This window comes from Sporichthyaceae bacterium (assembly GCA_036269075.1).
In the GTDB taxonomy this organism is placed as follows: Bacteria; Actinomycetota; Actinomycetes; order Sporichthyales; family Sporichthyaceae; genus DASQPJ01.
In genome coordinates, this window is record DATASX010000044.1 from 1 (window position 1) to 51,558 (window position 51,558).

The window sequence follows — 51,558 nt, forward strand, 5'->3', positions numbered from 1 at the left end:
GCCGGGCGGATCACCCTGGCCAAGGCCCGGGTGATCCTGGAGGAGACCGCCGAGCTCGACGCCGAACTGCTCGAGGGCGTGGAGGCCGGGGTGCTGGGCAAGGCCGAGGGACTCACCCCGGCGAACCTGCGCCGCGCCACCCGCCGCGCCGTGGCCCGCGTCGACGCGGACGCTGTCGCCAAACGCCGCGCCACGGCCGTAGCGCAACGCTCGGTGAAGATGTGGGAGATCGGCGATGGGATGTCCGCCCTGGAAGCCATCCTGCCCACCCCGGTCGCCGAGGCCGCCTTCGCGGTCATCGACGCCACCGCCCACCAGGCCATCACCCCAGGGGATGAGCGCGGCATCGACGCCGTGCGCGCCGACGCGCTGGTCGACTATCTGCTTCCCACCCGACATGGCACCGCGGATCAGCTACCAGATCCAGATCATCTCCACCGACCCCGACCTGAACGCCGACCCCACCCGCCGCCTCCCTACCGCGGCCCAAGCCCGGCACGTCAAGGCCCGCGACCAGCATTGCGTGCACCCCGGCTGCCGGGCCACCCGCACCGAGCACGACCACACCACCGCCCACACCACCGGCGGACCGACCCTGACCAAGAACCTCGCACTGCGCTGCCCGAAACACCACCGCATCAAGCACTTGCCCGGCTGGTCAGCCACCCAGGACCCCGACGGCACCCTCACCCTGACCACACCATCAGGCCGCACCTACCGAACCCGGCCACCCGACCCCGACGGCATCGACCCACCCACCGAGCGAGTTCTCCCGCCGCGTCCTGCGATCCCGACACCCGACGAGATCCCGCCGTTCTGATCGCTCGTGTAACCCGTCGACCTATCTGTGTCCGAGCCCGCGAACGGTGGGCACCTACACGGAGGTATCGAGATGGTTCGCAACATCCGTCGGTTCGGGCGCACGGGCGCCGGTCTTGCCGTGCTCGGCCTGGCGCTGGCCGGCTGCGGTGCTGTGGCGCAGGCCCAGTCGCAGCCGCCGGCAGCGACGCAGCAGCAGTCAGCGATGAACATGCCCGCGATGGACACGGCGCCTGCGGACGCCGCCGCGCCCGCCGCATCCGGCAGCACGGTCACGATCGCCAAGTACATGTTCGGCCCGGACACGCTGACCGTTCCGGTCGGCACCACCGTCACCTGGACCAACCAGGACGGCGACCCGCACACCGTGGTCGCCAAGGACGGCAGTTTCCGCTCCGCGGCGCTGACCAAGGGCGCAACGTTCCAGCACAAGTTCGACAAGGCGGGCAGTTACCAGTACCTGTGCTCGATCCACCCGTTCATGCTTGCCACCGTCGTGGTGACCCCATGAGCACCGACTCGGCCGGTGGTCCGTCCGGACCGCAGATGACGCGACGTCAGTTGTTGCGCCACACCGCCTGGTTCGGCACCGCGGTGGCCCTCACCGTCGTCGGCGGGGAGGTCATCTCGCATGTGGTCGGCGGGTCGTCGAGCGCGGCCGCCGCCGACCCGGCAGCGCTGAACTTCGTTCAGGTCAGCGACTCGCACATCGGCTTCACCGGTCCCGCGAACACCGACGTCGCCGGTTCGTTCGGCGAGGCGATCGACCAGATCAACAAGCTGTCGGTGCGTCCGGATTTCGTCATGCACACCGGCGACCTGACCCACTTGTCCACCCCGGCGCAGTTCGACCAGGTCAAGCAGATGATGACCGGGGTCAAGGCCGGCGGGGTCTTCACGGTCCCCGGCGAGCACGACTCGGTCGACGACCACGGAGAGAAGTACCGAGCCGCGTTCGGCTCCGGGACCCAGGGCAACGGCTGGTACAGCATGGACGTCAAGGGCGTGCACGTCGTCGCGTTGGTCAACTCGCTGAATCTGGAGAAACTCGGCCACCTCGGTCAGGACCAGATCGACTGGGTCACCAAGGACCTGGCCGGCTTGTCCGCGGACACACCGATCGTCGTGTTCAGCCACATCCCGCTGTTCGCGATGTATCCGGACTGGGGCTGGGGCACCGACGACGCCGAGCAGGTGATCGGCCTCATGCGCCGCTTCTCGTCGGTGACGGCTCTGAACGGCCACGTGCACCAGGTGTTCTCGAAGACCGACGGCAATGTGACGTTCCACAGCGCCACCACGACCGCCTACCCGCTGCCGCACCCCGGCGACGGGCCGGCCCCGACGCCGCAGACGTTGCCCGCGGGGAAGCTGAAATCGGCACTCGGCATCCGGGAGGTCACGTTCAAAGCCGGCGGGCACGGTCCGGCAGTGGTCGACCAACCGTTGCGCTGAGGCCGCCGACGCCTGCGCACAGATAGTGCGCACAGATAGTCTGCGGAGGTGTCGACCACTGAACCGCTGACCCCCGAACAGGCCACCGACAACGTCCCGCCGCACCGCTACACGGCGGCGACGGCCGCGCGGATCGAGAGGTACTGGCAGGACCGCTGGGAGCAGGAGGGCACCTTCCAGGCGCCCAACCCCAGCGGGCCGTTGGGCGACCCGGCCGCGGCGGCGCGGCCGAAGTTGTACGTGCTCGACATGTTCCCGTACCCGTCCGGTTCGGGGCTGCATGTCGGGCACCCGCTGGGCTACATCGGGACCGACGTGTTCGCCCGCTACTCCCGGATGACCGGGCACAACGTGCTGCACGCCCTCGGCTACGACGCCTTCGGTCTGCCCGCTGAGCAGTACGCGGTGCAGACCGGCCAGCACCCGCGGGTCACGACCGAGGCGAACATCGCGAACATGCGCCGGCAGTTGCGGGCTCTGGGCTTGGGGCACGACAGTCGGCGCAGTGTCGCGACCACCGACGTGGCGTTCTACCGCTGGACGCAGTGGATCTTCCTGCAGATCTTCAACTCGTGGTACGACACCGCCGCCGGCAAGGCCCGGCCGATCGCCGAACTGATCGCCGAGTTCGCCGACGGCTCCCGGTCGGTGCCCGGCGGCGGGTCCTGGGTGGATCTGACGGAGGGTCAGCGTCGCTCGGCCGTCGACGGGTACCGCCTGGCATTCCTGTCGCAGGCCCCGGTCAACTGGTGCCCAGGCCTGGGCACGGTGCTGGCCAACGAGGAGGTCACCGCCGACGGCCGCAGCGAACGCGGCAATTTCCCGGTGTTCCGCCGCAATCTGCGCCAATGGATGATGCGGATCACCGCCTACGCCGAGCGCTTGATCGACGACCTCGACGGCCTGGACTGGCCCGAGCCGATCAAGCTCATGCAGCGCAACTGGATCGGTCGGTCCACCGGCGCGTTGGTGCGCTTCCCCTTCGGGAGCGCAGCTGTCGAGGTCTTCACCACCCGCCCGGACACCCTGTTCGGTGCGACGTACATGGTGCTGGCCCCCGAGCACCCGATGGTCGACGACCTGCTGCCCGCCGCTTGGCCGGACGGCACCGCGCAGTCGTGGCGCTACGGCGGGGCGACCCCGGCCGCGGGCATGGCGGCGTACCGTGCCGACGCCGCGGCGAAGTCGGAAGTGGAGCGCCAGGCCGACTCCAAGCAGAAGACCGGAGTGTTCACAGGTGTCTGGGCGACCAACCCGGTCACCGGATCGCCGATCCCGGTCTTCGTCGCGGACTACGTGCTGATGGGTTACGGCACCGGCGCGATCATGGCCGTCCCGGCCGAGGACGAGCGCGACTGGGATTTCGCGGCGGCGTTCGACCTGCCGCACGTTCGCACCGTCCAACCGCCGGACGACTGGGCCGGTGGGGCGTGGACCGGCGAGGGGCCGTCGATCAACTCGGCCAACGACGAGATCTCGCTGAACGGTCTGCCGATGGCGCAAGCCAAGGCGAGGATCACGGAATGGCTTGCCGGTAAGCGTTTCGGTGAGGCCACGATCCAGTACAAGCTGCGCGACTGGCTGTTCAGCCGACAGCGCTACTGGGGCGAGCCGTTCCCCGTCGTCTACGACGAATACGGAGCCAGACCGCTTCCTGACTCCATGCTGCCGGTCGAACTGCCCGAGGTGGAGGACTATTCCCCGCGCACCTACGACTCCGACGACGCGAACTCCAACCCGGAGTCGCCGCTGGCTCGTGCCACCGAGTGGGTCACCGTCACGCTCGACCTCGGCGACGGGCCGAAGCAGTACCGGCGCGAGACCAACACGATGCCGCAGTGGGCCGGGTCGTGCTGGTACGAGTTGCGTTACCTCGACCCGACCAACGACGTGGCCTTCGTCGACCCCGAGGTCGAGCGGTACTGGATGGGTCCGCAGAAGCCCGGCGACTGCGGCGGGGTCGACCTCTACGTCGGCGGCGTCGAGCATGCCGTCCTGCACCTGCTCTACGCGCGCTTCTGGCACAAGGTGCTGTTCGACCTGGGGCACGTCTCGAGCTCGGAACCGTTCCGGCGCCTGTTCAACCAGGGCTACATCCAGGCCGCTGCCTACACCGACGCCCGCGGCGTCTATGTGCAGGCCGACGAGGTCGTCGAGGGGCCCGCCGGGACCTTCACCCACAACGGCGTCGCGGTGAACCGCGAGTTCGGCAAGATGGGCAAGTCGCTGAAGAACTCGGTGACGCCGGACGAGATGTGCGCCGAGTACGGCGCGGACACCCTGCGGCTCTACGAGATGTCGATGGGCCCGCTGGACGTCTCGCGGCCGTGGGAGACCCGCGCGGTCGTCGGCTCGTTCCGGTTCCTGCAGCGGCTGTGGCGCAACATCGTCGACGAGGAGACCGGCCAGGTCCGCGTATCGGACACCGCGCCCGACCCGGAGACCGCGCGCGTGCTGGCCAAGACCGTCGACGGCGTCGGCCGCGACCTGGCCAACCTGCGCTTCAACACGGCGGTGGCCAAGCTGATCGAGTGCAACAACCACCTGATGCGGCTGAGTGCTGACGGCACGTCAGTTCCGCGTGAGGTCGCCGAGACGATGGCGTTGCTGGTCGCCCCGTTGGCCCCGCACATCGCCGAACAGCTGTGGTCGCTGCTCGGGCACGAGCAGACCCTGGCGCATGTTCCGTTCCCGGTCGCCGACCCGGCGCTGCTGGTCGCCGACACCGTCGAGTGCGTGCTTCAGGTCGCGGGGAAGAAGCGGGACGTCGTGGCGGTACCGGCCACGATCACCGAGGCGGAGCTGACAGAGCTGGCTCTGGCGGCGCCGAAGGTGGTCGCCGCGCTCGACGGCCGTGGGGTCCGCCTGGTGAAGGTGGTCCTGCCGAAGCTGGTCAACATCGTCCCGGTGTGACGCCGTGCCGATCGCGATCGTCACCGACTCGGGGTGCTCGCTGCCGCCGGGTGTGGACGCGGTGGTGGTGCCGCTGCGGGTGCGAATGGGCGGTGTCGACCATGCCGAAACGGATCTGACGGCCGATCAGTTCGTGACGGCATTACGGTCCGGGGTCGCCCTGGCGACCTCGCAGCCGGCCCCGCAGGCTTTCGCCACGGCCTACGCGAAGGCCGTGGCCGACGGGGCGAGCGCAATCGTCTCGATCCACTTGTCCGAGGCACTTTCCGGCACCTGCGCGTCGGCCCGGACCGGGGCCCGCGACAGCGCGGTGCCGGTGCAGGTCCTCGACTCCGCCTCGGCGGGATTCGGCCTGGGATTCGCGGTGCGCGCGGCCGTGGACGCGGCCGGGTCGGGGGCCGCGGCGGTGGACGTCGTCGCGGCTGTCGAGGACAGCCTGCGGCGCACCGAGGTCCTGTTCTACGTGGACACCCTGGAGTTCCTGCGCCGCGGCGGGCGGATCGGTTCCGCGGCGGCGCTGCTCGGGTCGGCGCTGTCGGTCAAGCCGATCCTGCGGTTGGATGCCGGAAAGATCGTGGCCGCGGAGAAGGTGCGGACCGCCGCGCGTGGGTTGGCCCGGCTGGCCGAACTCGCGGTCGCGGCAGGCGGTGGCGACGCGGAGTACGGCGTGCAGCACGTCGGCGCCACCGAGCGGGCCGCGGAGTTGGCGGCGCGACTGGGGGAGTTGGATCCAGCGGCCGGGCCGGTGGTGCTCGGGGAGGTCGGCGCGGCCATCGGTGCGCACGTCGGTCCGGGGACGCTGGCCGTGACTGTGCGGCGACGTCGAGCGAGTTAGTCCGGTCGTCCACAGGCCGGATTTGTCCACAGCCCGGATTTGTCCACAGGGCAGCGAAATGAGCCGGTCGGCCAGGCGCCGCCGACCTAAGTTGCCTGCGTGATCACCGACCCGCTGACCCACTCGCCCCGCCGGTCCTGGCGCGACCTGGACCTGCGCGCCGCCGCGGTGATCTGCATCGTGGCGGCCGTCAGCCTGCTGCTCGGCGGCTGGGTGCTGTGGCGGTCGCGGCCGCACGAGGTCGACGTCGGCCCGGCGCTCGCGGCCGCCACGTCACCGGTGGTGGAACGTCGGGTGCCGGCCGCCGCTCCCGCTCCGCCGCCGCGCGCGGATCTGGTCGTCGACGTCGAAGGCGCCGTCCGCCGGCCGGGGATCGTCACGGTGCCCGCGGGGTCGCGGGTCCGGGACGTGCTGCTGGCCGCCGGTGGCGCGCTGCCGAGTGCCCCGGCAGCGACGGTCAACCTCGCCGAACCGGTGACCGACGGCGAGCAGATCCTCGTCGGACTGCCCGGTTCCGCTGCCGGGAGCGGGGCCCGGTCCGAGGCGGGCAAACCGACGGTCGTCAACCTGAACACGGCGGTGGAGTCGGACCTGGAGGGACTGCCTGGGATCGGGCCGGTGATGGCGCAACGAGTGCTCGATTTCCGGCACACCCACGGCCGGTTCAGCTCGGTGGATGAGCTGCGCGAGGTTCCGGGCATCGGTCCGGCCAAGTTCGCCGCGATCCGCAATCACGTCCGGGTCTGACCGGTGACGGCCGACCGTCGCCTGCTCCCGGTGGCCGCAGCGGTGTGGGTGGCCGCCTGGGCGGCGCTGCAACTGCGGAACGGGCTGCCTGCCACGACGTGCTGGGCGGCGCTGATCGGCGGGTTCGGGCTGCTGGTCGGCAAGTGGTGGCGTTCCCCGCCATCGGATGCGCGCCTGCCCGGTGCCGGATCACGAGCCGCGGTCGTTGCGGCGGTGCTGGTCGCGGCCGGTGCGTCCGGGCTGGCGGCCGACGCCCGCCTGGCCGCGATCCATGCCGGTCCGCTGGAATCGCTGGCGGCTGCGCGGGCGGTGGTCGAGACCGACCTGACGGTGCGGTCGTACCCGGTGGCTCGGCTCCAGAAGCCCCGTGGCTCGGGGCGCGCCACGACGGTGGTGACGCTGACCGCCGACGCGACCCGGGTCTCCGCCCGTGGCCGGGTGACCGCGACGCACAACCCGATCGCGGTCGAGAGCGCCGACCGGTCCTGGCTGAAGGTGCTGCCCGGCCAACAGGTGCGCACCGGCGGGCGGCTGGCGCCCGCGAACTGGCGGCCCGCCACGACGGCCCTGCTGCTGGCCCGGGCACCCCGGCCGGTCGACGATGCCCCATGGCGCAGCCGGGCCGCGTCCGCCGTCCGGGCCGACCTGCGGGCGGCGTTGGCCGGACTGCCGCCCGACCGCCGGGGGCTGCTGCCCGGGTTGGAGTTCGGCGACACCAGCGGGCTGGACCCCGAGCTGGCCGAGCGGTTCCGCGCCGCCGGGCTGAGCAGGTTGTTGGCGATCGACGGGGCGAAGCTGGCGATCCTGCTCGGCGGCGTGCTCGCGTTGGCCCGGTGGGTCGGGGCGCGGGGCCGGGTGCTGCCGGCGCTCGGGCTGGCCTGCCTGTGCGGGTTGGCCGAGGTGGTCGGGCCGAAGCCGAGCCTGCTGAGGGCCGGGGCGATGGCCGCGGTGGCGTTGCTGGCGCCGTTGCTGGGGCGCCGGGGCGGCGCGGCCACCGGATTGTCCGCGGCCACCGTCCTGCTGGTGCTCACCGATCCTTGGCTGGCGCGGTCCTACGGGTTCGCACTTTCGGTCGCCGGGACGGCCGGACTACTGTGCCTGACCCCGTGGTTCCGCGAGCGACTGGAGGGCCGGGTGCCGGCCCGGGTCGTCGGGCCGCTGGCGGTGGCGGCGGCCGCGCAGACCGCCTGCCTGCCGGTGCTGGTGCTGATGACCGGCGGTGTGAGCCTGGTGGCCGTCCCGGCGAACCTGTTGGCCGCGCCTGCGGTGCCGCCGGCGCTGTTCCTGGGCTTCACGGCCGGCGCGCTCCAGCCGCTGAGCCCGACGGTGGCCGGGTGGGTCGGGTACGGCGCCGGGCTGGCCGCGGCGTGGATCATCGGGGTCGCCCGGCACGCCGGTGCGCTGCCGGGTGCGACCTTGCCGTGGCCGCACGGCGCTCCGGGCGCGCTCCTGGCGCTCGCGCTGCTCGGCGTCGCTGTCCTCCTGGCCAGGCTGCGGGCGGCGCGACCGGTTCAACCCTCGGTACGACGTCGGGTTCTGGTGGCGCTGGCGTGGTTGCTGGCAGCGATGCTGGTGGTTCGACCCCGGTTGATCCCGGTGCCCGGCGTGTTCGATTCGGTCCGCTGGCCCCCGCCGGGCTGGCAGCTCGTTGCTTGCGACGTCGGACAGGGTGATGCGCTCGCGTTGAACGCCGGGCCCGGGGCGGCGGTCGTCGTCGATACCGGTCCGGACCCCCGGCTGGTCGACCGGTGCCTGCGGACGTTGGGGATCCACGTCGTTCCGTATCTCCTGTTGACGCATTTCCACGCCGACCATGTCGAGGGCCTCCCGGCGGTACTGCACGGCCGCTCGGTCGCCGAGATCGGCGTCAGCCCGTTGGCCGACCCGCCCGCCGAGGTGGCCCGTGTGCAGCGCTGGGCCGCTGCGGCGCGAGTGCCGATCACCTCGCCGAAGGTCGGCGAGGTGCGGTCGGTCGGCGGGCTGAGCTGGCGCGTGCTGTGGCCGCGCGGGGATTTGTTGCACCAGGGCTCGGCGCCGAACAACGCCTCCGTCGTCCTGCTGGTGACCACGGCGTCCGGCCTGCGGTTGTTGCTGTCCGGCGACATCGAGGCCCCGGCGCAGCAGGCGCTGCACCAGGCCGAGCCGGACCTGCGGGTCGACGTGCTCAAGACCCCGCATCACGGCAGCAGAAACCAATATCCGGAGTTCCTGCGGTCCTTGGGCGCAAAGGTCGCCCTGACATCAGTCGGGGTCGGCAACGTGTATGGCCATCCCGCGCCCGCGACCATGGCACTGCTGCGGGGCGCTGGAATGGCCAGCGGCCGGACCGACTCGGACGGGGACCTGGCCGCCACTGTGGTTGCGGGGCGGTTGAGTCTGGTCGCGCGATCCCGAGCGCCCGATCGTCCCGGGGGTCCGGCCGATCCGCCTGTCGCCGGGGCTTCTGGGGACCAGTCAGATCTACCCCGGGGGCACCGACACCAGCGAGGTCGATCGTTGGTGGGCCCCCGCAGCACAGTGACGAGGTGAACGAGATCGGCCTAGATCGCGGATGACGGCAATCCGTCGGCTGACGATCAAGGTTGCAACGAGAGTGACGCGACACGCCGGACCCAGCGTCGCACGCTTATCAATCTTGATCGTCAGCCGCCCCGCGGGCGGGACGCCGACGACGGCGCCGGCCGACCCGGTGGCCGACCCGGTGCCCGAGCCGGTGGCCGAGTCGGTGGCGCGCATGGTCCGCCGTCGAAGATGTCGGGCCCGCGTGGCAGGCTGCCCCCGATGTCTGCCTCGCCCACCGCCGTGCCCCCGCTGACCCTGGTGCTGGGTCCGGAGGAGCTCCTGGTCGAGCGGGCCGTCGCGGCCGCGAGCCGGATGATCCGGGCGGTCGATCCGGAGGCCGACGTGATCGCGGTGGCCGCCGGTTCGGTCGAGTCCGGGGGGCTGTCCGAGCTGACGGCGCCGTCGCTGTTCGCGCAGCGCCGGTTGCTGGTCTTCCGCGACGCGCAGGACCTGTCCGGGCCGGTGCTGGCCGAGGTGGAGACGCTGCTGGCCGATCCGCCGGAGGACACCTCGGTGCTGCTGGCTCACGCCGGCGGGGCGAAGGGCAAAGGCCTGATCGACACAGCCAAGAAGGCCGGCGCGGTCGTGGTCGACTGTGCGGAGGTCAAGAGGACCGGCGACAGGCTCGGGTTCGTCAGCGGTGAGTTCCGGACGGCGTCGCGGCGCATCTCGCCGGACGCGGCGAAGGCCCTGCTCGACTCCGTCGGCGGCGGGCTGCGGGAGCTGGCCGGGGCCTGCGCCCAGTTGGTGGCTGACACCACCGGCACGGTCGAGGTCGACACCGTTCGCCGCTACTACGCCGGGCGGGCCGACGTGACCAGCTTCGCCGTCGCCGACCTGGCCGTGGAGGGTCGGACGGCCGAGGCCCTGGTGCAACTGCGCTGGGCAATCAGCTGCGGCGTCGAGCCGGTGCTGATCGTGGCCGCGATGGCCATGGGGCTGCGCAACATCGCCAAGCTGGGCGGTGCGCCGCGGACGGCGAAACCCGCCGATCTGGCCCGCGACCTGGGGATGCCGCCCTGGAAGATCGACCGGATCCGGTCACAGCTGCGAGGCTGGGACTCGCTCGGAGTTGCGCGGGCGCTGCAGGCCGTCGCGGCGGCCGACGCGGATGTGAAGGGCGCCGCGGCGTCGCCGGGCTACGCGTTGGAGCGGATGCTGGTCGCCGTCGGGGCGGCCCGACGGCACTGAGTCCGTCGGGGAACCAGCTACTGCTTGTTGAGCGCGTGGGCCATCGCGGACTTCTTGTTGGCCGCCGCGTTGGCGTGGATGACACCCTTGCTGGCGGCCTTGTCCAAGGCCCGCGACGCGTCGCGCATGAGGGCGCCGGCTCCGTCGTCCCCGGCGGCCACAGCCTCGCGGAACTTGCGCACCGCGGTCTTCAACGATGAACGCACGGCCTTGTTGCGCTGCCGGGCCTTCTCATTGGTGCGGTTGCGCTTGATCTGAGACTTGATGTTCGCCACTGAAGGTGCTCGCCTCGGTTCGGAGTCGCTGACAGGTCACGCCGCTCGGACGCGACCGCTGAGGGTATCAGCGCCGGTCCCGACCGGCCAAACTCGGGAGTTACTCCGGGGGCCTGGGGGGGAAAACTCCCCGAAACACCAACGGAATACGGTCGGGACGTGGCAGATCTGCTGGAGGACTACCCCTTCGGAGCGGCCTGGGACGAGATGTTCGCCGGACGCGGCGAACCCCGGGCCGCGATGGTCGGCGTCCATCAGGCCGTGCGGGCCCTCGCGCCGGAGGAACTGCGGGCTCGCGCCGACTCGCTGGCCCAGGGCTTCCTGGACCGCGGCGTCACCTTCGCGCTCGGCGGTGAGGAACGACCGTTCCCGCTCGACATCGTCCCCCGGGTCATCACCGCGGCGGAGTGGGACGTGCTCTCCCGCGGCGTCTCGCAGCGGGTCCGGGCGCTCGAGGCGTTCCTGGCCGACGTCTACGACCGCGGCGAGGTCTTCGCCGACGGGGTGATCCCGCGGCGGCTGATCGTCACCTCGGCGCACTTCCACCGGGAGGCCGCCGACATCATCCCGGCCAACGGGGTCCGGGTGCTGGTCTCCGGGATCGACGTGATCCGCGACGAGGCCGGCGAGTTCCGGGTCCTGGAGGACAACATCCGGACGCCGTCCGGGGTGTCCTACGTGATCGAGAACCGCCGGGCGATGACCCACGGGCTGCCGGAGGCGTTCAGCTCGCACCGGATCATGCCGGTCTCGGACTACCCGCAGCGCCTGCTCGCCGCGGCCCGCGCCGCCGCTCCGGAGGGGACCGCGGACGCCGAGGTCGTCGTGCTGACCCCGGGCGTCTACAACTCGGCCTACTTCGAGCACGCCCTGCTCGCCCGGCTGATGGGCGTCGAACTCGTCGAGGGCCGCGACCTGGTCTGCCGGCGCAACCGCGTCTACATGCGCACCACCACCGGCGAGCGCCGCGTCGACGTCATCTACCGCCGCATCGACGACGACTTCCTGGACCCGCTGCACTTCCGGGCCGACTCGAGCATCGGCTGCCCGGGCCTGCTCAACGCCGCCCGCGACGGCGGCGTGACGATCTGCAACGCGGTCGGCAACGGCATCGCCGACGACAAACTGGTCTACAGCTACGTACCGGACCTGGTGCGCTACTACCTGAACGAGCAGCCGATCCTCGCCAACGTCGAGACCTATCGGCTCGACGAGCCCGAGACACTCGAGTGGGCGCTCGACCACCTGGCCGAGCTGGTGCTCAAGCCGGTCGACGCCTCCGGCGGCAAGGGCATCGTGATCGGCCCGGTCGCCGACTCCGCGACCCTCGAGGTGCTGCGGCTGAAGGTGCGCTCCGACCCGCGCGGGTGGATCGCGCAGCAGGTGGTCTCGCTCTCGACGGTGCCCACGCTGGTCGGCGACAACCTGCGCCCGCGCCATGTCGACCTGCGCCCGTTCGCGGTCAACGACGGCACCGACGTCTATGTGCTCCCCGGCGGACTGACCCGGGTCGCGCTGCCGGAGGGCCAGCTGGTCGTGAACTCCAGCCAGGGCGGCGGTTCGAAGGACACCTGGGTGCTGGCGGGCAGCGACAGCAACGGCGCACCCCCGCCGAACTCGCCCACGGGCGCGCCGCGCGGTCGGACCTCCGACCCCGGCCCGTCACGCGGCCGGCCCTACGAGATCCTGCGCCAGCAGATGGCCCAGCAGCAACAACAACTGACGACGCGTCAGGGGCGCTCGTGCTGAGCCGAATCGCGGAGTCCGTGTTCTGGATCGGCCGCTACCTGGAGCGTGCCGACTCGACCGCGCGCATCCTGGACGTCCACATGCAGATGCTGATCGAGGACCCTTGGGTCGACGAGCAGACCGTGTGCTCGTCGCTCATGGAGGTCATGGGCGTGATCGAGCCGGGGGAACGGACCGTCGAGGGCGCCGCCCAGGTGCTCGCCGAACTGGCTTACGACCTGGACAGCCCCAGCGCGATCGCCGGGAGCATCGTGGCCGCCCGGGAGAACGCCCGCGGTACTCGCGAGACCATCTCGGCCGAGATCTTCGAGGCCCTGAACGCGACCTGGACCGGTCTGGGCGAACGGCGCCGTCGAGCCGAGAAGCTCGGCCCGCACCTGTTCTTCGCCTGGATCCGCGAGCGCACCGGGGTCATGGCCGGCCTGGTCGACTCGACGATGAGCCGCGACGAGGGCTGGATCTTCCTCACCCTGGGCCGCTCGCTGGAGCGTGCCGACATGACCGCGCGGTTGCTGATGCTGCGGACCCTGCCCGGCGGGCGCGCCCCGACGTGGGGAACCCTGCTGCGCTCCTGCGGTTCCTACGAGAGCTACCTGCGCACCTACCGCGGCCCGGTGCGGGAGAACCTGGCCGCGGAGTTCCTGATAGTCGACCGGCTCTCGCCGCGCTCGGTGTTCTACGCGCTGTCTCAGGCCGAGGAGTGCCTGCGCACGTTGGACCCGGCCGCCGGGCGCAGTGGCTTCGACGACACGGCCCGACTCCTGCTCGGCCGGGCCCGGACGGACCTGGAGTTCCGCAGCCGCGGCGACCTGCTGGAGAACTTCTCCGAACACCTGGAGCAGTTGCAGGCGACCTGTTCGGCGGTCAGCGACGCGGTGGCCCGCAAGTACTTCCCGCACGTCGCGCCGGTTACCTGGACGGCGGAACTGGCCGGCGAACTGATCGAGGTGCTGGACTGATGCCCTGGCGACTGAAGGTGCGTCACCGCACCGGGTTCAATTACGCGGCCGACGTGTTGTCCTCCTACAACGAGGCCCGGATGACCCCGCTCACCGACGCCTCGCAGACCTCGCTGGAGTCCCGGATCAAGATCAGCCCGCGCGCCACCGCGGCCCGCTACCGCGACTACTGGGGCTCGGCTGTCACGGCGTTCGACGTCCACGTCCCGCACAGCGAGATGGTCATCGAGGCGACCAGCCTGGTCGAGACCCACCCGGGGCCGAAGCACGCGGAGCCGGTGAGTTGGGCGGTGTTGCGCGACAGCCGGGTGCGCGACACCCACGTCGAGTACCTCACGCCCACCCCGCACACAGCCGTCGAAGCCGGGGTGTTCGCGGTGGCCCGCGAGATCGCCGGCGACCGACCGCCGCAGGCCGCGGCCCGCGAGGTCGCGGACTGGCTGCGCTCCGAGGTCGCCTACGTCCCCGGCTCCACCGGCGTGCACACCAAGGCGATGGAGGCCTGGTCCGAGCGCAGGGGCGTGTGCCAGGACCTGGCGCACCTCACTGTCGGCCTGCTGCGCTCACTCGGCATCCCGGCGCGTTACGTCTCCGGCTACCTGCACCCGGACCCGGACGCCGGCCTCGGGGTCGCGGTCACCGGGGAGAGCCACGCCTGGGTGCAGTGGTGGGACGGCGACTGGACGGCGTATGACCCGACCAACGGCAAGCCGGTCGGGCCCGAGCACGTAGTGGTCGCCCGCGGCCGCGACTACTGGGACGTGCCGCCGCACAAGGGCGTCTACCCCGGCCCGATCAGCACCTCGCTCGGCGTCGAGGTCGAGGTCACCCGGCTGGCCTGAGCGCCGCGACAAGTCGCGGGGTTAAGGTCGGGGCATGGGTTGGAGCAGCGCGGGCCTGCCGGATCTGACGGGGCGTCGGATCGTCGTCACCGGGGCGAACAGCGGCATCGGTGCGGCGGCCGCGGCGGCCTTCGCCGGAGCCGGCGCGCACGTGGTGCTCGCGGTCCGCGACACCGCTCGCGGGGCGGCCGCCGCGGCGCGGATGAGCGGTAGCACCGAGGTCCGCGAACTCGACCTCGCCGACCTGTCCTCGGTCCGCCGATTCGCCGCCGGACTGGACGGCAACGTCGACATCCTGGTGAACAACGCGGGCGTGATGGTCGTGCCCCAGGGCCGCACCGTCGACGGGTTCGAGACCCACATCGGCACCAACCACCTCGGCCACTTCGCGTTGACCAACCTGCTGCTGCCGCGGATCACCGGGCGGGTGGTCACCGTCGCCTCGCTGGCCCACCAGTTCGGCCGCCTCGACCCGACCGACCTGTCCTTCCAGCAGCGCCGCTACCAACGTTGGCCCGCCTACGCCCAGTCCAAGCTGGCGAACCTGTTGTTCACCGCCGAACTGGCCCGCCGACTGACGGCGGCCGGTTCACCGGTGGCGGCGATGGCCTGCCACCCCGGCTACTCCGCGACCAAGCTGGGCACGCACACCGGCAACCGGGTCATGAACACCGGCCTCGCCGTCCTCGACCGATTCGCCCAGAACGCCGTCGCCGGCGCGCGGCCCACGCTGTTCGCGGCGACCGCCGATCTGCCCACCGACAGCTATGTCGGCCCGGACGGGCCGGGGGAGATGTGGGGCGCGCCCAAGCTGGTCGGGCGATCCGGTCGCGCCCGTGACGGCGTGGCCGCCGAGGCGTTGTGGACCGTGTCCGAACGGCTCACCGGAACTGGACGTTGACCGAGTGCACCTGTTCCGCCTCGTCAGGGCAGACGCCAGTCGATCGGGTCGCCGCCGAGTTCGGCCAGCAGTTCGTTGGCGCGGCTGAAGGGCCGGGAGCCGAAGAAGCCGCGATCGGCCGACATCGGGCTGGGGTGGGCCGAGGTGAGCTGCGGGATCTCCTCGCCCAGCATCGGGGACAGGCTCGCCGCGTCGCGTCCCCACAGGATCGCGACCAGCGGTTGGCCGTCGCGCTCGACCAGCGCGCGGATCGCCTGCTCGGTCACCGCCTCCCAACCCTTGCCGCGGTGCGAGCCGGGATTGCCGGGCGCGACGGTCAGCACCCGGTTCAACAGCAGCACGCCTTGGGCGGCCCACGGACTCAGGTCCCCCGACGACGGCACGGGCAGGCCGAGATCAGCGCAATATTCCTGGTAGATGTTCTGCAGCGAACGCGGCAGCGGCCGGGTAGCCGGCGCGACCGAGAACGACAGCCCGACCGCGTGCCCGGGCGTGGGGTACGGGTCCTGCCCGACGATCAACACCCGCACCGCCTCGAACGGGTGCGTGAACGCCCGCAGCACGTTCGTGCCGGCGGGCAGGTAGCCACGTCCGGCGGCCAATTCGGCCCGCAGGAACCCGCCCAACTCGGCGATCGTCGCGGTCACCGGTTCCAGCGCTTTTGCCCAGCCGGGTTCGACCAGTTCGGACAGCGGTTTGCCGCCGGCGCGTCCGGGCGGGCTCGCGGTCGTCACGGTCGGAACGTTAGCGCCGCCGCCGCGTGGGACAATCCTGCGGCGCCGCCCTCGCGGCCCACCCCTGCCCAGAACTGGACGGAATCCCGCTCGTGCCGCCCTCCTCGCCGAAGCCCAACCGCACCGACCCGGCGCTGATCCGTAACTTCTGCATCATCGCCCACATCGACCACGGCAAGTCGACGTTGGCCGACCGCATGCTGCAGCTCACCGGCGTGGTCGATGCCCGCAACATGCGCGCCCAGTACCTGGACCGGATGGACATCGAGCGGGAGCGCGGCATCACCATCAAGAGCCAGGCGGTGCGCCTGCCCTGGGCCGGGCACGACGGCCGGATGCACGTGCTGAACCTGATCGACACCCCGGGCCACGTCGACTTCACCTACGAGGTGTCCCGGTCGCTGGCCGCCTGCGAGGGCGCGGTGCTGCTGGTCGACGCCGCCCAGGGCATCGAGGCCCAGACGCTGGCCAACCTGTACCTGGCGATGGAGAACGACCTGACCGTTATCCCGGTGCTGAACAAGATCGACCTGCCCGCCGCCCAACCGGAGAAGTTCGCCGCCGAGCTCGCGCACATCATCGGTTGCGACGCCGACGACGTGCTGCGGGTCAGCGCGAAGACCGGCGAGGGTGTCGGCGAGCTGCTGCACAAGATCGTCGCGGACATCCCGCCCCCGGTCGGTGAGCCGGACGCCCCGGCCCGGGCGATGATCTTCGACTCGGTCTACGACACCTACCGCGGCGTGGTCACCTACGTCCGCGTCATCGACGGGCACCTGAGCAAGCGCGAGAAGATCCTGATGCTGTCCACCCGGGCGACCCACGAGCTGCTCGAAATCGGGGTCAGCTCGCCGGAGCCCACTTCGACCGACGGCCTGGGCGTCGGCGAGGTCGGCTACCTGATCACCGGCGTGAAGGACGTGCGTCAGTCCAAGGTCGGCGACACCATCACCGACGCGATCAAGCCCACCACCAAGGCGCTGGCCGGGTATCGCGAGCCCAAGCCGATGGTGTTCTCCGGTCTGTACCCGATCGACGGTTCGGACTTCCCGGACCTGCGCGAAGCGTTGGACAAGCTGCAGCTCAACGACGCCTCGCTGGTCTACGAGCCGGAGAGTTCAGCGGCGCTGGGCTTCGGGTTCCGCTGCGGCTTCCTGGGGTTGCTGCACCTGGAGATCGTGCGGGAGCGCCTCGAGCGGGAGGCGGGGCTGGACCTGATCTCCACCGCCCCGAACGTCGTCTATCGGGTGGCGAAGGAGGACGGCAAGGAGTTCATCGTCACCAACCCGAGCGAGTACCCGGACGGCAAGATCGCTGCGGTGTACGAGCCGGTGGTGCGCGCCACCGTTCTCGCCCCGAGTGAGTTCGTCGGCACGATCATGGAACTCTGTCAGAACCGCCGCGGCTCGTTGTTGGGCATGGACTACCTGTCCGCGGACCGGGTGGAGCTGCGCTACAGCCTCCCGCTCGCCGAGATCGTGTTCGACTTCTTCGACGCGTTGAAGTCCCGCACCCGTGGCTACGCCTCGCTGGACTACGAGGTCAACGGTGAGCAGGCGGCCGACCTGGTCAAGGTCGACATCCTGCTGCAGGGCGAGCCGGTCGATGCCTTCTCCGCGATCGTGCACAAGGACAAGGCTCCGGAGTACGCGACCCGGATGACGAAGAAACTGCGCCAACTGATTCCCCGTCAGCAGTTCGAGGTACCGATCCAGGCCTCGATCGGCGCGCGGATCATCGCCCGGGAGAACATCAGCGCGATCCGCAAGGACGTGCTGGCCAAGTGCTACGGCGGTGACATCACCCGCAAGCGGAAGCTGCTGGAGAAGCAGAAGGAGGGCAAGAAGCGGATGAAGATGGTGGGTCGCGTCGAGGTCCCGCAGGAAGCCTTCATCGCCGCGCTGTCCACGGACGAGTCCCCGGAGGGGAAGAAGAGCAAGTAACCCGCTGCGGGTCAGTGGCCGTCGGGCACCAACGTGGCGGTCAGGCTGCTGGCCCCGTTCTGGTCGCCGCCGACCTCGACCGTGGGCGCGCCCGTGCAGAGGGCGCCGCCCGGAGTGCCGTCGCTGCCCTGGAACGCCTGGACGGTGACGACCGTGTTCGGAGCGGTTGCGGTGTAGAACAACTGAATGGGCGCGGTCGCCTGCACGTTGGAGGTGTACGCGGGGGCGATGGCGTTGTCGTCGATGACGACCAGCCGTCGCGAACCGGGAATTGCGGTGGCGCCGCCGACGAGCTGGGCCACGATGTAGCACGCTTGAGGCGCGGTGGCGGTCCCGTAGATGATCGCCCCGCGCACGTTGGCGCTGATCGCGTACTTGCCTGGAACCGGCAGGGTCACCGACAAGCCGGTGACACTGGCTGCTGTCGACGTCGTGACCGGTATGAAAGTACTGGTGCCGGTGCTGGGGAGCACCGCCTGCTCGGTGATCGACGGCGCGCTGCGCCGCGGCCAGCTGATCGGGCGCTCGTGGCGGCGGCAGCCGTCGTGGTCGGCCAGATACAGCGCACCGTCGGGGCCGACGCAGCCGTGGATGTCGTCGTCGGCGGCGGCCGGTGCGGGGCTCGCCGCGGAAACCGCGGCCGCGGCTCCCACCGAACCGCCCAGCAACAACGCGCCGGTGGACAGAATGACCGTGGTGCGCGATCCGAACACGTGGACCCTCGCCTTCGGGAGCCGGCGTTGGGCGCCCGTCGCCCGGGCCGCCGGAGTTGCAAGCAAGTTTGGCCGGCGAGCCGCCCGGGGGCGCGCAGGCGCGCCGCGCGGCCCCCGGGCCGGTTGTCCTTGACGAAATCCGGTAAAAATGACAGTACGGTTCCGTACTCAGATGCACGTAGGGTGGCCACGTGTCCGAAATGCCGGGTTCCGCGACTGCACTCCTGGACGCCGAGGAGTTCACTCTGCGTGAGCAGGAAATCCTGGACGTCTGTGCCGAGTTGCTCACGGAGATCGGCTACGAACGGCTGACCATCGACGCCGTCGCAGCCCGCGCGCGGGCCAGCAAGGCGACGATCTACCGGCGGTGGCCCGGGAAACCGGCGCTGGTCGGGGCTGCGGTGCGACACGTCACCGACACCGCGAGCATCGCCCCGGAATACACCGGCGACCTGCGCGCCGACCTGCTCAGTCTGATCACCAACGCCCGCGACCGTTTCTCCCGGCAGGGCCGGCTGATGGCCGGGATGGTCAACGCGATGCAGACCGACCCGGAGCTCGCCGCGCTGCTGCGGGCGGACATTGCGCGTTGTCGAGCCAGCGTCGACGAACTGATCGACCGCTACGCCCTGGACATCCAGGTCACCGCCCAGAACTCCGAACTGATCCGGCAGTTGGCGCCGGCGACGCTGCTGATGCGGGTGCTGGTCACCGGCGAACCGGTCGACGACGACCTGCTGGTCCGCCTGGTCGACCACGTGATGCTGCCCTTGCTCTCCTCGGGTCGCCCTTGATGACCACGACCGACAACGCATCGGCCCGGAACGGGAGCTCCGTGCACCAGCACCACGCACCGCCCAAGCCCACCCAGGACAACCACAGGCGCCGCTGGCTCGGCCTGTTCGTGATCGCGTTCGCGCAACTGATGATCGTGGTCGACGGGACGATCATCACCGTCGCCCTGCCCGCGATGTCGAACGCGCTGAGTATCGCGCCGGACGACCGCCAGTGGGTCATCACGGTCTACACGTTGTCCTTCGGCGGTCTGCTGCTGATCGGCGGACGGATCGCCGACTACCTGGGCCTGCGCCGGGCGTTCGTGATCGGGCTGGTCGGGTTCGGCCTGGCCTCGGCGCTCGGCGGTGCGGCGCAGACCTTCTCGATGATGCTCTTCGCCCGAGCCTTGCAGGGCGTGTTCGGGGCGCTGCTGGCCCCCGTGGCGCTGGCGTTGGTCGCGAATCTGTTCAGTGAGGCCAGGGAACGGGCCAAGGCGTTCGCGATCTTCGGCGCGGTCGCCGGCGGTGGCTCGGCGATCGGGCTGGTCCTGGGCGGCTTGCTGACCGAGTACGTCAACTGGCGCTGGACGATGTACATCAACACCCCGATCGCCTTCCTCACCGTGGCCGGTGCCTACGCCCTGCTCGACGAGCATCGCGGCGAACACCCGGGCCGGCTGGACGTGATCGGCACCGTGCTGTCCAGCGTCGGGGTGCTCTCCTTGGTGTACGGGTTCTCCGAGGCCGAACGGCACGGTTGGGCCAAGCCCGCCACGTTGGCCTTCCTGGGAATCGGCGTGGCGCTGTCGCTCGCCTTCGTGGTCAGCCAGCGCATCGTGGCCAATCCGGTTCTGCCGTTGCGCGTGTTGGCCGACCGGACCCGCGGGGGCGCCAACCTCGCGGTGCTGCTGTCCGCGGTGGCGATGTTCGGGTCGTTCTTCTTCCTGACGTTCTTCATGCAGGGCGTGCTCGGGTACTCGCCGGTGAAGACCGGGCTGGGCTTCCTCGCGGTGACTGCCGGGATCATGGTGTCCTCGGGCATCGTCAGCGCGGTCGGGCACAAGGTGCCGCCCCGGTACTTCTTCGCCGGTGGCCTGCTCGGCGCGGGCATCGGTTCGTTCTTGCTCACGGGCCTGACGATGCACTCCACGTACACCCGCAACCTGATGCCCGCGCTGATGCTGCTGGGCGTGAGCCTCGGTTGCGTGTTCGTGCCCGCGTTCAACGCCGCGACGATCGGGGTCGCGCCGCGCGACGCGAGCGTCGCCAGCGCGGTGATCAACACCAGCCAACAGGTCGGCACGTCGCTGGGCGTCGCGCTGCTCTCGACGATCGCGGCCAACCGCACGAAGAACTTCCTGTCCACCCACGAGTTCAACCCGCTGAATGTGCTGCAGGCCCAGGTCGTGGGTTTGAACGCGGCCGCGCTCGGCGGCGGGATCCTCCTGGTCGGCGCCGCGCTGGTCACCGGCTGGATGGTCAACATCAAGAAGCTCGACCTGAGCATGGTCGGCGAGGGCGCCGGGATGATGGCCTTGGAGAGCCCCGGGTCGAGCACCGCGATCGGTGTCGAGCAGATCGAGCACCTGGCCGCGCACCCGCGTACGCAACCGCTCGGCGCGAATCACGCCGTGCCTGTTCCGATGGTGGGGGGCGACTCTGCCAAGCTGACTGACGTGCCCACTCCGCCGCGTCGTTCGGTCGACGGTGTCGTCCCCGACACCGCCGCTCCCGGTTGGGCCGCGTCCGGGGCCCCCGGTGCCCGCCCGATCATCGGCCGGCCGGTCGGCCCTCGCCCCACAGCGGCGTCCGCCGAAGCGCCGGGTCCCGCCGAGGTCGGCTCCGTGCCCGGCCCGGCGGCCGGCGCGCTGTCCGGCGATGCTCTGGCCGTGGTCCGGGACGCCTCCGGCGCCCCGGTGGCCGGTGCGGTCTGGACCGTGCTCGACACGGCGGGTCGCCAGCTGGGGCACGGCCGCAGCGGGGCCGACGGATCGTTCGCCTTCGTCGCCGTCGACGAGACCGACGTGGTGCTGGTCGTCCGGCATCCCGGGCACCGGCCGTACGCGTGCGCAGTGCACCTGGCCGGTGACGGCCCCGGCTCGGCCGGCCTGCAGGTCGACGTCACGCTGGTCTCCGGGCTGGCGGTCACCGGTGTCGTCCGCGGTGGTGACGGCGGGGTGATCCCAGGTGCGCGGGTCTGGCTGGAGGACCCGACCGGCGACGTGATCGCGCGGACCGCGGCCGACTCCGGCGGGCGCTACGAGTTCGCCGACGTCCCGTCCGGCTCCTACCGACTCCTAGCCGCCGGCTACTCCGCCACCGGCCAGGACCTGACGGTCGCCGACGGCCGCGACGTCGAGGCGCAGCTGACCGTGGCTCCCGCCGACCTCTCGGCCTGACCGGGCGAGGTGCCCCGCTCGAGGTGATCGCCCGGATCCTGTCGGTCAATGTCGGTCCGGTCCGACCCCGGCCGACCAGCAAGCTGGGCCGGACCGGGATCGACAAACGCGCGGTGGCCGGTCCGGTGCACGCGGGGCCGTTGGGCCTGACCGGCGACGGCATCGCCGACACCGTCAACCACGGTGGTGTGCACCAGGCCGTCTACGCCTTCGCCCGTGAGGACCAGGCGCGGTGGGAGACCGAACTCGGTTACCCGATCCGGCCCGGGGCGTTCGGGGAGAACCTGACCACGAGCGGCCTGGACCTGAACGAGGCCGTGATCGGGGAGCGCTGGCGGGTCGGGACGGCCGAGTTCGAGGTGTCCTGCCCGCGGGTACCGTGCGCGACGTTCCAGGACTTCCTGGGCGAGCCGCAGTGGGTGAACCGGTTCACCGCGCAGGGCCGGGTCGGCACGTACCTGCGGGTGCTGGTGCCCGGTGAGGTGTGCGCCGGCCAGTCGATCGAACCGCTGCACCGCCCGGGCCACGGCATCACGATCGGGCTGGCTTTCGCCGCACGCACGCTGCGCCCGGGGTTGCTGCCGCGGCTGTTGGAGGCCCCGGAGCTGCCCCTCGAGTGGCACGAGCGGGCCCGGGCCTGGATGGCGTCTGCCTGATGGACCGTCAGTTCGGCTTCTACCTGCACATCCCGTTCTGCGCGACGCGATGCGGGTACTGCGACTTCAACACCTACACCGCCGAGGATCTCGGCGGCGGGGCCACGCGAGCCGCCTACCCGGCCCAGGCGGCCACGGAGATCCGGCTGGCCGCCCGGATGCTGACCGGGCCGGCCGGTCGCCCCCCGGTGCGGACCGTATTCGTCGGCGGGGGCACTCCGACCCTGTTGGCCCCGGCCGAACTCGGCGGCCTGCTCGACGCGATCCGGGCCGAGTTCGACCTGGCGCCCGATGTGGAGATCACCACCGAGGCGAACCCGGAATCCGTCGACGCCGCCGCGCTGCAGCAGTTGCGCGCCGTCGGGTTCAACCGGATCTCGTTCGGGATGCAGAGTGCCCGCGAACACGTGCTGCGGGTCCTGGACCGGACGCACTCCCCGGGCCGGGCCGCGCAGTGCGTGGCCTGGGCGCAGGCGGCCGGTTTCGAACACGTCAACCTCGACCTGATCTACGGCACCCCGGGGGAGAGCGACACCGACTGGGCGCAGTCGTTGCACGCGGCCGTGGCGGCGGGGCCGGATCACGTCAGCGCGTACTCGCTGATCGTCGAGGAGGGCACCCGACTGGCCGCCCAGGTGCGGCGCGGTGAACTGCCGGTCCCGGACTCCGACGTGATGGCCGACCGGTACCTGATGGCCGAGGACATCCTCGGCGCGGCCGGGTTCGAGTGGTACGAGGTGTCGAACTGGGCGCGCGGCCCGGGCGCCGAGTGCCGGCACAACCTTCTGTACTGGACCGACGGCGACTGGTGGGGCATCGGCCCGGGCGCGCACTCGCACCGGTCCGGGACGCGTTGGTGGAACGTCAAGCACCCCCGCGAGTACGCCGAACGACTGTCCGCCGGCGCCTCGCCGGAGGCCGACCGCGAAGATCTGACGGAGGATCAGCAGGCCTTGGAACGCGTGATGCTGGGGCTGCGGTTGCGCGCCGGGCTGCCTGTCGCGGCGCTGGAGGACGCCGGTCCCGCGCTGGACCGGGCGGTCGCGGACGGTCTTCTCGAACCGCACGCAATCGCCGCCGGCCGGGCAATTCTTACGCTGCGCGGGCGACTGCTGGCAGATGCCGTCATTCGGGATCTGACCGGCTGAGGGCCTTGCGCGACAAGTCGGAACATGTCCTGCGCCTTGAACAACCCTTGTCCGAACCCCTGCTCCGCCTCGGGTTTCGCGCCCTCCCGCAGTACTTACCTTCGAGCACATGTCCTCGCCACGACACGCCCGCCGCACCCCCGCGCCGGGGCAAGAAGGGTCGGCTGCGCCGTCGCGAGGACGCCACCGTGCGGTGCCCACACCCGGAACGGCAAGTGGCACGCAGAACAGCACCGCGACAGCGAGCCGCCGAGGCCGCCATCGGGCCGGTTCGGCCGCGACCCGCTCGCGGAAACCGGCCATTGCCGGAGCTACGGCGGTCGCCGTGGCAGCGGCCGGCGCGATCGCCCTGGCCGACGTCGAGGGGAACGACTCCCGCAACGCGGCCGGGGCGGCGGCGGAGTCCTCCGCCCTCGAACTCGGTCCAGCCGACCCGACCCCGTCGGGAGTCTCGGCCGCGAACACCGATGCGCCGCAGAACCTCGCGGCCGTTGCCGCCGCCTCGCGGGGGCTGGCCCGGCAGTTGCTGGCGACCCGCGTCGCCGCGGTCCAGCAGCAGGCCGCCGCGGCGGCAGCGACCCGGCTGACCGCGCTGCACCGGGAGTGCAAGTTCAACTCGAACATCCAGCGGCTGCCCACCAACGACCCGTCCCAGTTGAAGAACGCGAAGACGATCATCGACGTCGGGCAGCAGATGGGCCTGCCGGTGCGGGCCGAGGTGATCGCGTTGGCGACCGCCTGGCAGGAGTCGAACCTGATCAACATGAGCGGTGGCGACCGCGACTCGGTGGGGTTGTTCCAGCAGCGGCCGTCGATGGGTTGGGGCTCCTACTCACAGGTGCACACCCCGACCTACGCGGCGAAGCAGTTCTACAGCTCGCTGGCGGCCGTGCCGGACTGGCAGTCGCTGCCGCTGACCGTGGCCGCGCAGACCGTGCAGGCCTCGGCCTTCCCGTGGGCCTACGGCCGGTGGGAGCAGCTGGCCGACAACCTGGTCGCTGAACTGACCGGCGACTCCGCCGCGACAGACCTGAACTGCGCCCCGACGTCGTAGCTCGGCCGACACTCCCACGTCAACTACCTGCTCGGTGTTGTTCGCCAAGTGCCCTGCGGTGCGCTGCCGAAAGGGAACGTAGGCTGGGGACGACCCCACGCGCTCGTCGCGATGGGGCGTTCGTGTTGTCCAACCTGGGGGCCCGCTGATGTCCGTAGTCGGTCTGCTCGACGTGCTGCGTGCCGACCCGGTGCTCGATTCCGCCCTCGGGGCCCTCGACCGGCCCGACGCCGCCGGTCGCGATCTGATCGCCCCGGTCGGGCTGCGGTCGCTGATGGTGGCGGCGATGGCGCGGACCGGGCGCACAGTGCTGGTCGTCACCGCGACCGGCCGCGAGGCCGAGGATCTGCAGGCAGCGCTGGGTTCGCTGCTGCCGACCGAGCGGGTGGCGGTGTTCCCGTCCTGGGAGACGCTGCCGCACGAGCGGCTCTCGCCCCGAGCGGACACGGTCGGCCGGCGCCTGGCGGTGCTGCGGCGGCTGAACCGGCCCGTTGCTGACGATCCGTCAGCAGGTCCGTTGAGCGTGGTGCTCTGCCCGGTGCGCAGCTTGCTGCAGCCGATGGTTCCCGGCTTGGGGGCGTTGGAGCCGGTCCGGGCACGGGTCGGCGACGAGATCGAGCTCGAGGTGATGGTCGAGGCGCTGGCCGGGGCCGCGTACAGCCGGGTCGACCTGGTCGAACGGCGTGGGGAGTTCGCTGTCCGCGGCGGGATCGTCGACGTGTTCCCGCCGACCGAGGAACACCCGCTCCGGGTGGAGTTCTGGGGCGACACGGTCGAGTCGATCCGCCCGTTCCGGGTCGCCGACCAGCGCAGCCTCTCGCCGGAGGAGGCGGAGGAACCCGTCGGGCTCTGGGCGCCGCCGTGCCGGGAACTGTTGCTGGACAAGGACGTTCGGGCCCGGGCCGCCGCGCTGCGCAACGCCCACCCCGAACTCGACGAGATGCTCGGCAAGATCGCCGAGGGAATCGCTGTCGAGGGCATGGAGGCCCTCTCGCCGGTGCTGGTCGACCGCATGGAGCTGCTGGTCGACCAACTGCCGGCCCAGACCTTGATCGTGGCCGTCGACCCGGAGCGGGTCCGGGCCCGTGCGGCTGACCTGGGCCGGACCAGCCAGGAGTTCCTGGAGGCGTCCTGGTCCGGTGCCGCCGTCGGCGGTCAGGCGCCGATCGACCTGGGCTCGGCGGCCCTGCGTGGGCTTGGCGAGGTCCGCACGCATGTCCGCGAGCTCGGGCTGCCGTGGTGGACGATCGCGCCGTTCGCGGCCTCGGCGCAGGAGACCGGCGCCGAGCAGGCCAGCCTGGACTACGTGCTCGACGGTCAGGCGTTGGCTGCGCAGGCCCCGCCTGCCTACCACGGCGACACCGCCAAGGCGTTGGCCGACTTCCGGGACTGGACAGCGCAGGGTTGGGCGGTCGTGCTTGTGGTCGGCGGGCACGGCACCGCCGACCGGGTGCTCGAACTGCTCTCCGGCGCCGACCTGCCCGGACGCGCCGTCGACGAGATCACCGACGCCCCCGAGCCGGGGATCGTCTCGGTCACCTGCGGCCAGCTGTCCAACGGCTTCCTCTTCGAGGCCGGGAAGTTGGCGGTGCTCACCGAGACCGACCTGACCAGCCGGGTCGTCGGCGCCACCAAGGACCTGTCGAAACGCCTGCCCAGCCGACGCAAGAACGCCGTCGATCCGCTGGCACTGCGGCCCGGCGACTACGTCGTCCACGAGCAGCACGGCGTCGGCAAGTACGTCGAGATGACCAGCCGCAAGGTCGGCGACGCCACCCGCGAGTACGTGGTCATCGAGTACGCGGCCTCCAAGCGTGGCCAGCCGGGCGACCGGCTGTTCGTGCCCACCGACCAGCTCGAGCAGGTCACCCGCTACGTCGGCGGCGAGGCCCCTGCCCTGCACCGGCTGGGTGGGGCGGACTGGCAGAAGGCCAAGGGCAGGGCTCGCAAGGCGGTCAAACAGATCGCCGGTGAGCTGATCCGGCTCTACGCGGCGCGCACTTCCGCGCCCGGCCACGCCTTCGGGCCGGACACCCCGTGGCAACGGGAACTGGAGGACGCCTTCGGCTACGTCGAGACCCCGGACCAGATGTCGGCCATCGACGACGTGAAGGCCGACATGGAGAAGCCGTACCCGATGGACCGGGTGATCTGCGGTGACGTCGGCTACGGCAAGACCGAGATCGCGGTGCGGGCGGCGTTCAAGGCCGTGCAGGACGGCAAGCAGGTCGCCGTGCTGGTGCCGACGACGCTGCTGGCCCAGCAGCACTTCTCGACGTTCTCCGAGCGCTACAGCGCCTTCCCGGTCAGCGTGCGCGCGCTGTCGCGGTTCACCTCCCCGAGCGACACCGACGCGGTCCTGTCCGGGCTGTCCGACGGCTCGGTCGACGTGGTGATCGGAACGCATCGGCTCCTGTCGCCGCAGACCAAGTTCCGCGACCTCGGCCTGATCGTGGTCGACGAGGAGCAGCGCTTCGGCGTCGAGCACAAGGAGAAGCTGAAGGCGCTGCGGGTTCACGTCGACGTGCTCACGATGTCGGCCACCCCGATCCCGCGGACGCTGGAGATGTCGATCAGCGGAATCCGGGAGATGTCCACGATCGCCACGCCGCCGGAGGAACGGCACCCGGTGCTCACCTTCGTGGGCGCCTACGCCGACAAGCAGATCCAGGCCGCGATCCGCCGGGAGCTGCTGCGTGACGGCCAGGTGTTCTACGTCCACAACCGGGTCGAGTCGATCGACAAGGCTGCCCGCAGGTTGGCCGAGCTCGTCCCCGAGGCCCGGATCGCGACCGCCCACGGGCAGATGAACGAGCACGTGCTCGAGCAGGTCATCGTCGACTTCTGGGAGCGCCGCTCGGACGTGCTGGTCTGTACGACGATCGTCGAGACCGGCCTGGACATCTCGAATGCCAACACGCTGATCGTCGAACGCGCCGACATGCTCGGGCTCGCCCAGCTGCACCAGTTGCGGGGCCGGGTGGGGAGATCGCGCGAACGTGGTTACGCCTACTTCCTCTACCCGGGTGAGAAACCGCTTACCGAGACCGCCCACGAGCGGCTGGCCACCATCGCGCAGCACACCGAACTCGGCGCTGGCATGTACGTGGCGATGAAGGACCTGGAGATCCGCGGCGCCGGCAACCTGCTCGGCGGCGAGCAGTCCGGCCACATCGAGGGCGTCGGGTTCGACCTGTACGTGCGGATGGTCGGGGAGGCCGTGGCCGAGTACAAGGCCGGTCCCGACGCGCCCCCGCCGCCGGCCGAGGTTCGCGTCGAACTGCCGATCGACGCGCACATCCCGCACGACTGGCTGGCCACCGAGCGGCTGCGGCTGGAGGCCTACCGACGCATCGCGGCGATCGGCACCACGCCCGGTGTGGAACCGGATGCAGACATCGCCGCGGTCCACGCGGAACTGACGGACCGTTACGGTCCGCTGCCCGAGCAGGTGGAGAACCTGCTGGTCGTGGCCCGGTTCCGGGCGCACCTGCGCACCCGTGGGGTGGAGGAGGTCACGCTGGCCGGGCCGAACATCCGCTTCGCGCCGGTGGAGCTGCGGGAGTCCCAGCAACTGCGGCTGCAACGTCTCTACCCGCGCACGATCGTGAAGGTGGCGACCCGTACGATCCTGGTGCCCAGGCCGACGACCGCACGTGTCGCCGGCAGCCCGGTCGTCGGGATCGAGTTGCTGGACTGGGCGCGCGAACTGGTCGACGCGGTGCTCGGGGAACCGGCCGCCGGATGAAGGCCAGTGCTGAAGAAGGAGAGGCCGGTCGTGAGGGTTGGACGTGTCGGGTCGGCCGTACTGGTCGCCGCTCTGGGCTCCTCGGCGCTGTCCGCGTGCTCGCCGTCGCAGCTCGGCGCCGCCGCTGTGGTCGACGACAAGCGGATCACCGTCACGGACATCCAGGGCACGTTGAAGTCGGTGCATGCCCTGCAGCAGAAGTACGGGATCGCGCCGGCCGACAATCCGACTGCGGCCCGCGACGAGGTCCAACGCCGGGTCGTCGACCTGGTCTTCGACAAGGCTGCCAAGAGCCTCGGCGTCGCGGTCAGCCCCGGCGAGGTCTCCACCGCGCTGGCCAACGAGCGCAAGCAGCTCGGCGGCGACGCCGGGCTCGCCCAGGAGTTCGCCCGCAGCAACCTGAGCCTCAACGCTGCCGATGAAGTGTTCCGCCAGCAGCTGCTCGACCAGAAGATGATCGCGAAGATCACCAGCTCGACCCCCGGGCTGTCGCACGACCAGGTGACAGCGAAGCTGCTCGGCAACCTGGTCGACGCGGCCCGCGCGATGCGCATCCGGATCAACCCGCGCTACGGCTCGTTCGACCCGACCGCCGGCCAGATCAACCCGGTCGCGTTCGACTTCCTGCGCCCCTCCCTGCGCCCCTCGAACTGAGCGCCGGTGACCGGGGAGCGGCTGCTGGACCTGGTCGCGGTGATGGACCGGCTGCGCTCGCCGGGGGGTTGCCCGTGGGATGCCGAGCAGACCCACTCCTCGCTGCTGCAGTACCTGATCGAGGAGTGTTACGAGACCGTCGAGGCCGTCGAGACCGCTGATCGGGCCGGGTTGCGAGAGGAACTCGGCGACCTGCTGCTGCAGGTCGTGTTCCACGCCCGAGTGGCCGCCGAGGACCCGGACGACCCGTTCGACATCGACGACGTCGCCACCGGGATCACCACGAAGCTGACGCGGCGTCACCCGCACGTGTTCGGCGACTCCGGCGACGCGACCGTTGCCGACGCCGCGGACGTCGAGGCCCGCTGGGATGCGTTGAAGGCGGCGGAGAAGGGCCGCACTTCGACGATGGACGGCGTCCCGTTGGCTCAGCCCGCGTTGGCCCTGGCCGCGAAGGTGCAGGCTCGGGCCGGTCGCGGCGGGGTCGGCCCGCAGGTGGCGCCGGCGGAACTGCCCGCCGATGTCGACCTCGGCGATGCCCTGTTCGCGCTGGTGGCGCTGGCCCGGCAGCGGGGCGAGGACCCCGAGTCGGCGTTGCGGGCCAGCGCCCGGCGCTACGTCGAGGCCGTCCGGGCGGCCGAGCGGGCGGCGGCTGCGGCGGGGTCGTGACACCCCGCCGAATGTCGGAGGGTCGGCTGTCACCTCAGGTTATGGTGGCGGCAACGCTCGACCGCCACCCCGGGCTGACGTTGCGGAGAACCCGTGCACATGGCTGGTAAACGCCGACCGAAGGCCGCTGTTCTGGTGGCGCGGGGCAGGCGCGTCATGCGTCGCGGTGCCCGCCGGATGGAACGTCGGGCCCGCGCTTTCCTCGCCGCCCGTCCCGGGAGCGCTCCGACGTCGGCCGCGGGCACGGCCTCGGTGCCCGGCGTCGTCGAGGAGTTCACCCGCTGGGACGTCGCCGGGTGGGTGGCGGTGCCGCAGCCGGCGGGACCGGTGCGGATCACGCTGCACCTGCAGGACCGGCAGGTCGCCGCGACCTGGGCGCTCGCGGTCGCCGAACCCACCGGCGACCCGGAGCGGCGGCCGTTCCGGCTCCAGTTGAAGGACATCTGGAACTACGCCCGGGCCGGGGACTGCCTGACCGTCCGGGCCGACGGGTCCCCACTGCCGATCGTCGGGCACGGGATGAGCTGCCGGCCGGAGGGGGACGGCGAGTACACGGTCGCCGACCTGACGCGGAGGATCGACGAAGGTTTCGTCTTCTCCCGCCGCGGGATCCTGCAGTTGTCGAAGAAGTTCGACACGGCCTGGCAACGCCGGATGCTGGACGGCTACGGCCGGTTGCGTGCCTCGGTGCACGACCTCGGCGGGCTGGAACTGTTCGCGATGTACGGCAGCCTGCTCGGCGCGGTGCGGGAGCAGGGCTTCATCGGCCACGACGACGACTTCGACGTCGCGGTGCTCTGCTCCGCGCGGACCGGCGGGGAGGCGTCCGCCGAGTTGAAGCGACTGGCGTTCGCGCTGATCGACGCCGGCTACGACGTCAGCCCGCGGATGAGCGCCGTGCACATCCACGACGTCGAGGCGCGCGTCCGGATCGACATCTTCCACCTCTACTTCGACGCGGACGGCATTCTGCGTTTCCCGTTCGGCGCGGCCGGCGTGACCGACTTCGGTGTCGAGAAGTGGGGCGGGGTCGTGGAGGTCCCGTTCGCGGTGGGCAAGGTCCTGGTGCCGGCGAACCCCGAGGCGCTGGTCGAGACCATCTACGGGCCGAACTGGCAGATCCCCACGCCGGGGTTCCACTGGGACCGCGACCGCCGGGTGCGGGCCACCGAGGGCCTGCTCTCGTTGGAGGACCGCGAGGAGATCTACTGGGCGAACTTCTACGCCCGGACCGAGTACACCAACGGCTCGACGTTCTTCGACGCGGTGAACGCCCGGCCGGACATGCCTGGCCACGTGATCGACATCGGTTGCGGCGACGGCCGCGACTCCTACGCCTTCGGGCTGGCCGGGCGCACTGTAACCGGTCTGGACCGTTCGCACATCGGCGTGCGCCACGCGGCCAAGAAGGCCGCGGACATGGGCACCGAACAGGTCGGCTTCGTGGCCTGCGACGTCGCGGACCCGCGCGCGCTGCGTGAGGTGCTCCGGGTGGCCGCGGAACGTGCGGGGGACTCGGCGCTGATGTTCTACGCGCGGTTCTTCCTGCACTCGATCCCTGTCGAGGTCCAGAACACCTTGATGGTCGAGATCCGCGACGCCGCTCGGCCGGGCGACATGTTCGCGGCGGAGTTCCGCACCACCGCCGACATGGGCCTTCGGAAGGTGCACGAGAAGCATTACCGCCGCTTCCAGGACGGCCCGGCGTTCGGGGTTGCGCTGTCGCAGCAGTACGGGTTCGACGTGGTCCACGAGTTGGAGAGCGCCGGACTTTCGCCGTACCGGGACGAGGATCCGGTGCTCTACCGAGTCGTCGGCACCAAGCGCTGACGGGGACGGGCGAATTTGCCTGGACAGCTTGTTTGGGCTTTCGGACTTCGCGATGCTGCAACCGTGCAGCGCTCAGACCTCGACGTACATCTCCGCCGCGGTCGGCGGTCGCTCGAGCGCCAGGATCCGCTGCACCGTCCGCTCGCAGCACTGCCCATCGCGGTATTCGAAGGTCCGCTCGATCCGCGCCAGGTGTTCCGGTGCCGGAGTCCCGCCGTTCTCGATCAGGGCGATGATCGAATCGAGCGCTGATTCGGCGTCCGGGCAGACCGGCCCGAAGCCGTGCTCCGGATAGCTCCAGTATCCCTTCGTGTAAACGTGATTCCCGTAGAACTCCTCCATGTCGAACTGGTAGTAGACGACCGGCCGATCGATGTAAGCCGCGTCGAAGGCCAGCGACGAGAAGTCGGTGACCAGCGCGACGGCGCCGGCGAGCAGCTCCTGAATATCCACGTCGGCAAACCGTGAAACGCTGATCTCGGCGGGCAGCGGACTGTCGGCCGCGTACTCCTCCATGTTCGGGTGCATCACCATCTTGATGCTCACGCCGTGTGCCTCGGCGGCCTTGCGGAGTCGGTCGGACTCCAGGACCGCACGCCAGCCCTGCATGAACTCGCTCTCCCAGAAGCCCTGGATGCGGGACCGTTTGTTGCCGCTCTTGCTGCGCTCGCCGACCAGGTGCCAACGCCACGTGGGCATGAAGACCAGCGTTTTGCGCTGCTCCGGCGCGGCCGCCCGGCCGAGCTTGCGCAGCCGGTCGTGGCGCGGCAACCCGGTCAGCGCGATCTCCAGCGAGGAGTAGCGGTAGCGGTTGCCTGCACCGGCGATCGACTCGTACTCGTCGCGGGTGCTGGTCAGGAACAGGTCCAGTGGCTTGGGGTTCAGCCACGTCGACAGGTCGTCCTTGATGACCCCGTGCTGCAGGAACGAGAAGTTCCACGTGGAGTGGCCGTAGCGCTTGGTGCTCAGCGGTTTGACGACGTACCCGTCGGCGTGCGACGAGACCAGGTGCCGGCAGTTCAGCAGCGCCAGCTTGTGCTTCGGGCTGCCGTGCTCGAGCAGCCGGAACCCCTCCGCGGAAAGGCGATCCCAGTCGATGCTGTCGCGGTTGAGCACGAACCAGGCGTTGATCTCCGGCTGCTCGGCACGCAGGTGCCGATAGAGGTGCTCGGCGTTGTCCTGCGCGGCTGTGTCGCGGTCCATGAGCACCCAGGCGTTCGCGAACTGCTTGCGCACCGGCGGAGTGGCCGACAGTCGCAGCACCGCCTGGTCGGCCAGGATGCTGCGCGCCACCGGCACGGCCCGCGGCGCCCGCCGCTTCAGGTCGCGCAACGTGCCTTCGATCCGGCGTCGCCGGTCGGCCAGCTTGGTGGGGATCGTCGAGCGCGAACCACTCGGCGGGGCCTGCCCGGCGAGTTCCCGCCAGGTCCGGTCCGGCGCGGCCTCGAAGCTGTCGTTGCCCACCTGACCGACCTCGATGCGGATCGGGTGACCGTCCAGTGACAGCGAAACCGTGTCGGTGGCCGGGAACCAGATGATCCGCTCGTGGGCCAGGGGCCGCCCGAGGAACTGGATCAGTCGCGTGGTGGCGTGCCGGGGGACGACCCGCCGTCCGTTCGCCCGGAAGTCCTCGACAGGCAGCTGCGTGCCGAAGTAGTAACGCAACCGGGCCAGGCGGCGCCGGGAGTCGATCCGGTCGACGGTGGCGTACGGGGTCCGGTGCTCCCCGCCCTTGCTGTGTTCAGCAGTCTTGGCGAGCATCAGCGCGGCGGCCATGTCGACGCGGAACCCGTTGATCTGGCTCGCGAACGTCTGGATGTAGTCGTCGTCGAGGTACTCGACGACCTCCGCCAGCGTGCGGTGGAACTCCGCGGCGATCGGCGCCGGCACCCAGGCGGTGCGGTTCGGCACGGCCTGCTCGAAGCGGAAGTACCACTGCAACTCGTAGAGCACGACGTGCTGCGTCCAGTGCGGCACCCGGCCGCGCTCGGCTTTCACCGTCTGGAGCAGATCGAGCCAGCCGTAGCGGGGCTGCGCGGTGTACTTCTCCTCGCGGCTCCACGCCGTCTGGACCAGCGACGAATCGTCGGCCCGGCGCCGGTACAGGTAGTGGGCATCGCCGCACAGGGCGATCTTCGGGCGCTCGAAACCGGCCAGGTAACGCCCCGTCAGGTGGCCGTCCTCGAAGGTCGGGACGACCCGGCTGTCGAACTTCAGGCCGCGCTCGCGCAGCACCGACATCCGGTAGAAGCCGGTGTTCGTGGCCAGGTGGATCATCCGCGGCTCGGACTCGAGGTCGACGATCCGGTTGCCGTCCTCGAACCGGTAGTTCAACGGGTGGTGCTGCCGGCGCCCGGTGGCCTCGTTGAACCACACGATCCGGGAGACCACCAGGTCGACCTCGGCGGCCTGCGGCGAGGCCAGGAAGCGGCGGATCTCGCCGCAGTAGCCGTCCATCAGCATGTCGTCCGGGTCCCAGAACGTGGCCCACTGCCCGCGAGCGTGCTCCAGTCCGGCGTTGCGGGCCCCGCCCGCCCCGGTGTTCGCCTGCCGGATCAACTTCGCGTCGGCACCCGAACGGGCGATCCACTCCTCGATCCGAGCCGCTGTGTCGTCTGTCGACCCGTCGTCGACGAAGATCAGTTCGTACCCGGTGAGCCCGTCGATCTGCTCGTCCAACGAGGTGAGGAACTCGCCCAGCCAGGAAGAGACGTTGTAACTGGCCAGGATCACCGAGACCGTGGGCAAAGCGTTCCTCCTCGACGGGTGCCGTACAGGGTAACGATCGACGCAGGCAGCCGGCCCGAGATGAACAATCGGGCCGCCGTGGCGTCGGCACGCCGCGACGAAGGGACCTAGTGGTAGACCGCCTGCGCCGGTCGGCCCGCGGCGCGGACAGCCTCGACAACGCGCTCGCAGCAGCGGCCGTCGGCGAACTCCGCCTGGCCGGCTCGTGTCGGCGGGCCCGACTCGAGCAGCGTCACCAGGGCCTCGACCGTGGCCTCCGGGTCGGTCAGGACGGCGCCGAAGCTCTCGTCCAGCGCGGTGCGGCCGGGCGCGAGACCGGGGATCGGAGCGCTCGGGAACCGGCACAGCACGACGCGGCGGCCCAGGTAGGCCGCGTCGTGGCGCAACGTGGAGTGGTCGGTGACCAGAACGGCGCAAGTGATCGGCAGGCCGGAGGGTGCGGCCGGGTCGAGGCGGTGCACGGTCACGCTGCCCGGCACGCTCAGCGCGCCGGCCTCCTCGGGGTGCACCAGCACGGCCAGGTCGTGACCCGTCGCCGCGGCCGCCTTCTGCAGTCGCTCGGAACCCAGGATCGCGCTCCAGGACGCCGCTGTTGCCGGGTCGAGGAAACTCGCGGGCGTGAGCCACGGGACCGCCGGCGCGGCCGGCACGAACAGCACCGTGCGCCGCGCGGCCGGGTCGAGCGCTCGGTCGGCGGCCAGCAGGGCGTCGTGCCGCGGCCGCCCGACCGGGACGACCTCCAGCGTGGTGTGCCGGTAGCGGGACCCGTCGGCGGTGATCGAGTCGGCCTCGGCGCGGGTGGCGACCAGCGTCAGGTCGGCGGCCCGCTCGTTGAGCCAATTCGCGAGGTCGAGGTCGAACGTGAGCGGCGGCAGGAACGTCCAGCGCCAGCGCCGGGCCCCGAACCGCTTGCGGTCCAGGGGATTGACCGTCGACTCGTCGCCGTTGCCCGAGATCACCTGGGCGGCGTTGAGCAGGGCCATCCGGTGGCGGTTGCCGCGGTGCTCGAGCAGCCGGAAGCCGGCCGCGGCCAGGCGGTCCCAGTCCGCGCTGTCGCGGCGCAGCACGAACCAGGCGTTGATCTCCGGGTGGTTCGCGACCAAGTGCCGGTACAGGTGTTCGGCGTCGCCGCCGGCCCGCTTGGTGTCGTCCATCAGCAGCCAGGCGTCGGTGAAGGCCTTCCGGGCCGGCGGGGCCGAGGACATCCGCCGCGCCAGCAGGTCCTCGGCCCTCTGCCTGGCGGCCGCGCGGGCCTTGGGCAGCCGACGCTTGAACTCCCGCGCCTTGTGCAGCAGCTCGCGCTGCAGGCTGCGCGAGGACTTGGCCGCGCCGGCCGGCAGCGGCGCCGCGCGCTCGGCCAGCACCGGCCAGGTGCGATCAGGGGTGGCGTCGTGGTGCGGGTGCTCCACCGGGCCGACGCGGACGGGCAGGCGGACCCCGTCGACGCGGACCGCGACGGTATCGGTGGCGCCGACCCACGCGATGCGCTCGGTCGCCATCGCCCGGCCCAGCAGTTCGATGCTGCGGGTCTTGGCGTGTCGCGGCTCGACGGCGCGCCCGGCGACCTCGAACACCTCGGCGGTGTCGGGGTTGTCGGAGTAGTAGCGCAGCCGCGCCACCTGGCGGGCCTTGTCGATCTGATCCACCGTCACATGCATGGGCGGCCGCCGGAGGCCCTTGGCACCGACCAGCAGTGCCGGGATCAGGTCCGGGGGCGTGTCCGAGGCGGAGTGCGCGAACCGCTCGATGTGCTCCGGCTCGAGCAGCGCGGCGACCTCGCCGAGGATCTCGTGGAACTGGGCGGACAACTCCGGGGAGACCCAGGCGGTTCGGCTCGGCACCATCAGTTCGGAGCGGTAGTACCAACTGATCTCGTACAGGACCATGTACTGCGCCCAGGCCGGGATCCGGCCCAGGTCGGACTGCACCGATTGCAGCAGGTCCAGCCAGCCGTAGCGGGGCTGGGCCAGGTATTTGACGTCCTTCTGCCAGCCGGCCTGAACCAGCGAGGAGAGGTCCGCCCGCCGCCGGTAGAGATAACGGGCCCGGGCCCGCACGGCGACCCGCGCGCGGCCGGCCGCACCGAGGTAACGGCCCGTCAGATGCCCGTCCTCGAAGGTCGGCACGACACGGTGGTCGAACACCAGACCGTGCTCGGCCAGCAAGGCGGTCCGGTAGAAGGCGGTATTGGCCGCCAGGTGGAACGCGTCGGGTTCGGTCTCCAGGTCGATGATCCGGTCGCCGCGGTTGAACCGGTGGTCCAGCGGGTGGGTGCTGCGCCGGCCGGTGGCCTCGGCGAACTTCACCAGCCGACCGACGACCAGGTCGACCGAGTCCGCGGCCGGGGACTCGACGAACTCGCGGATCTCGGTGGCATATGGCGGCGACAGCTTGTCGTCCGGGTCCCAGAACGTCACCCACTCACCGGTGGCGACCGCGAGGCCGGCGTTGCGGGCCGAGGACAGCCCGCCGTTCGGCTTGCTCACCAGTCGGGCATCAGCCGACGAGCCGGAGATCCACGCCGCGATCGTCTGCGCGGAGTCGTCCGGCGACCCGTCGTCGACGAAGATCAGCTCGTACCCGGCGAGCCGGCCGGCCTGCGCGTCGAGCGAGCCGAGGAACTCGGGCAGCCAACGGGCCACGTTGTAGGTGGGGACGACGACGGAGACCTTCGGCAACGCGGCAACTCCAAACTGGCGAATCGGCCGGCGAAGGCCACGATAACCTCCGGCGATGACCCAACAGGGCGACGCGCACTTCCCGGGACTGGCCGCTGACGTCATCGACGACTACCTGGCCGCCGACCCGGTCGCCGCGACGTCGCTCGGCGACCACCGGCACGACCACCGGCTGCCCGAACCGGGTGCGGCGGCGCGGGCCGTGGAGGCCGCCGGATGGCGGGCGCGGCTCGCCCAGTTGGACGCCCTCGACGTTGCCGAACTCGAGCTCGGCGAGCAGGTCGACCACGCGATCCTGCGCAACCGGATCGCCGCCCGCCTGTTCAGCCTCGACGAGCTCACCGAGTACCGGTGGAACCCGCTGGTGGCCAACCCGGGCACCGCGATCCACCTGCTGCTGGCTCGCGATTTCGCGCCGCTGCCCGAGCGCCTGCGGGCCGTCGGCGGGCGGTTGGCGGCGATCCCGGCCAGCTTGGCCTCGGCCCGGGCCGACGCCGAGGACCTGCCCGAGGTGCACGTGTCCACCGCGGTCGGGCAGTTCACCGGCACGCGCACCCTGCTGGCCACCGAGCTCGAGCGGGCCCTGCGCCGCGCCGAGGCCGTCCGATCCGAGGTCGAACCCGCGCTGGAGGCCGCCACCGCCGCGCTCGACGAGCACATCGCGTGGCTCACCGAGCGGCAGGACGACGCCGTCGGCGACCCCCGTCTGGGCCCTGAGCTCTACGCCCGCAAGCTGCGGCTGACCCTGGACACCGCCGACACCCCCGACGCCGTGCTGGCGGCCGCGGAAGCCCAACTCGAACTGGTGAGCGAGCAGATCGCCGAGGCGGCGTCGCGGATCGCGGGTGCCCCGTCGCACCCGGGCCAGGTGCGCGAGGTGCTCGACGCGTTGGCCGCCGACGCCCCCGACGACGACTCGATCGTGGCGCTGGCCGAGCAGACCCTGACCGAGACCACGAAGTTCGTCGCCGCCCATGACCTGGTCACGATCCACGACGACCCGGTCGAGATCGTCGTGATGCCGGAGATCCACCGTGGCGTGGCCGTCGCCTACTGCGACCCGCCCGGGCCGCTGGAGACCGCGTCGCTGCCCACCTTCTACGCGATCTCACCGACCCCCGCGGACTGGTCCCCGGACCGGGTCGCCTCGTTCTTCCGCGAGTACAACGTGCACATGGTCCGCAACCTGACCATCCACGAGGCCATGCCGGGCCACGTCCTGCAACTCGCGCACGACCGCCGCCAGCGCACGAGCACCCGCGTCCGGTCGACGTTCTGGTCCGGCGTGTTCGTCGAGGGCTGGGCGGTCTACGCCGAGGAACTGATGACCCGTCACGGCTTCGGCGGCGACGCGGTGCGCATGCAGCAGTTGAAGATGCAGCTTCGGATGACGATCAACGCGATCCTCGACGTCCGGGTGCACACCCGCGGGATGACCCGCGAGGAGGCCATGCACCTGATGGTCGAGCGCGGACACCAGGAGGAGGGCGAGGCCGTCGGCAAGTGGCGGCGCGCGCTGCTGACGTCGACCCAGCTCTCGACCTACTTCGTCGGCTACCTGGCTGTCCGCGACACCGTCGGTGACCTGGCGGCGGTCCGGCCGGGCGCGAGCATCCGGGAGTTGCACGACGCGGTGCTGGCCCACGGCTCGCCACCGCCGCGGCACCTGCGGCGGTTGCTCGGAGTGGCGTCCGCCTCTCGGTAGGGTGGTCGGCGCCCGTGTCGATCGAACGACTGTAAGGAGCCCGGGGTGGCCACGATCGAGGACATCGGCGCCCGCGAGATCCTGGACTCGCGCGGCAACCCAACCGTCGAGGTCGAGGTGGTCCTCGACGACGGCACGGTGGGTCGGGCCGCGGTCCCCTCCGGCGCCTCGACCGGCGCGTTCGAGGCGGTGGAACGGCGCGACGGCGACCCCGGGCGCTACGGCGGCAAGGGCGTGCAGGACGCGGTCGAGGCCGTCAACAGCCCGGAGATGGAAGAACTGCTCATCGGGTTCCCGGCCGCCGAACAGCGGCTGCTCGACCAGGAGCTGATCGGGCTCGACGGCACGCCGGACAAGTCCGGGCTCGGTGCAAACGCGATCCTCGGGATCAGCCTGGCCGTGGCCCGAGCGGCCGCGGCGAGCGCCGGCCTGCCGCTGTTCCGCTACGTCGGCGGCCCGACCGCTCATCTGCTGCCGGTGCCGATGATGAACATCCTCAACGGCGGCGCCCACGCGGACACCGGCGTCGACATCCAGGAGTTCATGATCGCCCCCATCGGGGCCGGCTCGTTCGCCGACGCTCTGCGCTGGGGCGCGGAGACCTACCACTGCCTGAAGGCCGTGCTGAAGGCCCAGGGTCTGGCCACCGGGCTGGGCGACGAAGGCGGTTTCGCCCCCGACCTGCCGAGCAACCGCGACGCCCTCGACCTGATCATCCGCGCGATCGAGCAGGCCGGCTTCACTCTCGGCAGCGACATCGTGCTCGCACTCGACGTCGCCGCGACCGAGTTCCACAAGGACGGCGCCTACAACTTCGAGGGCAGCTCCCGTAGCGCCGAGCAGATGTCGGACTACTACGCGAGCCTGCTCGACGCCTACCCGTTGGTGTCGATCGAGGACCCGTTGGACGAGGAGGACTGGGCCGGCTGGCAGGCGCTGACCGAGCGCGTCGGACGGCGGGTCCAGTTGGTCGGCGACGACCTGTTCGTCACCAACCCGAAGCGCCTGGCCCGCGGCATAGCCGAGGACTGCGCCAACGCGCTGTTGGTGAAGGTCAACCAGATCGGCACGCTCACCGAGACATTGGACGCCGTCTCGCTGGCCCACCGCAGCGGCTACCGGGCGATGATGAGCCACCGCTCGGGGGAGACCGAGGACACCACCATCGCCGACCTGGCCGTCGCCACCGACTGCGGGCAGATCAAGACCGGTGCCCCGGCCCGCTCCGAGCGGGTCGCGAAGTACAACCAACTGCTGCGCATCGAGGAGGAACTCGACGACGCCGCGCGCTACGCCGGTGCCGCCGCCTTCCCTCGGTTCACCGCGAACTGAGCCTGCGATGAAGGTGCCTCGCCGCAGCCGCGTCCCGCGGTCGACCGCCCGCGACCGGGCGCGTCCGGCCGCGAGCCGCGGCGAGAGCCGTCCGGCCCGACGCGGGATCCGCGGCCGGGTGCCGGCCACCGCCGAACCGGTGGTCGACCCGGTGGCGCTGCTCGAGGTCCGCAGCAGCCCGTTCACCCGGCGGGCCGCGGTGTTCGCCTCGGTGCTGGTGCTGACCGCGTTCTCCGTCGCGTTCCCGGTCCAGCGCTACCTGGCGCAACGCAAGCATGTCGCCGAACTGCGCGCGCAGGTGGTCAACGGGGCAACGCAGGTCGCCCAGTTGAAGAAGGAGAACGAGCTTCGCTCGCAGAACTTCTACGTCGAGCGGGAGGCGCGCCTGCGGTTGCATTACGTGATGCCGGGCGAGGAGGCCTTCCGGGTCAGCGACCCGCCGCCCGCGGCGGGTTCGCCGGACGCCGCGGCCGCCGTGGCGGCCGGGACCTGGTGGGGTCGGTTCATGCAGTCCGTCGCGACCGCGGCCACCCCGGTCGAGCACCCGCCGACCGGGATGCGCCGGGATCCTCGTGGCCGCTGAGCGGACCGGGGTACTCGGTCCGGTGCCCTCGCGGGTCGACCTGGCCGACGTCAGCAGGCAGTTGGGCCGCCCGGTGCGCGACGTGGACTCGGTCGCCCACCGTTGCCCGTGCGGAATGCCCGACGTGGTCGCCACCGCACCCCGGTTGTCCGACGGAACCCCGTTCCCGACGACGTTCTACCTGACCTGCCCGCGGCTGTCCTCGGCGTTGGGCACGTTGGAGGCCGGCGGTCTGATGGCGCGGATGACCGCGCTGCTGGCGCAGGTCCCGGAACTGGCGCAGGCCCATCATGCCGCGCACGCCGACTATCTGACGCGACGTCAGCAGTTGGGCGACGTCCCGGAGACGACCGACATCTCGGCCGGCGGCATGCCGGAACGGGTCAAGTGCCTGCACGCGCTCGCGGCGCACTCGCTGGCGGCCGGGCCCGGTGTGAACTTGTTCGGCGACGAGGCGGTGGCGCAGGTGAACGGGTGGTGGCTGGTGGAGCCGTGCAGCACGCGGTGGACGGGGGAGCGGGCTTGACCCGAATCGCTGCGATCGACTGCGGCACGAATTCGATCCGGTTGCTGATCGCCGACTCGGTCGAGGACGGCGCGTTGATCGACGTCGACCGGCAGATGCAGATCGTGCGCCTCGGGCAGGGCGTCGACGCGACCGGTCGGCTGGCGCCGGAGGCGTTGGCGCGGACGTTCCACGCGGCGCGCGGCTACGCGGCGGCGATCGCGGCCGCGGGGGTCGCGCGAGTCCGGGTCGTGGCGACCAGCGCCACCCGCGACGCCGCCAACCGCGACGAGTTCACCGCCGCGATGACCGAGATCTTCGGCGTCGTCCCGGAGGTCGTGCCCGGCGAGGTCGAAGCCGCACTGTCGTTCACCGGCGCCACCGCCGGATTGGACGCCGCGGGCATCGGCGCGCCGTATCTGGTCATCGATATCGGCGGGGGGTCCACCGAGTTCGTCCTGGGCAGCACCGGCCCGGAGGCGGCGCGGTCGGTCGACGTCGGCTGTGTCCGGATGCTGGAACGGCACCTGCGTACCGACCCGCCCACGGCTGAGCAGGTGGCGGCCGCGGTGGCGGATGTGGACGCCGCGATCGCCGACGCCGTCCGGGCTGTGCCGGTGGGCCAGGCCCGCTCGATCATCGGCGTGGCCGGGACCGTCACCACGGTCACCGCGCTCGCCCTGGACCTGCCGACCTACGACGCGGCGAAGATCCACCAGGCTCGCATTCCGGCGTCCCGCATCCACGAGGTGGCGGCCCAGCTGCTGGCCTCGACCCGGGAGCAACGCGCGGGGATGGGACCGGTGCATCCGGGCCGGGTCGACACGATCCCCGCGGGCGCGCTGGTCCTCGACCGGGTCGTGACCGCTCTCGGTGAGGCGGACCTGATCGCCTCGGAGCACGACATCCTCGACGGCATCGCACGTTCGCTGTTGTGAAGCCATGAAACCGGCCTGCGTCGCTCCCGGCACAGGATGGCCCGAGGATCCGGCGCGCCCGGACACCCCGGTCGCAGGCACCGGTGCCGAGGTCGCGGCCCTGGCTGCCTCGGCACCGGACCTTGCTGAACTGACGGCGCGTCAGTCCGTCTGCCGGGCCTGCCCACGGCTGGTGGAGTGGCGCGAGCAGGTGGCCGTCGAGAAGCGCCGTTCCTATGCGTCCGAGGCCTACTGGGGCCGACCGATCGCCGGGTGGGGTTCGGAGTCGCCGCGGTTGCTGCTGGTCGGCCTGGCGCCGGCCGCGCACGGCGGCAACCGCACCGGCCGCATCTTCACCGGGGACCGCAGCGGGGACTTTCTGTTCGCTTCCCTGTATCGGACGGGCTGGGCGGCCCTGCCCACGTCGGTTCGCGCCGGCGACGGCCAGCGTTTGCCGGCTGCCCGGATGGCCGCGGCGGTCCGCTGCGCCCCACCGGCCAACGCGCCGACCCCGGCCGAACGCGACACCTGCCGGCCCTGGCTGGATCGCGAGATCGGGTTCCTGCTCCCCTCTCTGCGGGTCGTGGTGGCCCTCGGGGGCTTCGGCTGGGCCGCCACGCTGGTCTCGCTGGCCGGCGCGGGTCTGGTGGTTCCGCGGCCGTTGCCCAAGTTCGGGCACGGCGCGGAGGTTGACCTCGGCGGCGTCCGACTGCTCGGCTGTTTCCACCCCAGCCAGCAGAACACGTTCACCGGACGGCTGACCGAGCCGATGATCGACGCGCTGCTCGTGCGGGCCCGGGAGATCGCCGATGCCTGACGGTCGGTCCCGCGTTGGTCCGGGTCAGCACTGACGTCGAGATGCCCGACCTTCGAGCCGGCTGAGAGAAACAAGCTCAACCAATGCTGTTCGCCGGCCCACACCGCTAACGTTTACGGGTTCGGTCAACGACGCAGGGGGAGTCAACCGGTGGACGCAGCGGTATCGGGCCACGCCCGCGGATGGCGCGCCGTTCGCGTCGGCGCGGTGCTCACGCTCGTCGGCACGGGCCTGGCGGCCTGCGGCACCGGCAACACGGCCGGCGCCACCACCCCGCCGGTCCCCACCCCGACCCACGCCGAGACCCCAGCCGGCCCGGCGCAGCCGTCGGGCCCCCCGACCGCGACCATCAAGAACAACCTCATCACCCCCTCGACCCTCGCGGTCTCGACGGGCGCGACCATCGAGATAGTCAACAAGGACTCGGTCGCGCACAACCTCGAGGACAAGGTCCACCGCCTCTACAACGGCGACGTCCCGGCCAAGGGCAAGGAAGAACTGACCGCCCCGGCCAACCCCGGGACCTACGACTTCTTCGACCCGCGCCATCCGACCGCCAAGCTGACGCTCACGGTCAGCTGACCCGGCGTCAGCCGCACTGCCCGCCGCGGGCGCTACCGTGGTAGCTACCCCGCCCGGGTGGTGTAACCGGCAGCCACGGCGAGCTTAAACCTCGCTTCCCGCAAGGGAGTACGGGTTCGATCCCCGTCCCGGGCACCGTCTGACCTGCATGAATCCCGACGGGCGCCACGCAACGAGCCGCCGCGGTCAGCCAGCGGTTGCAGTTGTGGTTGCAGTTGTTTCGCCGGCCGCAGGCGCCCACCGGTATCTGTGGGCGTCCGTCGGGGACCGGCGGGCTGACCCGACTCGGACGTGCGCCAGCGCTGCGGGAGGCCAGGCGAGCGGGCGTATCCTGCAGTCATGGCCTTCGACCGGATCAGCCGGGACTCGAACATCATGGCCGGCGTGCCGTGCATAAAGGGCACCCGGATCCCGGTAGCGACCGTCGTGGCGTACGTGGCCGAGGGCCAAACGCCGGAGGACATTGCCCGGGACTTCCCGCAACTCACCGTCGCTGACGTTGCGGAGGCGTTGACCTTCGCCGCCGAGACCCTGCGCGAGCGCGAGATCCCGCTCAGCATCGGCGGGTGAAGCTCCTCCTCGACGAGTGCCTGCATCCGCAGGTTGGGCGCTTGCTCGTTGAGATCGGCCACGACGTGGCCACGATCGCGGGCCTGGGCATGGTCGGCGCTGGCGACCCTGATGTTCTCGCGGTGGCTGGTCAGCAGGATCGCGTCCTGGTCACCCTGGACACCGATTTCGGTGCGCTGCTCGCCCGGACGTCCGCGACCCTTCCCAGCGTGCTGCTCATCCGGCGCCGGGACCACCGCCCACACGCGATCGTGGCGGTCGTTGTCGATGTACTTTCCACGTGCGGCGATGCGCTCAGCTCCGGTGCGCTGGCGGTGGTCGGCGAGCGAACGGTGCGCGTGCGAGAGCTGCCGCTCTCGACGTAAGAGCGGGAGCTGCTCAATCCCATAGCGTCCGGCCCATTCGCTCGGCGGCCTGACGGGCCAGGAAGTCAGTGACGTGGGTGTAGCGCTGGGTCACGGCGAGGGTGGAGTGGCCGAGGATCTGCTGCACGACGCGGATGTCCACCCCCTGCTCCAGGAGCAGGGTCGCCGCGGTGTGTCGGGCGTCGTGCAGGCGAGCGTTGCGGACGCCGGCGGTTTCGAGAAGCCGCTTCCACTCCTCCCAGTCCTGACGCGTCTGGATGGGGCTCCCGTTGGGCTGGCTGAAGACCAGGTCCAAGTCCTGCCAGATGTCGCCGGCGGTGGCCCGCGCTATGGACTGGGTTTCGCGGTGGGCGAGGAGCTGGTCGAGCAGTGGTTCAGGTATCACGATCGTGCGCGCCGCGCCGCCTTTCGGCTCCCGGAAGACCCACTCTCCACCCGTGCGCTGCTCGCAGTGTTGCGCATGTCTGGTGCAGCCGGCGGCGCAGCCCGAGCGGTGGCGCGGCTTGGCGCAGGCCTCGACGTCCTCGCAGCCGTGGCGGTATTCGGTCCGCTTGAGCTGGAACACCCGAACCTCACCCCGCTCGAAGTCGATGTGCTGCCACCGCAGGCCGAGTGCTTCGGCCTGACGTAGTCCGAGAGCCAGCGCCACTGACCACCTGGCGCCGTTCGGGGTTCCGACCGCACTCGCGAGGATCTTCTGGGCATCTGTGACGGACAGCGGGGACATCACCGGGCTCCGATGGGTCGGTGGGTCGACCAAGGAGGCGGCGTTGCGCCCGACGACTCCACGCCGCATCGCCATTCGGTAGGCGCGGTTGATCAGCTGATGCACCATCAGCACGCTCTTGCTGGACAGCCCCTCTGCCGCCAGCTCGAGGTACAGGGCGTCGAGGTGCTCGGGTCGCAGCCGATCGAGGCGGTGCGCGCCGATGCGCGGAATGATCCAGTGCTCGACCTTCGGCCGGTAGGCCGTCTCGATCGTGGATTCGCTGGCGGTGCGCGGCGCGATGGTGTCCAACCACGTACGCATCCACTCTGCGACGGTGGGCGTCCGGCCACCGGGGCCGATCTGGCCTTTGTCCCGGAGCTGCTCCAGCTCGCGGACCTTGGCGGTGATCTGGGCCTTGGTCAGAGCCCGCCGATGGCGCCGGTCAGGCGTGCCGTCCGGTTGTACTCCTACGGTCACCCAACCGTGCCAGGACCCGTCCACTCCGCGGTAGATCGACGACCGACCGTTGGCGCTGCGCGGCATTGGTCCGCGTTCAGGCCGACGCGGCGGTCTCGATGCTGCGCACGAACTCGTGCACCGCATCGATCGGGATCCGCCGCGCGCGTCCGATCTTGATCGAGCGCAGGGTTCCTGCGTCGAGGAGTTCGTAGATCTTGGTGCGCCCGATGGCCAGGGCATGGGCGGCGTCATCGACTGTAAGCAGAACGGTGGTCATCGGGGTCAGCCTCCGGGGGTGATGGTTCGTCCGTCACCCCTTATGTGTGCGCGTTGGGGCTCGAGACCGCCGTAGCTCGCTGCTGTCCGGCTCGTCAACGATTTGCGGGCGGCGAGGAGCGCGTTGATCTCGTCGAGTGCGCGCCTCGTTTCTTCACCGCTCGCGGGGTCCGCGGCGATGGTCTCGCGTACTGCCCGGAGGTGTCCTGGGGACCATGCGGCGTTCTGGCGGTCGCGCAGCGTCGCGGTTGCGGAGAGTTCGGCGCCGTCGGAGGCCAGGACGTTCTCCATGATCTGACGGGCGTTCAGTTCGCGGTCGTGCTTCTGGTGGTCCTCTGTGTCCCAAGAGCGGTCTGTGCGGATGTAGGCGTGGTTTGCTTCGCGGCCGCGGGACATGGCGACGTAGAGGGCTTGGCGGTTCATCGATGCGGTGACGATGGTGTGCGCGGTGTCGATGGTCGCGCCTTGGGCACGGTGGATTGTGCTGGCGTAGCCGAGTTCGACGTGGTAAGCGACGTAACGGGCGGGCAATCGCACCGGTCGGGGGAGGTGTTCCCTGCTGCGCGCCCCGGCACCCGTCGGGCGTTGCGCCGTGTTTTCGTCAGTTCGTGGGGTGGCGTCGATGCTGCCGTCGGGGTAGACGGCGGTGATGGTCCAGCCGGCCCCGTTGCGGATGTATCCGCCGCCGGGGATGGGAATTCGCCGGTCGTTCTGTCGGGTGGTGATCCAGTCCCCGGGGGCGCAGCTGGTCCCGTCATGCAGTGTGGCTTCGGTTCCGTGGACCTGGCCCCCCGCGAGTCGATCGGTTCGGGCGCGCATGTTGAGGACCTTGACGGTGTTGCGGTCCTGGGCCAGGAGCAGTGACGTGCGCCCGGCGGCGTTGTCTGCCTGCCAGGCCCGGTAGGCGTCCTCGGCGACCGCGTCGGTATCTCCTTCGTGCAACCGGCCCTGGGTTGCGTAGGTGTCGAGGATGGCGGGGTCGCCGGTGCGTAGGGCGCGGGTGGCGTCTGCTTCCCAGCGGTGGCGGAACCTCCACAGGGCGTGCAGGGCGTTGACCGTGCCGCGTTCTGTGGTGGTTTCGGCCAGGAGCGCGAACGCGCCTCCGGCTTCGACGGCGCCGAGTTGGTGGTGGTCCCCGACCAGGAGGAGTTTCGCCCCGGCCCGTTGCACGTGGCCTCGTACTGCGTCGAGGTGAGAGGTGGCGGCCAGGGACGCCTCGTCGATGATCACGAGCGTCCCGGGGCGCAGTGGGGGGCGGCTGGAAAGGGTCTCGGTAGTCGTCGCGGCCCTCGGCGGGGGGGATTGCTGGTTGTGGTCGTGGAGCCACTTGCTAGTGGTCTCGCATGGGATGCGTAGCGCGAGGGCGAGTTCGAACGCCGCCGCAGCGGACGGGGCCAGACCGATGACGCTGCCGGACCCGTGGGCGCGTTGCCAGAGGTTCGTCAGGGTCGCGAGGGTGCGGGTCTTGCCCGTTCCGGCCGGACCGACTAGGACGTCCAAACGACGGGCGGAGGTGGCGATGCCGGTGATCGCGGCGTGCTGGTCTGCGGCCAGGCGTTGGCCCGGCATCTGCCGGTTCAGTGCGTCAAGGAGGGTGCTCGGGATGACGGGTGCGTTGGTCTCGTCCAGTGCGGCGAGCAGGCGCGCCTCGGCGTCCAGCACCGCAGTGGTCGTGAACACCGCCGCATCGGTGCGGTCGAACACGCTGGTGGCGTCGACCCGGCGGAGGCGCGCAGGGGTGTGGAACAACGCTGGCGGATCCAGAGGCAGACAGGCGGCGACGGCGTGGTCCACGACCTGGTCCAACAGTTCGAGGCGCGCTTTCGGTGTGGGCAGGCGTAGGTGGCGGGTGGCGCGGGCAGCCTCGGCGAGCAGGTTAGCCTTCGTCCAGGTGGATCGGCGGACCTGAATGTCCGTCAGAACAGCGCTGGCAAGCATCTCGGCAATACCCGCAGCGGGCACCGGCGGGCGTCGGCGGCCGGTGACGGCGGCAGCGACGGTGACGTCCGGGCTCGTACCGGTCAGGGCGTGCGCGGTTGCGCGCCAGGAGCGGCGCAGTTCGGGCAGCGGGCGGATCTCCTTGTCGGGCCGGGTCGCCAACGTCGCCTGCTGGCGCAGTCGAAGCATCTGCACCCGCGATGGCTCGCGCCCGTGCGCCGCGGTGAACTCGGCGACCATGTCGTCGAGCTCGGTGCCGACCTGGGCCGCCCGGCTGGAGAACGCCGCGAGGAGCTCGTCGTTGATGCCGTCGATCTCGAAACCCGCCGTGCGACGGGGACCGCGGTCGCGGTGCGCCCAGCTGACCGGGAGGAGCGCGGCGAGGGCGTCGGCGAACAGGTCGTCATAGACCTCCGACAGGGCGACCGCGCTGCGGTAGAGGACCTGGGCATCGACAGAGCGCCAGATCCCGTCGGGTCCCTGGACTTTGTTCGCGATCACCAGGTGGGTGTGCAGGTTCGGGTCCCCGGTGCGGGTGTCGTAGTGATCGAACGCTGCCGCGATCAACCCTCGGGTGGCGACCTGCATGCACGAGTTTGTTCCGGTGCGGGTGAACAAGAACCTGTCCTCGATCAACTCGACGACGGCGGCGATCGCCTGTCGGTGCGCCCCGACCACGTCCGCCCGGACGTTCTTATCGCCCAGGGCCCACAGCACGCTGGCGGACTTGGGTACCGTGAAGGTCAGGTCGTACCCGGCAACCGCGTGCCGGTTCGGCGTCGCCGCGACCCGCGCCTCTATTCCCGCGACCGCGGCTTCCCGCCCGGGCGCTGACAAGGTTGTCGGCAACCCGGCGACCGCCTCGGAGATCCGTTGCGCGGTGGTCTTGTAGACCGGGTACGGGCGCCCCAACTGCTCACCCGTCACCGGGTTGTGGCCGGTCCCGTAGAGGGCCGCCATCGCTTCCTCGGTCACCACCGCGCCGGGCGCCAGCACCGGAACCGCGGCGGCGCCGGAGAGCCCGTTCAGGCCGCTGCCGAGCCAGCGGCCCGGCGGGTTCCCGCTCGCTGCGTAATAGCCCACCAAAGGCTCACCGGCCGCGCGCGCAACGTCCCCGGCCCCGATGTTCTGCAACAAATACCGGTAGCCGGCGCCCGCCGACAACCGCGCCAACGACATCATCACAGCCGCCCAGGGCGGGTGGCCTGCTCATCCCCCATGCCCTACATGTGTGCCGGTCGACGGGCCCAGATCGACCCGACCTCGTGCGAGCAAGACGAGTACGCGTTGGCGATCTTCGATGGCGGCGTGTCGGGGCCTGAGAATGGTGGTCGGGTTGCAGGCCGGTGGGTGGTTGCGGCCGGGAGCCGTTCGTCTGACTGTGCGTCAGGGTGCGTCCCTGTCTGTGGACGTCCGGGGTGGTGCGGGGAGGTCCGGGATCGTGGCCGCATCCTGATGGGGTGTCGTCCGGCGACGTCGCTATCACTCTGGTGCTGCGGTTCGAGCCCGTAGAGCGAGTCTGACGCGGGGTCTCCGGGAACGTCGGATTGTTGCCGTTATCGAGCACGTGGGTCTGTGTCCATCTCAAGGAATCCCTCCGGGCGGCACCCGGTCGCGCCATTCCGGTTCGGCCGGACGCCGGACCAGCGAGGTGCACGGATGGACGTGGTGGTTGAACGGGTCGCAGGGTTGGACATCGGCAAGGCCTCGATGACGGTGTGCGTGCGCACCCCGGGGCCGGGGAGTTCGCGCACGAACGAGGTGCGTACCTACTCCACGATGACTGAGCCGGTCAGGGGATGTGATGGTCAGTCAGATTCACCGAGGCGCACGAAAGCCGGGGCGACGGTGAGCGGCTTGTCATGGATCGGGGTGACGCCGGGGTCTGCGACCGGGTGCTCGGTCTCCGCCTCGGGCACCCGGGGGTGAGCGGGGAGGAAGGCCAGGGCGAGCAATGCGCCGAGGAGGCAGACGCCGGAGGCGACGAGGCTGCCGGCGGCCAGGCCGTCGAGGAATCCGTCCTGTGCCGTGACGGCGAGGGAGGGGTCGCCCAGTTTCCGGGCGAGGACGTTGGCGGCGCCGGCCGACGAGCGGGCGATCTGCAGAATCTGCGGGTCGTGGATGCTGTCGGCGAGCCGGTCGCGGTAGATCGAGGCGGCGACGCTGCCGACGACGGCGATGCCGAGCGTGCCGCCGAGTTCGCGAGTGGCGTCGTTGACGGCGGAGCCGATCCCCGCCTTGGCAGCGGGGACGACGCCCATGATGGCCTCGGTGGCCGGGGCGCTGGTGAATCCCATGCCGACGCCGATCACGATCATCTGGGCGGCGATCGTGCTGTAGGTGGTCGCGCCGTCGACCGTCGCCACCCAGGCGAAGCCGCCGCACATGATGACCAGCCCCGAGACGACAACGAGCTTGGTACCGAGTCGTACGGCGAGGACGGTTCCCAGCAGGGAGCTCACGGCGACCGAGAGCGCCACGGGGATCTGGCGGAACCCGGCTTCCAGCACTCCCCAGCCGAGCACGAACTGGAAGTACTGGCCGATGAGGAACACGAAGCCGAGCAGACCGAAGAAGGACAGCGTGACCGCGCCGGAGGCGGCGGTGAATCGCATGTTGGTGAACAGGCGCACGTCGAGCATCGGCTGAGGGACGTGCGTCTCCCAGATCGCGAACGCGACGAACAGGCAGGTCGCGGCCCCGAAGTCGGCGAGGCTGGCCGCCGATCCCCAGCCCCGATCCGGTGCCTGGATGATCGCGTAGACCCACATCCCCAGTGCGAGGGTGCTCAGCAGCAGGCCCGGGTAGTCCAGGCGCGGGACCCCCGGGTCCCGGCTGTCGGGAACGAAGAACACGGCCAGCACCAACGTCAGGACCGCAACCCCGGCGCAGAACGAGAATGCCGCGCCCCACGCCGACGCCTCGGCCAGCGCACCTCCGACGATCGGACCGAGCGCGACCGAGATTCCGGTGGACGCACCCCACAGTCCGATCGCCTTGGCCCGCTCGGCCCGGTCGGGGAAGGCATTGGAGATGATCGACAACGTCGTCGGGAACACCGCGGCCGCTCCCAGGCCGGCCAGCGCCCGCCACGCGATGAGCACGTCGGCGTTCGTCGCGAACGCGGACATCGTCGACGCGAACGCGTAGATGGCCAGGCCTGCGATCAGTGCGCCCTTACGGCCGAAGCGGTCCGAGAGTGAACCGCCCACGAGCACCAGTGCGGCGAAGACGAGGTTGAACCCGTCCACGATCCAGAGCAGGTCCTCGGTGGAGGCGTCGATCTCGCGGGTCAGCGTCGGAAGCAGAACGTTCACGATCGAGCTCGCGACCATCACGGTGAACACCGCGAGGCAGGCAACGGTCAGCGTGAGCCACCGGTTCACGGGGCGCCCGGGCTTCGCGGGGGAGTCGATTCCGGAGGAGGCGCCCGTCACGAGGGCCCCGGGGGAGCTGTCTGCATGGTGGTTCCTTCGATTGTGGGCATGACTTTGTCGCGCAGGTCTTGGGGATGGAGGGGCCCGCAGAACCCGACGTGCTGCTACGGCAAGACGATGGACAGGATCGAGTGATCCGATGATCAGTTGGCTGGTACTGGCTCGGTGTGGCCGTGGAGAGCCTTCTCGACGTCGGCGGCGACCAGATAGTTGTTGAGCGCGACGGCGGCGGCGGACCCGGCGGCCGCGGCGTTGATCAGCTGGGCGGTGTGGTCCACGACGTTGCCGGGCGCCCACACGCCGTCGATGCTGGTGCGACCGGTGCGGTCGGTGGCGACCCAGCCCTCGTCATTGAGTTCGCAGCC

The 51,558-nt window shown here is 70.9% G+C and carries 42 protein-coding genes and 1 tRNA gene; 32 read left to right on the top strand and 11 right to left on the bottom strand.

From position 1 onward, the window contains the following. Positions 1 to 399 (bottom strand): hypothetical protein (locus tag VHU88_08465; protein ID HEX3611703.1); only part of this gene is annotated, 399 nt, incomplete at its 3' end. Here VHU88_08465 and VHU88_08470 point away from each other — a divergent pair. The 8 genes from VHU88_08470 to holA all read left to right on the top strand — a co-directional run bounded on the left by VHU88_08470 (position 398) and on the right by holA (position 10,522). Further along, the gene (locus VHU88_08470; protein HEX3611704.1) at positions 398 to 820 is read left to right on the top strand and encodes an HNH endonuclease signature motif containing protein; all 423 of its coding nucleotides are present in this window, start codon (positions 398 to 400) and stop codon (positions 818 to 820) included. The two genes, VHU88_08465 and VHU88_08470, sit on opposite strands and share 2 nt — an antisense overlap. A 72-nt stretch (positions 821 to 892) precedes the next feature. After that, positions 893 to 1,330 (top strand): cupredoxin family copper-binding protein, encoded by a 438-nt coding sequence (locus VHU88_08475; protein HEX3611705.1) that lies wholly within the window; start codon positions 893 to 895, stop codon positions 1,328 to 1,330. Further along, positions 1,327 to 2,274 carry a metallophosphoesterase gene (locus VHU88_08480; protein ID HEX3611706.1) on the top strand — a complete coding sequence of 316 codons (948 nt, stop codon included), beginning with the start codon at positions 1,327 to 1,329 and terminating at the stop codon, positions 2,272 to 2,274. The genes VHU88_08475 and VHU88_08480 overlap by 4 nt, the downstream gene beginning before the upstream one ends. Before the next feature lie 48 nt (positions 2,275 to 2,322). Then, positions 2,323 to 5,187 (top strand): leucine--tRNA ligase, encoded by a 2,865-nt coding sequence (leuS, locus tag VHU88_08485; GenBank protein HEX3611707.1) that lies wholly within the window; start codon positions 2,323 to 2,325, stop codon positions 5,185 to 5,187. Positions 5,188 to 5,191: 4 nt separating this feature from the next. Continuing rightward, positions 5,192 to 6,022, top strand: coding sequence for a DegV family protein (locus VHU88_08490; protein HEX3611708.1), 831 nt, complete (start codon positions 5,192 to 5,194; stop codon positions 6,020 to 6,022). A 99-nt stretch (positions 6,023 to 6,121) separates the two neighbouring features. Next, positions 6,122 to 6,769 carry a helix-hairpin-helix domain-containing protein gene (locus VHU88_08495; protein ID HEX3611709.1) on the top strand — a complete coding sequence of 216 codons (648 nt, stop codon included), beginning with the start codon at positions 6,122 to 6,124 and terminating at the stop codon, positions 6,767 to 6,769. A 3-nt stretch (positions 6,770 to 6,772) separates the two neighbouring features. After that, on the top strand, positions 6,773 to 9,298 hold the full coding sequence (locus tag VHU88_08500; protein ID HEX3611710.1) for a ComEC/Rec2 family competence protein: 2,526 nt from the start codon (positions 6,773 to 6,775) through the stop codon (positions 9,296 to 9,298). A 252-nt stretch (positions 9,299 to 9,550) separates the two neighbouring features. Next, positions 9,551 to 10,522 carry a DNA polymerase III subunit delta gene (holA, locus tag VHU88_08505; GenBank protein HEX3611711.1) on the top strand — a complete coding sequence of 324 codons (972 nt, stop codon included), beginning with the start codon at positions 9,551 to 9,553 and terminating at the stop codon, positions 10,520 to 10,522. 17 nt (positions 10,523 to 10,539) lie between these two features. Here the strand turns inward: holA and rpsT are convergent, their stop codons facing one another. After that, on the bottom strand, positions 10,540 to 10,797 hold the full coding sequence (rpsT, locus tag VHU88_08510; GenBank protein ID HEX3611712.1) for a 30S ribosomal protein S20: 258 nt from the start codon (positions 10,795 to 10,797) through the stop codon (positions 10,540 to 10,542). A gap of 159 nt (positions 10,798 to 10,956) precedes the next feature. Between rpsT and VHU88_08515 the strand changes: the two genes are divergently transcribed. From VHU88_08515 to VHU88_08530, 4 genes are read left to right on the top strand one after another with little or no spacing between them, the layout of a single operon-like run. Further along, entirely contained in the window at positions 10,957 to 12,546 is a 1,590-nt protein-coding gene (locus tag VHU88_08515) for a circularly permuted type 2 ATP-grasp protein (protein HEX3611713.1), read from the top strand. Next, positions 12,540 to 13,505 (top strand): alpha-E domain-containing protein, encoded by a 966-nt coding sequence (locus VHU88_08520; GenBank protein HEX3611714.1) that lies wholly within the window; start codon positions 12,540 to 12,542, stop codon positions 13,503 to 13,505. Before VHU88_08515 ends, VHU88_08520 begins: the two co-directional genes overlap by 7 nt. Further along, complete coding sequence (locus VHU88_08525) at positions 13,505 to 14,347, top strand: transglutaminase family protein (protein HEX3611715.1); 843 nt, start codon at positions 13,505 to 13,507, stop codon at positions 14,345 to 14,347. The genes VHU88_08520 and VHU88_08525 overlap by 1 nt, the downstream gene beginning before the upstream one ends. A 34-nt stretch (positions 14,348 to 14,381) precedes the next feature. Continuing rightward, positions 14,382 to 15,248: an oxidoreductase gene (locus VHU88_08530; GenBank protein ID HEX3611716.1), complete on the top strand. Its 867-nt coding sequence runs from the start codon at positions 14,382 to 14,384 to the stop codon at positions 15,246 to 15,248. Positions 15,249 to 15,271: 23 nt separating this feature from the next. On the opposite strand, the gene VHU88_08535 is transcribed toward VHU88_08530, so the two are convergent. Beyond that, a complete protein-coding gene (locus VHU88_08535) occupies positions 15,272 to 15,982 on the bottom strand; it encodes a uracil-DNA glycosylase (protein HEX3611717.1) in 711 nt (236 codons plus the stop codon). 92 nt (positions 15,983 to 16,074) lie between these two features. Between VHU88_08535 and lepA the strand changes: the two genes are divergently transcribed. Further along, complete coding sequence (gene lepA, locus VHU88_08540; protein ID HEX3611718.1) at positions 16,075 to 17,925, top strand: translation elongation factor 4; 1,851 nt, start codon at positions 16,075 to 16,077, stop codon at positions 17,923 to 17,925. A gap of 11 nt (positions 17,926 to 17,936) precedes the next feature. On the opposite strand, the gene VHU88_08545 is transcribed toward lepA, so the two are convergent. Then, the gene (locus VHU88_08545; protein ID HEX3611719.1) at positions 17,937 to 18,638 is read right to left on the bottom strand and encodes a hypothetical protein; all 702 of its coding nucleotides are present in this window, start codon (positions 18,636 to 18,638) and stop codon (positions 17,937 to 17,939) included. Positions 18,639 to 18,838: 200 nt separating this feature from the next. Here VHU88_08545 and VHU88_08550 point away from each other — a divergent pair, with 200 nt between their 5' ends. The 9 genes from VHU88_08550 (at position 18,839) to VHU88_08590 (ending at position 31,572) form a co-directional block, all read left to right on the top strand. Continuing rightward, positions 18,839 to 19,432: a TetR/AcrR family transcriptional regulator gene (locus tag VHU88_08550; protein HEX3611720.1), complete on the top strand. Its 594-nt coding sequence runs from the start codon at positions 18,839 to 18,841 to the stop codon at positions 19,430 to 19,432. After that, positions 19,432 to 21,813, top strand: coding sequence for a DHA2 family efflux MFS transporter permease subunit (locus tag VHU88_08555; GenBank protein HEX3611721.1), 2,382 nt, complete (start codon positions 19,432 to 19,434; stop codon positions 21,811 to 21,813). Before VHU88_08550 ends, VHU88_08555 begins: the two co-directional genes overlap by 1 nt. A 23-nt stretch (positions 21,814 to 21,836) precedes the next feature. Beyond that, positions 21,837 to 22,469 (top strand): MOSC domain-containing protein, encoded by a 633-nt coding sequence (locus VHU88_08560; GenBank protein ID HEX3611722.1) that lies wholly within the window; start codon positions 21,837 to 21,839, stop codon positions 22,467 to 22,469. Further along, positions 22,469 to 23,617 carry a radical SAM family heme chaperone HemW gene (hemW, locus tag VHU88_08565; GenBank protein ID HEX3611723.1) on the top strand — a complete coding sequence of 383 codons (1,149 nt, stop codon included), beginning with the start codon at positions 22,469 to 22,471 and terminating at the stop codon, positions 23,615 to 23,617. Before VHU88_08560 ends, hemW begins: the two co-directional genes overlap by 1 nt. A gap of 325 nt (positions 23,618 to 23,942) precedes the next feature. Then, positions 23,943 to 24,671 carry a hypothetical protein gene (locus VHU88_08570; protein ID HEX3611724.1) on the top strand — a complete coding sequence of 243 codons (729 nt, stop codon included), beginning with the start codon at positions 23,943 to 23,945 and terminating at the stop codon, positions 24,669 to 24,671. A 148-nt stretch (positions 24,672 to 24,819) separates the two neighbouring features. Beyond that, on the top strand, positions 24,820 to 28,419 hold the full coding sequence (mfd, locus tag VHU88_08575) for a transcription-repair coupling factor (protein HEX3611725.1): 3,600 nt from the start codon (positions 24,820 to 24,822) through the stop codon (positions 28,417 to 28,419). Between the two features lie 30 nt (positions 28,420 to 28,449). Continuing rightward, positions 28,450 to 29,073, top strand: coding sequence for a hypothetical protein (locus tag VHU88_08580; GenBank protein HEX3611726.1), 624 nt, complete (start codon positions 28,450 to 28,452; stop codon positions 29,071 to 29,073). Between the two features lie 6 nt (positions 29,074 to 29,079). Continuing rightward, a complete protein-coding gene (locus tag VHU88_08585; protein HEX3611727.1) occupies positions 29,080 to 29,742 on the top strand; it encodes a MazG family protein in 663 nt (220 codons plus the stop codon). Between the two features lie 99 nt (positions 29,743 to 29,841). After that, a complete protein-coding gene (locus VHU88_08590) occupies positions 29,842 to 31,572 on the top strand; it encodes a methyltransferase domain-containing protein (GenBank protein HEX3611728.1) in 1,731 nt (576 codons plus the stop codon). A gap of 72 nt (positions 31,573 to 31,644) precedes the next feature. Here the strand turns inward: VHU88_08590 and VHU88_08595 are convergent, their stop codons facing one another. Together VHU88_08595 and VHU88_08600 are read right to left on the bottom strand one after the other, a co-directional pair. Next, positions 31,645 to 34,320 (bottom strand): CDP-glycerol glycerophosphotransferase family protein, encoded by a 2,676-nt coding sequence (locus VHU88_08595; protein ID HEX3611729.1) that lies wholly within the window; start codon positions 34,318 to 34,320, stop codon positions 31,645 to 31,647. A gap of 107 nt (positions 34,321 to 34,427) precedes the next feature. After that, positions 34,428 to 36,998 (bottom strand): glycosyltransferase, encoded by a 2,571-nt coding sequence (locus VHU88_08600; protein ID HEX3611730.1) that lies wholly within the window; start codon positions 36,996 to 36,998, stop codon positions 34,428 to 34,430. Between the two features lie 55 nt (positions 36,999 to 37,053). Between VHU88_08600 and VHU88_08605 the strand changes: the two genes are divergently transcribed. The 10 genes from VHU88_08605 to VHU88_08650 all read left to right on the top strand — a co-directional run bounded on the left by VHU88_08605 (position 37,054) and on the right by VHU88_08650 (position 44,374). After that, the gene (locus tag VHU88_08605) at positions 37,054 to 38,703 is read left to right on the top strand and encodes a DUF885 domain-containing protein (protein ID HEX3611731.1); all 1,650 of its coding nucleotides are present in this window, start codon (positions 37,054 to 37,056) and stop codon (positions 38,701 to 38,703) included. Between the two features lie 45 nt (positions 38,704 to 38,748). After that, positions 38,749 to 40,035 (top strand): phosphopyruvate hydratase, encoded by a 1,287-nt coding sequence (gene eno, locus VHU88_08610; GenBank protein HEX3611732.1) that lies wholly within the window; start codon positions 38,749 to 38,751, stop codon positions 40,033 to 40,035. A 7-nt stretch (positions 40,036 to 40,042) separates the two neighbouring features. Continuing rightward, positions 40,043 to 40,618, top strand: coding sequence for a septum formation initiator family protein (locus VHU88_08615; GenBank protein ID HEX3611733.1), 576 nt, complete (start codon positions 40,043 to 40,045; stop codon positions 40,616 to 40,618). Next, positions 40,608 to 41,144, top strand: coding sequence for a DUF501 domain-containing protein (locus VHU88_08620; protein HEX3611734.1), 537 nt, complete (start codon positions 40,608 to 40,610; stop codon positions 41,142 to 41,144). The genes VHU88_08615 and VHU88_08620 overlap by 11 nt, the downstream gene beginning before the upstream one ends. Next, complete coding sequence (locus VHU88_08625) at positions 41,141 to 42,061, top strand: exopolyphosphatase (GenBank protein HEX3611735.1); 921 nt, start codon at positions 41,141 to 41,143, stop codon at positions 42,059 to 42,061. Before VHU88_08620 ends, VHU88_08625 begins: the two co-directional genes overlap by 4 nt. 4 nt (positions 42,062 to 42,065) lie before the next feature. Further along, complete coding sequence (locus tag VHU88_08630; GenBank protein ID HEX3611736.1) at positions 42,066 to 42,857, top strand: uracil-DNA glycosylase; 792 nt, start codon at positions 42,066 to 42,068, stop codon at positions 42,855 to 42,857. A gap of 150 nt (positions 42,858 to 43,007) precedes the next feature. Beyond that, on the top strand, positions 43,008 to 43,439 hold the full coding sequence (locus VHU88_08635) for a cupredoxin domain-containing protein (GenBank protein ID HEX3611737.1): 432 nt from the start codon (positions 43,008 to 43,010) through the stop codon (positions 43,437 to 43,439). Between the two features lie 51 nt (positions 43,440 to 43,490). Further along, positions 43,491 to 43,574 (top strand) — tRNA-Leu (locus VHU88_08640). A 204-nt stretch (positions 43,575 to 43,778) separates the two neighbouring features. Continuing rightward, positions 43,779 to 44,009: a DUF433 domain-containing protein gene (locus VHU88_08645; protein ID HEX3611738.1), complete on the top strand. Its 231-nt coding sequence runs from the start codon at positions 43,779 to 43,781 to the stop codon at positions 44,007 to 44,009. Then, positions 44,006 to 44,374: a DUF5615 family PIN-like protein gene (locus VHU88_08650; GenBank protein ID HEX3611739.1), complete on the top strand. Its 369-nt coding sequence runs from the start codon at positions 44,006 to 44,008 to the stop codon at positions 44,372 to 44,374. Before VHU88_08645 ends, VHU88_08650 begins: the two co-directional genes overlap by 4 nt. A 13-nt stretch (positions 44,375 to 44,387) precedes the next feature. Here the strand turns inward: VHU88_08650 and VHU88_08655 are convergent, their stop codons facing one another. From VHU88_08655 to VHU88_08675, 5 genes are all read right to left on the bottom strand, one after another. Then, a complete protein-coding gene (locus VHU88_08655) occupies positions 44,388 to 45,560 on the bottom strand; it encodes a tyrosine-type recombinase/integrase (protein HEX3611740.1) in 1,173 nt (390 codons plus the stop codon). A gap of 76 nt (positions 45,561 to 45,636) precedes the next feature. Further along, complete coding sequence (locus tag VHU88_08660) at positions 45,637 to 45,819, bottom strand: excisionase family DNA-binding protein (protein HEX3611741.1); 183 nt, start codon at positions 45,817 to 45,819, stop codon at positions 45,637 to 45,639. Between the two features lie 5 nt (positions 45,820 to 45,824). Then, positions 45,825 to 48,935 carry a MobF family relaxase gene (gene mobF, locus VHU88_08665; GenBank protein ID HEX3611742.1) on the bottom strand — a complete coding sequence of 1,037 codons (3,111 nt, stop codon included), beginning with the start codon at positions 48,933 to 48,935 and terminating at the stop codon, positions 45,825 to 45,827. A 629-nt stretch (positions 48,936 to 49,564) separates the two neighbouring features. Then, on the bottom strand, positions 49,565 to 51,142 hold the full coding sequence (locus VHU88_08670) for an MFS transporter (GenBank protein HEX3611743.1): 1,578 nt from the start codon (positions 51,140 to 51,142) through the stop codon (positions 49,565 to 49,567). 194 nt (positions 51,143 to 51,336) lie between these two features. After that, on the bottom strand, positions 51,337 to 51,558 hold a 222-nt coding region (locus VHU88_08675), incomplete at its 5' end, for a hypothetical protein (protein HEX3611744.1).

Coding starts and splice junctions, on each gene's coding strand:
- VHU88_08550 (HEX3611720.1), top strand. CDS start 18,839: ATGCCGGGTTCCGCGACTGCACTCCTGGACGCCGAGGAGTTCACTCTG.
- VHU88_08555 (HEX3611721.1), top strand. CDS start 19,432: ATGACCACGACCGACAACGCATCGGCCCGGAACGGGAGCTCCGTGCAC.
- VHU88_08605 (HEX3611731.1), top strand. CDS start 37,054: ATGACCCAACAGGGCGACGCGCACTTCCCGGGACTGGCCGCTGACGTC.
- VHU88_08525 (HEX3611715.1), top strand. CDS start 13,505: ATGCCCTGGCGACTGAAGGTGCGTCACCGCACCGGGTTCAATTACGCG.
- VHU88_08645 (HEX3611738.1), top strand. CDS start 43,779: ATGGCCTTCGACCGGATCAGCCGGGACTCGAACATCATGGCCGGCGTG.
- hemW (HEX3611723.1), top strand. CDS start 22,469: ATGGACCGTCAGTTCGGCTTCTACCTGCACATCCCGTTCTGCGCGACG.
- mfd (HEX3611725.1), top strand. CDS start 24,820: ATGTCCGTAGTCGGTCTGCTCGACGTGCTGCGTGCCGACCCGGTGCTC.
- VHU88_08630 (HEX3611736.1), top strand. CDS start 42,066: ATGAAACCGGCCTGCGTCGCTCCCGGCACAGGATGGCCCGAGGATCCG.
- VHU88_08615 (HEX3611733.1), top strand. CDS start 40,043: ATGAAGGTGCCTCGCCGCAGCCGCGTCCCGCGGTCGACCGCCCGCGAC.
- VHU88_08475 (HEX3611705.1), top strand. CDS start 893: ATGGTTCGCAACATCCGTCGGTTCGGGCGCACGGGCGCCGGTCTTGCC.
- VHU88_08660 (HEX3611741.1), bottom strand. CDS start 45,819: ATGACCACCGTTCTGCTTACAGTCGATGACGCCGCCCATGCCCTGGCC.
- holA (HEX3611711.1), top strand. CDS start 9,551: ATGTCTGCCTCGCCCACCGCCGTGCCCCCGCTGACCCTGGTGCTGGGT.
- mobF (HEX3611742.1), bottom strand. CDS start 48,935: ATGTCGTTGGCGCGGTTGTCGGCGGGCGCCGGCTACCGGTATTTGTTG.
- VHU88_08470 (HEX3611704.1), top strand. CDS start 398: ATGGCACCGCGGATCAGCTACCAGATCCAGATCATCTCCACCGACCCC.
- VHU88_08480 (HEX3611706.1), top strand. CDS start 1,327: ATGAGCACCGACTCGGCCGGTGGTCCGTCCGGACCGCAGATGACGCGA.
- VHU88_08530 (HEX3611716.1), top strand. CDS start 14,382: ATGGGTTGGAGCAGCGCGGGCCTGCCGGATCTGACGGGGCGTCGGATC.
- VHU88_08590 (HEX3611728.1), top strand. CDS start 29,842: ATGGCTGGTAAACGCCGACCGAAGGCCGCTGTTCTGGTGGCGCGGGGC.